Source organism: Dactylosporangium sucinum (genome assembly GCF_014647515.1).
Lineage (GTDB): Bacteria > Actinomycetota > Actinomycetes > Mycobacteriales > Micromonosporaceae > Dactylosporangium > Dactylosporangium sucinum.
In genome coordinates this window covers 43,951-99,861 of sequence record NZ_BMPI01000021.1, presented here as the reverse complement: position 1 = coordinate 99,861, position 55,911 = coordinate 43,951, and the positions used below count along the sequence as shown (strand labels likewise).

At 73.3% G+C, this 55,911-nt stretch carries 53 protein-coding genes, 1 pseudogene and 1 riboswitch (1 of these 55 only partly in view); of the genes and pseudogenes, 37 read left to right on the top strand and 17 right to left on the bottom strand.

The window, feature by feature from the left end:
- On the bottom strand, positions 1-451 hold the beginning of the coding sequence (locus IEZ31_RS22330) for an FAD-dependent monooxygenase (RefSeq protein WP_190251870.1). The gene continues 710 nt to the left of window position 1, outside the view; 451 of the gene's 1,161 nt are visible here — the first part of the coding sequence; its start codon is at positions 449-451; its stop codon lies beyond the left edge, outside the window.
- Positions 452-516: 65 nt separating this feature from the next.
- Here IEZ31_RS22330 and IEZ31_RS22325 point away from each other — a divergent pair, with 65 nt between their 5' ends.
- Together IEZ31_RS22325 and IEZ31_RS22320 are read left to right on the top strand one after the other, a co-directional pair.
- Positions 517-1,092 (top strand): TetR/AcrR family transcriptional regulator, encoded by a 576-nt coding sequence (locus IEZ31_RS22325; protein WP_190251869.1) that lies wholly within the window; start codon positions 517-519, stop codon positions 1,090-1,092.
- Positions 1,089-2,231 (top strand): MFS transporter, encoded by a 1,143-nt coding sequence (locus IEZ31_RS22320; protein WP_229835736.1) that lies wholly within the window; start codon positions 1,089-1,091, stop codon positions 2,229-2,231. Before IEZ31_RS22325 ends, IEZ31_RS22320 begins: the two co-directional genes overlap by 4 nt.
- 4 nt (positions 2,232-2,235) lie before the next feature.
- Here IEZ31_RS22320 and IEZ31_RS22315 read toward each other — a convergent pair whose 3' ends face one another.
- Complete coding sequence (locus tag IEZ31_RS22315) at positions 2,236-3,342, bottom strand: aminotransferase-like domain-containing protein (RefSeq protein WP_190251868.1); 1,107 nt, start codon at positions 3,340-3,342, stop codon at positions 2,236-2,238.
- 55 nt (positions 3,343-3,397) lie between these two features.
- Between IEZ31_RS22315 and IEZ31_RS22310 the strand changes: the two genes are divergently transcribed.
- Complete coding sequence (locus IEZ31_RS22310; protein WP_190251867.1) at positions 3,398-3,709, top strand: hypothetical protein; 312 nt, start codon at positions 3,398-3,400, stop codon at positions 3,707-3,709.
- Here the strand turns inward: IEZ31_RS22310 and IEZ31_RS22305 are convergent.
- Positions 3,689-3,949 (bottom strand): hypothetical protein, encoded by a 261-nt coding sequence (locus tag IEZ31_RS22305; protein WP_190251866.1) that lies wholly within the window; start codon positions 3,947-3,949, stop codon positions 3,689-3,691. The genes IEZ31_RS22310 and IEZ31_RS22305 overlap by 21 nt on opposite strands.
- A 35-nt stretch (positions 3,950-3,984) precedes the next feature.
- Between IEZ31_RS22305 and IEZ31_RS22300 the strand changes: the two genes are divergently transcribed.
- The 20 genes from IEZ31_RS22300 (at position 3,985) to dinB (ending at position 26,135) form a co-directional block, all read left to right on the top strand.
- Positions 3,985-4,767, top strand: a complete 783-nt coding sequence (locus IEZ31_RS22300; protein ID WP_190251865.1) for a methyltransferase domain-containing protein — start codon at positions 3,985-3,987, stop codon at positions 4,765-4,767.
- A gap of 46 nt (positions 4,768-4,813) precedes the next feature.
- Positions 4,814-5,803, top strand: coding sequence for a malate dehydrogenase (locus IEZ31_RS22295; protein ID WP_190251864.1), 990 nt, complete (start codon positions 4,814-4,816; stop codon positions 5,801-5,803).
- Positions 5,804-5,882: 79 nt separating this feature from the next.
- Positions 5,883-6,980 carry an epoxide hydrolase family protein gene (locus IEZ31_RS22290; protein WP_190251863.1) on the top strand — a complete coding sequence of 366 codons (1,098 nt, stop codon included), beginning with the start codon at positions 5,883-5,885 and terminating at the stop codon, positions 6,978-6,980.
- 97 nt (positions 6,981-7,077) lie between these two features.
- Positions 7,078-7,932 (top strand): STAS domain-containing protein, encoded by an 855-nt coding sequence (locus IEZ31_RS22285; protein ID WP_190251862.1) that lies wholly within the window; start codon positions 7,078-7,080, stop codon positions 7,930-7,932.
- Complete coding sequence (locus tag IEZ31_RS22280) at positions 7,932-8,333, top strand: STAS domain-containing protein (RefSeq protein WP_190251861.1); 402 nt, start codon at positions 7,932-7,934, stop codon at positions 8,331-8,333. Before IEZ31_RS22285 ends, IEZ31_RS22280 begins: the two co-directional genes overlap by 1 nt.
- A complete protein-coding gene (locus tag IEZ31_RS22275) occupies positions 8,320-8,742 on the top strand; it encodes an anti-sigma regulatory factor (protein ID WP_190251860.1) in 423 nt (140 codons plus the stop codon). Before IEZ31_RS22280 ends, IEZ31_RS22275 begins: the two co-directional genes overlap by 14 nt.
- Positions 8,739-9,761, top strand: a complete 1,023-nt coding sequence (locus tag IEZ31_RS22270) for an ATP-binding protein (protein ID WP_229835735.1) — start codon at positions 8,739-8,741, stop codon at positions 9,759-9,761. The genes IEZ31_RS22275 and IEZ31_RS22270 overlap by 4 nt, the downstream gene beginning before the upstream one ends.
- Positions 9,758-11,449 carry an ATP-binding response regulator gene (locus IEZ31_RS22265; protein ID WP_190251858.1) on the top strand — a complete coding sequence of 564 codons (1,692 nt, stop codon included), beginning with the start codon at positions 9,758-9,760 and terminating at the stop codon, positions 11,447-11,449. The genes IEZ31_RS22270 and IEZ31_RS22265 overlap by 4 nt, the downstream gene beginning before the upstream one ends.
- Positions 11,446-12,999: a fused response regulator/phosphatase gene (locus IEZ31_RS22260; protein WP_190251857.1), complete on the top strand. Its 1,554-nt coding sequence runs from the start codon at positions 11,446-11,448 to the stop codon at positions 12,997-12,999. The genes IEZ31_RS22265 and IEZ31_RS22260 overlap by 4 nt, the downstream gene beginning before the upstream one ends.
- Positions 13,000-13,063: 64 nt before the next feature.
- A complete protein-coding gene (locus IEZ31_RS22255; RefSeq protein ID WP_190251856.1) occupies positions 13,064-13,321 on the top strand; it encodes a metallothionein in 258 nt (85 codons plus the stop codon).
- A gap of 76 nt (positions 13,322-13,397) precedes the next feature.
- On the top strand, positions 13,398-14,159 hold the full coding sequence (ppgK, locus tag IEZ31_RS22250; RefSeq protein WP_190251855.1) for a polyphosphate--glucose phosphotransferase: 762 nt from the start codon (positions 13,398-13,400) through the stop codon (positions 14,157-14,159).
- A 249-nt stretch (positions 14,160-14,408) separates the two neighbouring features.
- A complete protein-coding gene (locus IEZ31_RS22245; protein WP_190251854.1) occupies positions 14,409-16,106 on the top strand; it encodes a serine/threonine-protein kinase in 1,698 nt (565 codons plus the stop codon).
- Positions 16,107-16,400: 294 nt separating this feature from the next.
- Positions 16,401-17,420 (top strand): LacI family DNA-binding transcriptional regulator, encoded by a 1,020-nt coding sequence (locus IEZ31_RS22240; protein ID WP_373294660.1) that lies wholly within the window; start codon positions 16,401-16,403, stop codon positions 17,418-17,420.
- A 120-nt stretch (positions 17,421-17,540) separates the two neighbouring features.
- Positions 17,541-19,214, top strand: coding sequence for an ABC transporter substrate-binding protein (locus tag IEZ31_RS22235; protein WP_190251852.1), 1,674 nt, complete (start codon positions 17,541-17,543; stop codon positions 19,212-19,214).
- A gap of 100 nt (positions 19,215-19,314) precedes the next feature.
- A complete protein-coding gene (locus IEZ31_RS22230) occupies positions 19,315-20,454 on the top strand; it encodes an ABC transporter ATP-binding protein (protein WP_190251851.1) in 1,140 nt (379 codons plus the stop codon).
- Positions 20,451-21,431 carry an ABC transporter permease gene (locus tag IEZ31_RS22225; protein WP_190251850.1) on the top strand — a complete coding sequence of 327 codons (981 nt, stop codon included), beginning with the start codon at positions 20,451-20,453 and terminating at the stop codon, positions 21,429-21,431. Before IEZ31_RS22230 ends, IEZ31_RS22225 begins: the two co-directional genes overlap by 4 nt.
- Positions 21,432-21,433: 2 nt before the next feature.
- A complete protein-coding gene (locus tag IEZ31_RS22220) occupies positions 21,434-22,480 on the top strand; it encodes an ABC transporter permease (protein ID WP_190251849.1) in 1,047 nt (348 codons plus the stop codon).
- Complete coding sequence (locus IEZ31_RS22215; RefSeq protein ID WP_190251848.1) at positions 22,477-23,490, top strand: ABC transporter ATP-binding protein; 1,014 nt, start codon at positions 22,477-22,479, stop codon at positions 23,488-23,490. Before IEZ31_RS22220 ends, IEZ31_RS22215 begins: the two co-directional genes overlap by 4 nt.
- Before the next feature lie 41 nt (positions 23,491-23,531).
- Positions 23,532-24,929 (top strand): GH1 family beta-glucosidase, encoded by a 1,398-nt coding sequence (locus IEZ31_RS22210; RefSeq protein ID WP_190251847.1) that lies wholly within the window; start codon positions 23,532-23,534, stop codon positions 24,927-24,929.
- A gap of 15 nt (positions 24,930-24,944) precedes the next feature.
- Positions 24,945-26,135 (top strand): DNA polymerase IV, encoded by a 1,191-nt coding sequence (gene dinB / locus IEZ31_RS22205; protein WP_190251846.1) that lies wholly within the window; start codon positions 24,945-24,947, stop codon positions 26,133-26,135.
- Here the strand turns inward: dinB and IEZ31_RS22200 are convergent.
- The gene (locus IEZ31_RS22200; protein ID WP_190251845.1) at positions 26,124-26,987 is read right to left on the bottom strand and encodes an alpha/beta fold hydrolase; all 864 of its coding nucleotides are present in this window, start codon (positions 26,985-26,987) and stop codon (positions 26,124-26,126) included. The two genes, dinB and IEZ31_RS22200, sit on opposite strands and share 12 nt — an antisense overlap.
- Positions 26,988-27,046: 59 nt before the next feature.
- Here IEZ31_RS22200 and IEZ31_RS22195 point away from each other — a divergent pair, with 59 nt between their 5' ends.
- Positions 27,047-29,044 carry an AfsR/SARP family transcriptional regulator gene (locus IEZ31_RS22195; protein WP_229835734.1) on the top strand — a complete coding sequence of 666 codons (1,998 nt, stop codon included), beginning with the start codon at positions 27,047-27,049 and terminating at the stop codon, positions 29,042-29,044.
- A 63-nt stretch (positions 29,045-29,107) separates the two neighbouring features.
- On the opposite strand, the gene IEZ31_RS58890 is transcribed toward IEZ31_RS22195, so the two are convergent.
- Together IEZ31_RS58890 and IEZ31_RS22185 are read right to left on the bottom strand one after the other, a co-directional pair.
- Positions 29,108-30,538, bottom strand: a complete 1,431-nt coding sequence (locus IEZ31_RS58890) for an ATP-binding protein (protein WP_190251844.1) — start codon at positions 30,536-30,538, stop codon at positions 29,108-29,110.
- On the bottom strand, positions 30,535-32,196 hold the full coding sequence (locus IEZ31_RS22185; RefSeq protein WP_190251843.1) for an NAD(P)/FAD-dependent oxidoreductase: 1,662 nt from the start codon (positions 32,194-32,196) through the stop codon (positions 30,535-30,537). Before IEZ31_RS22185 ends, IEZ31_RS58890 begins: the two co-directional genes overlap by 4 nt.
- Before the next feature lie 59 nt (positions 32,197-32,255).
- Between IEZ31_RS22185 and IEZ31_RS22180 the strand changes: the two genes are divergently transcribed.
- The gene (locus IEZ31_RS22180) at positions 32,256-32,549 is read left to right on the top strand and encodes a ubiquitin carboxyl-terminal hydrolase 14 (protein ID WP_190251842.1); all 294 of its coding nucleotides are present in this window, start codon (positions 32,256-32,258) and stop codon (positions 32,547-32,549) included.
- A 53-nt stretch (positions 32,550-32,602) separates the two neighbouring features.
- Here IEZ31_RS22180 and IEZ31_RS22175 read toward each other — a convergent pair whose 3' ends face one another.
- Positions 32,603-33,478: an NAD(+)/NADH kinase gene (locus IEZ31_RS22175; RefSeq protein ID WP_190251841.1), complete on the bottom strand. Its 876-nt coding sequence runs from the start codon at positions 33,476-33,478 to the stop codon at positions 32,603-32,605.
- 18 nt (positions 33,479-33,496) lie between these two features.
- Positions 33,497-34,168 carry a YoaK family protein gene (locus IEZ31_RS22170; protein ID WP_190251840.1) on the bottom strand — a complete coding sequence of 224 codons (672 nt, stop codon included), beginning with the start codon at positions 34,166-34,168 and terminating at the stop codon, positions 33,497-33,499.
- A gap of 109 nt (positions 34,169-34,277) precedes the next feature.
- Here IEZ31_RS22170 and IEZ31_RS22165 point away from each other — a divergent pair, with 109 nt between their 5' ends.
- Complete coding sequence (locus tag IEZ31_RS22165; RefSeq protein ID WP_190251839.1) at positions 34,278-34,724, top strand: ATP-binding protein; 447 nt, start codon at positions 34,278-34,280, stop codon at positions 34,722-34,724.
- Between the two features lie 47 nt (positions 34,725-34,771).
- Here IEZ31_RS22165 and ahcY read toward each other — a convergent pair whose 3' ends face one another.
- The 5 genes from ahcY to IEZ31_RS22140 form a co-directional block, all read right to left on the bottom strand.
- Entirely contained in the window at positions 34,772-36,235 is a 1,464-nt protein-coding gene (gene ahcY / locus IEZ31_RS22160) for an adenosylhomocysteinase (protein ID WP_190251838.1), read from the bottom strand.
- 19 nt (positions 36,236-36,254) lie between these two features.
- A riboswitch (S-adenosyl-L-homocysteine riboswitch) is annotated at positions 36,255-36,344 on the bottom strand.
- Between the two features lie 49 nt (positions 36,345-36,393).
- Positions 36,394-37,146, bottom strand: a complete 753-nt coding sequence (locus IEZ31_RS22155; RefSeq protein ID WP_229835733.1) for an SWIM zinc finger family protein — start codon at positions 37,144-37,146, stop codon at positions 36,394-36,396.
- Positions 37,139-40,414, bottom strand: coding sequence for an SNF2-related protein (locus tag IEZ31_RS22150; RefSeq protein WP_229835732.1), 3,276 nt, complete (start codon positions 40,412-40,414; stop codon positions 37,139-37,141). The genes IEZ31_RS22155 and IEZ31_RS22150 overlap by 8 nt, the downstream gene beginning before the upstream one ends.
- A gap of 887 nt (positions 40,415-41,301) precedes the next feature.
- A complete protein-coding gene (locus IEZ31_RS22145) occupies positions 41,302-42,141 on the bottom strand; it encodes an alpha/beta fold hydrolase (RefSeq protein WP_190251837.1) in 840 nt (279 codons plus the stop codon).
- A 23-nt stretch (positions 42,142-42,164) separates the two neighbouring features.
- Positions 42,165-43,925, bottom strand: a complete 1,761-nt coding sequence (locus tag IEZ31_RS22140; protein ID WP_190251836.1) for a substrate-binding and VWA domain-containing protein — start codon at positions 43,923-43,925, stop codon at positions 42,165-42,167.
- Between the two features lie 112 nt (positions 43,926-44,037).
- Here IEZ31_RS22140 and def point away from each other — a divergent pair, with 112 nt between their 5' ends.
- The gene (gene def / locus IEZ31_RS22135) at positions 44,038-44,538 is read left to right on the top strand and encodes a peptide deformylase (RefSeq protein WP_190251835.1); all 501 of its coding nucleotides are present in this window, start codon (positions 44,038-44,040) and stop codon (positions 44,536-44,538) included.
- Here def and IEZ31_RS22130 read toward each other — a convergent pair.
- On the bottom strand, positions 44,519-45,631 hold the full coding sequence (locus tag IEZ31_RS22130) for a type III PLP-dependent enzyme domain-containing protein (RefSeq protein WP_229835731.1): 1,113 nt from the start codon (positions 45,629-45,631) through the stop codon (positions 44,519-44,521). The two genes, def and IEZ31_RS22130, sit on opposite strands and share 20 nt — an antisense overlap.
- On the opposite strand from IEZ31_RS22130, the gene IEZ31_RS22125 reads away from it, so the two are divergent.
- Positions 45,624-46,949, top strand: coding sequence for a ferric iron reductase (locus IEZ31_RS22125; RefSeq protein WP_190251834.1), 1,326 nt, complete (start codon positions 45,624-45,626; stop codon positions 46,947-46,949). The genes IEZ31_RS22130 and IEZ31_RS22125 overlap by 8 nt on opposite strands.
- A gap of 1 nt (position 46,950) precedes the next feature.
- Here the strand turns inward: IEZ31_RS22125 and IEZ31_RS22120 are convergent, their stop codons facing one another.
- A complete protein-coding gene (locus IEZ31_RS22120; protein WP_190251833.1) occupies positions 46,951-48,399 on the bottom strand; it encodes an IucA/IucC family protein in 1,449 nt (482 codons plus the stop codon).
- A 214-nt stretch (positions 48,400-48,613) separates the two neighbouring features.
- Here IEZ31_RS22120 and IEZ31_RS22115 point away from each other — a divergent pair, with 214 nt between their 5' ends.
- Complete coding sequence (locus IEZ31_RS22115; protein WP_190251832.1) at positions 48,614-48,955, top strand: hypothetical protein; 342 nt, start codon at positions 48,614-48,616, stop codon at positions 48,953-48,955.
- A gap of 317 nt (positions 48,956-49,272) precedes the next feature.
- A complete protein-coding gene (locus tag IEZ31_RS22110) occupies positions 49,273-49,662 on the top strand; it encodes a nuclear transport factor 2 family protein (protein ID WP_190251831.1) in 390 nt (129 codons plus the stop codon).
- Here IEZ31_RS22110 and IEZ31_RS22105 read toward each other — a convergent pair.
- Complete coding sequence (locus IEZ31_RS22105; protein ID WP_190251830.1) at positions 49,644-50,159, bottom strand: GbsR/MarR family transcriptional regulator; 516 nt, start codon at positions 50,157-50,159, stop codon at positions 49,644-49,646. The genes IEZ31_RS22110 and IEZ31_RS22105 overlap by 19 nt on opposite strands.
- Before the next feature lie 61 nt (positions 50,160-50,220).
- Between IEZ31_RS22105 and IEZ31_RS22100 the strand changes: the two genes are divergently transcribed.
- Both IEZ31_RS22100 and IEZ31_RS22095 read left to right on the top strand, forming a co-directional pair.
- A complete protein-coding gene (locus IEZ31_RS22100) occupies positions 50,221-51,132 on the top strand; it encodes an ABC transporter ATP-binding protein (RefSeq protein ID WP_190251829.1) in 912 nt (303 codons plus the stop codon).
- A complete protein-coding gene (locus tag IEZ31_RS22095) occupies positions 51,132-52,697 on the top strand; it encodes an ABC transporter permease (protein ID WP_190251828.1) in 1,566 nt (521 codons plus the stop codon). The genes IEZ31_RS22100 and IEZ31_RS22095 overlap by 1 nt, the downstream gene beginning before the upstream one ends.
- Positions 52,698-52,723: 26 nt before the next feature.
- Here IEZ31_RS22095 and IEZ31_RS22090 read toward each other — a convergent pair whose 3' ends face one another.
- Positions 52,724-53,611: an ADP-ribosylglycohydrolase family protein gene (locus IEZ31_RS22090; protein WP_190251827.1), complete on the bottom strand. Its 888-nt coding sequence runs from the start codon at positions 53,609-53,611 to the stop codon at positions 52,724-52,726.
- Positions 53,612-53,710: 99 nt separating this feature from the next.
- On the opposite strand from IEZ31_RS22090, the gene IEZ31_RS22085 reads away from it, so the two are divergent.
- From IEZ31_RS22085 to IEZ31_RS56710, 5 genes and pseudogenes are all read left to right on the top strand, one after another.
- A complete protein-coding gene (locus IEZ31_RS22085) occupies positions 53,711-54,166 on the top strand; it encodes an SRPBCC family protein (RefSeq protein ID WP_190251826.1) in 456 nt (151 codons plus the stop codon).
- Positions 54,163-54,504 (top strand): ArsR/SmtB family transcription factor, encoded by a 342-nt coding sequence (locus IEZ31_RS22080; protein ID WP_190251825.1) that lies wholly within the window; start codon positions 54,163-54,165, stop codon positions 54,502-54,504. The genes IEZ31_RS22085 and IEZ31_RS22080 overlap by 4 nt, the downstream gene beginning before the upstream one ends.
- A gap of 126 nt (positions 54,505-54,630) precedes the next feature.
- Positions 54,631-54,918 carry a ribbon-helix-helix domain-containing protein gene (locus IEZ31_RS22075; protein WP_229835730.1) on the top strand — a complete coding sequence of 96 codons (288 nt, stop codon included), beginning with the start codon at positions 54,631-54,633 and terminating at the stop codon, positions 54,916-54,918.
- Positions 54,915-55,316 carry a hypothetical protein gene (locus IEZ31_RS22070; protein WP_190251824.1) on the top strand — a complete coding sequence of 134 codons (402 nt, stop codon included), beginning with the start codon at positions 54,915-54,917 and terminating at the stop codon, positions 55,314-55,316. The genes IEZ31_RS22075 and IEZ31_RS22070 overlap by 4 nt, the downstream gene beginning before the upstream one ends.
- 238 nt (positions 55,317-55,554) lie before the next feature.
- Positions 55,555-55,911, top strand: a pseudogene (locus IEZ31_RS56710) (hypothetical protein); the annotation flags it as partial.

Sequence of the window (55,911 nt, the reverse complement as noted above, 5' to 3'; positions counted from 1 at the left end):
CGTCGGCGCCGACGACGAGGTCGAACCGCCCGCCCGACCCGTCGTCGAAGGTGACGTCGACCCCGTCCGGGTCCTGCTCGATCGAGCTGATCCGGCGGCCGAAGGCGTACCGCGTGTGCTCGCGCGTCGCGGCGACGAGCACCCGGCTGAGGTCGCCGCGCAGCACCTCCAGGTCGCCGGAGAAGGCGGCGGCCGGCATGGTCGCCACCCGGCGCCCGGCACCGTCGACGACCGCCAGGTCGCCGGTGCGGGTGGCGTGCGGGCGCACCAGCGGCAGCAGCCCGGTGCGCTCCAGGACGCCGAGGTGGACCCGGCCGCGGAAGTCGACCGCCCAGCCGCCGGGCCGCGGCGCCGGCGCCCGCTCGACGACGGTGACCCGGTGGCCGTGCGCGTGCAGGCAGTGCGCGAGGGCGGGCCCGGCGATGCCGGCGCCCGAGACGAGGATGTCCATGCCCGGCGACTATACGCGTGTCTTATACGCTTGTATAGAACGTGCGTATACTATGATCACCGCCCATGGGACACCGCGAAGACCTCCTCGACGGCGCGGTCCGCTGCCTCTACGAGAAGGGCTACGCGCGCACCACCGCCCGCGACATCGTCGCCGCCTCCGGCACCAACCTCGGCTCGATCGGCTACCACTACGGCTCGACGGAGGCGCTGCTCAACGCCGCCCTCATGCGGGCCATCGAGACCTGGGGCCACGAGCTGGCCGCCGTGCTGCTCGGCCCGGGCGGGGAGGAGCTCACCGGCCTGGCCCGCTTCGAGGCGTACTGGACGCGCGTGCTCGACACCATGGCCGCCCACCGCCCGATGCTCGTCGCGACGTTCGACGCCGTCCTGCAGATGGACCACGCGCCCGAGCTGCGCAGCCTCCTCGCCGACGGCATGCAGGGCGCCCGGGCGCTGTGGGCGCACGTGTTCCACCAGATCGACGCCGCCGTCGAGCGGGAGAAGGCGCAGCAGGTCGGCTCGTTCTACCAGGCGCTGCTGACCGGGCTGATCGCCCAGTGGCTCATCGACCCGGCCAACGCGCCGTCGGGCCGCGACCTCACCGAGGCGCTGCGCGCGATCGCGGCGGAGCTGGCGTGAGACGGCTGCTGCTCGGCGTGCTGCTCATCGGCGCGGTCGGCCGGGCCCCGCTCACCTCCGTCGGCCCGCTCGTCAGCGACATCCGCGCCGACCTCGGCCTGTCCTCGGCCGCGGCCGGGCTGCTCACCACCCTGCCGCTGCTCGCGTTCGCGGTGTTCTCGCTCGTCGCGCCGCTCGTCGCCGGCCGGGCCGGGCTGGAGCGCAGCCTGGGGATCGCGCTGCTGCTGCTCGCGGGCGGCATCGCGGTGCGGTCGCTGCCCGCGCAGCTGTGGATCGGCACGGTCGCCGTCGGCGCCGCCATCGCCTGCTTCAACGTCCTGCTGCCCAGCGTCGTCAAGCGCGACTTCCCGGACCGGGTCGCCCCGGTCACCGGCGGCTACTCGGCGACGCAGAGCGTGGTCGCGGCGGTCGCCTCCGGCACGGCCGTCCCGCTCGCCGCGGCGCTGGCCGGCTGGCGCTGGGCCCTGGCGTCGTGGGCGCTGCTGGTCGTCGTGGCGCTGGTGGTGTGGGCGCCGTCGGTGCGGTCGGCCGAGCCGGGCGCCAGCGGCGCGGCCCGCGCGCCGCTGCCCTGGCGCAGCGTCCTGGCCTGGCAGGTGACCCTGTTCATGGGCACGCAGTCGCTCGCCTTCTACGTCCTCATCACCTGGCTGCCGACGATCGAGCGCGACCACGGCATCGCCCCGGCGGTGGCGGGGTGGCACCTGTTCGGGTACCTCGCCGCGGCCGTCGCCGCCAACCTGATCGTCCCGCTGTTCATGCGCGCCCGCTCCGACCAGCGGCTGGTCGGCCTCGGCTGCGCGGCCTGCATCGGCGCCGGCCTGGCCGGCCTGCAGTGGCTGCCGTGGAACCCGTGGTGGGCGCTCGCCGCGGTGCTCGTGGCGGGCTTCGGCGCCGGCATGGCGATCGTGGTGTGCCTGTCGCTGTTCAGCCTCCGCACGACGGACGCCCGCCAGGCCGCGGCCCTGTCGGCGATGGCCCAGTCGACGGGCTACCTCCTGGCGGCCGGCGGCCCGGTCCTCGTCGGCGCCCTGCGCGACGCGGCGGGCTCGTGGACGGTCCCGGTCGTCGTCCTGTGCGGCCTGACCGCCGCGATGGCGCTCTTCGCGTGGCTGTCGGGCCGCGCGCGGACGGTCGCCTGAGCCGTCATGACGGCGTGAGCAGCGGGGCCAGCCGGCGGGCGGCCTCGGCCAGCTCCGCCGGGCCCAGCATCGAGAACGACAGCCGCACGTGGTCGTCGGGGCCGCCGCTCGCGAAGAACCGGCGGCCGGGCACGAACGACACGCCGGCCGCCTCCGCCGCCGGGAGCAGCGCCGACGAGCCGGGGAGCCAGACGAACCAGCCGCCGGCCGGCACCGGGCACGCCACCCCCGCGGCGTGCAGCGCGGTCACCAGCGCGTCCCGCTGGGCCCGGTAGCGCGCCACCGCCGACGCCACGTGCCGCGCGAACGCGCCCGAACGGCCGAACGCGGCCATCGTCAGCGCCACCGTGTGGTTGACGCCCCCGCCGCTGTCGACGTACCCGCGGTCGACCAGGGCCGCGACCAGGTCCGGCGGGCCGGTCAGCCAGCCCAGCCGCAGGCCCGGCGCGACCGACTTGGCGAACGAGCCGATCCGCACCACCCGCGCCCCCTCGCACGACGCCCACAGCGACGGGGGCGCGGGATCGTCGTAGGCCAGCTCGCGGTACGTGTCGTCCTCGACCACCGGCACCCCGAGCCGGTCGGCGACGGCCGGCAGCGCCCGGCGCGCCGCGGCCGGCAGGGACGCGCCGGTGGGGTTGCCGAACGTCGGCACGAGATAGTAGAAGGACACCCTCCGACCGGCCCGGCGCAGCCGCGTCACGGTCTCCTCGAAAGCGTCGGGATCCGGCGGTACCTCGACGAGGGAGGCCCGCCGGTCGGCCAGGACCCGCAGGGCCAGGTGGTAGGTCGGCGCGTCGACGAGCACGACGTCGCCGGGCGCGACGAGCTGGGTCGACACCAGCTCCAGGGCGTGCGAGGCGCCGGCCGTCACGAACACCTCGCCCGGCGCCGGGGCGCGCCCGTCGGTCACGGCGAGCCGCTCCCGCAGCCACTGCGCCAGCTCGACCGGGCCGGCCTCGTAGCCGTATGCGAGGGCCCGCCAGCCGAACTCCCGCAGGGCGGCCTCCGTCGCCGCGGCCCAGTCACCGACGGGCAGCGCATCCGGGTGCGGATGGCCCCACGAAAGGTCGAGGACCCCGGGCCGGCCGGTGTACTGGATGGTAGGCATACCAGCGAACGGTACGGTACTTGCGCAGCTCGCCGGCCGGGTCCACGATCGATGGATGCCGACGCCGCACCTGCAGCGCGTCGCGTGGGACGGGGCCCGGGTGATCGTCCACGCGTCAGCCGACAACGACTGGGCCGTGTGGTTCGCCAACTGGCTCAACCAGCAGGCCGGCCCGCCGTGGGGGCAGCTCGTCATGGACTCCCGCGCCCGGATGGTGCGCGGCTACGGCTACGAGTCCGCCGCGCTCGAGTCGGGCCTGTGGCGGGTCCGCCTCGGCGACCTCATGGAGGAGCGCCCCGACCTGGTCCGGCCGCTCGCCGAGATCTTCCGGGAGACGACCGACCAGCTACGGGCGGCCGCTGCCTGACGCCGCCGGCCTCGTCTCCCGCGCCGCCGACTCGACCGCCTCCCCGCGCGTCTCACCCAGCCACACGACCGGGTGCACCGGCGTGCCCACCCGGTGCAGCCGGCCGGTCTCGTCGGTCCACGCGACGAGCGGCAGCGGCTGTACGTGCCCGGTCTGCCAGCCGATGACCCGGCCGGCCACGATCTCGTCGTCCGCGCTGGTGGCCAGCCACAGCGGGGCGGTCTGCGGAATGATCGTCATATCCGGGTGATGCCCCGGCGACGGAAGGTGCAATCGTGCGAACGCTGGAATCGCTGCTCGACGAGGGTGCGAGCGTGCCGGTCGAGGGCTGGGACTTCTCCTGGTTCGCAGGCCCGCCGACCCGGGCGACCGAGGAGCGTCCGCCCTGGGGGTACGCCCGGCGGCTCGCGGGACGGTACGCGGCGGCGCGCGCCGCGCTGGACGTGCAGACCGGGGGCGGCGAGGTGGTGCGCGCGGCGCTGACCGGCGCGGCGGAGGTTCCGGCGGTACTGGCGGTGACCGAGTCCTGGCCGCCGAACGCCGCCCTGGCCCGCGCCGCCCTGGCGCCGTGGCGGGCCGAGGTGGCCGAGGTCCCCGACGACGCGCCGCTGCCGTTCCCCGACGGCCGGTTCGACCTGGTCTCCAGCCGGCACCCCGTGTCGGTGAACTGGCCCGAGCTGGCCCGCGTCCTGGCCCCCGGCGGCACCTACTTCGCCCAGCACGTCGGCGTCGGCACCGCCGCCGACCTCACCGACTTCATGATGGGGCCGCAGCCGGTCGGCGACGGGCGCAGCCCGGCGCGGGCGGTCGCCGACGCCGAGCGGGTGGGCCTGCGGGTGGTCGACCTGCGCGAGGCGACGCTGCGGATGGAGTTCTTCGACGTCGCGGCGGTCGCGGTGTACCTGCGGAAGGTGATCTGGATCGTGCCGGGGTTCACCGTCGAGGGGTACCGCGACAAGCTGGCCGAGCTGCACGAGCGGATCCGGGACCACGGGCCGTTCGTGGCACACACCACGCGGTACCTCATCGAATGCTCCCGCCCGGACGTGCCGCTGTAGGTTGATGCCGAAGAGCCCTACCCGCCACTGCTGCTGGAGAAGTCTCATGAGCGACACGCCCGTCAACGTCACCGTGACCGGCGCGGCCGGCCAGATCGGTTACGCCCTGCTGTTCCGCATCGCGTCCGGGCAGCTGCTCGGCGCGAGCACGAAGGTCAAGCTGCGGCTGCTGGAGATCCCGCAGGCCGTGCGGGCCGCCGAGGGCACGGCGCTGGAGCTGCAGGACGGCGCGTTCCCGCTGCTGGCCGGGGTGGACGTGTTCGACGACCCGAAGGGCGCCTTCTCCGGTGCCAACGTCGCCCTGCTCGTCGGCGCCCGCCCGCGCACGAAGGGCATGGAGCGCGGCGACCTGCTCGAGGCCAACGGCGGCATCTTCAAGCCGCAGGGCGAGGCGATCAACGCCGGCGCCGCCGACGACATCAGGGTGCTCGTGGTGGGCAACCCGGCCAACACCAACGCCCTCATCGCCCAGCGCAACGCCCCGGACGTGCCGGCCGAGCGGTTCACCGCGATGACCCGCCTCGACCACAACCGGGCCGTCGCCCAGCTCTCCGCGAAGCTCGGCGTGACCGCCGGCGACATCCGCAACGTCACGATCTGGGGCAACCACTCCGCGACGCAGTATCCGGACATCGTCCACGCCACCGTCGCCGGCCGCAACGCCGCCGAGGCCGTCGGCGACCAGCAGTGGCTGGAGAACGAGTTCATCCCGCGCGTCGCCAAGCGCGGCGCCGAGATCATCGAGGTCCGCGGCGCCTCCTCGGCCGCGTCGGCCGCCTCCGCCGCCATCGACCACGTCTACGACTGGGTCAACGGCACCCGCGAGGGCGACTGGACCTCGGCCGCCATCGTCTCCGACGGCTCCTACGGCGTGCCGGCCGGCCTCATCTCCTCCTTCCCGGTCACCTCGTCGGGCGGCCGCTGGGAGATCGTGCAGGGCCTCGACATCGACGCGTTCTCCCGCGCCCGCATCGACGCGTCGGTGGCGGAGCTGGAGGAGGAGCGCTCCGCCGTCGAGCGCCTCGGCCTCATCTGACCCCACCGCACGACCGCGGTCAGGTCCCGTTCCACGATCAGGACAGGACCTGACCGCGATCCTCCGTAGCGTCGTGGGCATGACGATCCGTTCGTTCCAATTCGCCGTCCCGCAGGCCGACCTCGACGACCTCCGCAACCGCATCCGGGCCACCCGCTGGGCCGCCCAGCTGCCCGGCGGGGAGGAGCGGGGCCTGCCCGTGGACGTCCTGCGCGAGCTCGCCGAGTACTGGGCCGAGGGCTACGACTGGCGCAAGCAGGAGGCGCTGCTCAACGAGCACCCGCAGTACACCGTGGAGATCCAGGGCCAGCCGGTCCACTTCCTGCACGTCCGCTCGCCCCACCCGCACGCCCTGCCGCTGGTCCTGCTGCACGGCTGGCCGGGCTCCTTCGCCGACTTCCTCGACGTCATCGGGCCGCTGACGACCGACGAGCGCGACCCCTTCCACGTCATGGTCCCGTCGCTGCCCGGGTTCGGGCCGTCGACCCCGCTGGCGGGGGAGGGCTGGGGGGCGCGGCGGGTCGCCGGGGCGCTCGCCGAGCTGATGGCCCTGCTCGGCTACGACCGCTACGGCGTGCAGGGCGGCGACATCGGCGCGATCGTCGGGCCCGACCTCGGCCGCGTGGCCACCGGGCACGTGGCCGGGGTGCACGTCAACGCGGCGACGGTCGGGTTCATCCCGTTCGGGCCGGTCGACGAGGACGGGCTCACCGACGCCGAGCGGGAGCGGGTGGCCGGCATCCAGCGGTTCCAGACCGACGGCAACGGCTACTTCCAGCTGCAGGCGACCCGGCCGCAGACGCTCGCCCACGCCCTCACCGACTCGCCGGTCGGGCAGCTCGCCTGGATCCTGGAGAAGGTCCGCGCCTGGAGCAACGAGCCGATCGACCGCGACCGCATCCTCACCGGCGTCATGCTCTACTGGCTCTTCGGCGCCGCCGGCAGCGCGGCCAACATCTACTACGAGCTCATGCACTCCGGCGACTGGCCCACCCCGTCGGGCGTCCCGACCGGCGTGGCCGTGTTCCCCGGCGACCTGGCGATCCGCCGGTACGCCGAGCAGGCCAACACGGTCACCCACTGGAGCGAGCCGGCGCGCGGCGGCCACTTCGCCGCCCTGGAGGCCGCCGATCTGCTGGTGGACGACGTCCGCGGCTTCTTCCGGGACCTCCGATGATGACATTTGCACTACAGCAAAGGGTCCGCGTTCGCCGCTGACCGGCGGGGGCGGTACCGTCTGGTCCGACGCACCGAGGCGGACGGGAGAGACACTGGTGAAGGTGAACGCCGAGGCGAAGCAGCGGCTCAGCGCGCTCCTGCGCTCGCAGGAGGAGGAGATCGTCAAGCGGTGGGCCGAGCTCGCGGCGCGCACGCTGCGCGGCCGGCTCACCGAGGCCGAGCTCAACCGGCAGGTCGGGGACGTCTACGCGGCGCTGCTCGGCATGCTGGAGGGCGACGGCGACGGCGAGCTCACCGGCATGGGCGCCGGCGAGTCGCGGGCGGCCCTCGCCGAGCTGTCGCAGGAGTGGGCGCGCCAGGGCTTCACCCCCACCGAGACCGCCAACCTGGTCTTCACCGTCAAGGAGGTCGTCCTCGGGCTGGCCGGGTCCGGGGACACCGACGGGGTGTCGGCCGACTTCCTCGTCCTGTCGCTGCTCGTCGACGAGATGGGCCTGTTCACGTTCGAGACCTACGCCAAGGCCCGGGAGGCGATCATCGCCGACCAGACCGAGCAGCTGCTGGAGCTGTCGACGCCGGTCGTGAAGCTCTGGGACGGCGTCGTCGCCGTGCCGCTCGTCGGCACGCTCGACTCGGCCCGCGCCCAGGTCGTCATGGAGAAGCTGCTGCAGACGCTGGTCGACACCGGCTCGGGCTTCGCGATCGTCGACATCACCGGCGTGTCGGCCGTCGACACCCAGGTCGCCCAGCACATCCTGAAGACCGTCGTCGCGGCCCGGCTCATGGGCGCCGAGTGCATCATCTCCGGCATCCGCCCGCAGATCGCGCAGACCGTCGTCGCGCTCGGCATCGAGTTCGGCGACATCGTCACCAAGTCGAGCCTCGCCGACGCGCTGCAGCACGCTCTCCGCGCGAGCGGTGTCGACCTGGTCAAGCGCAAGGCGGTCTGATGGACCGGGTGCCCGTCCTGAAGATCGGCGACATCCTGCTCGTGTCGATCCAGATCGACCTCGACGACCAGACCGCGATGCAGCTGCAGGAGGACCTGTCGGACCGGATCGTCGAGACCGGCGCGCACGGCGTCGTCATCGACATCTCCGCGCTGGAGATCGTCGACTCGTTCATCGGCCGGATGCTGTCCACGATCGCGGCCGTGTCGCGCGTCCTCGACGCCGAGACGGTCGTCGTGGGCATGCGGCCGGCGGTCGCGATCACGCTCGTCGAGCTGGGACTGTCGCTGAACGGGGTGCGGACCGCCCTCAACGTCGACAAGGCCCTGGAGATCCTGGCCGAGGTGCGCCGGATCCACGGCGTCGGCGTGCTGTCGATTGCCGACGATGACGGCGCCTGAGTCCCGCACGGGCGAGCTGACCCGGCTCGACATCGGCGACGACAAGGACGTGGTGCGGGTGCGCCAGGCGGTGCGCCTGGCGGCCGTGGCGGCCAAGCTGCCGCTGGTCGACCAGACGAAGCTGGTCACCGCGGCGAGTGAGCTGGCCCGCAACACCCTCATCCACGGCGGTGGCGGATACGCGCTCGTCGGCGGCGTGCACAACGGCCGCCGGGCCGGGGTGCGGGCCGAGTTCGTCGACAGCGGGCCGGGCATCGCCGACCTCGACCTCGCCTTCACCGACGGCTACACCACGGGGTCCGGCCTCGGCCTGGGCCTCAGCGGCTCCCGGCGGCTCGTCGACGAGTTCGACATCGAGACGGCGCCCGGCACCGGCACGCGCATCGCGGTGACCAAGTGGGCCCGGTGAGCGCCCCCGGCGCACCACCGACGGTCGAGGAGCTCGGCTGGGTCACCGTCGGCGACGCCGGCGCGGCCGGGATCGCCCGCCGGCTCGCCGTCGACGCCGCCCGCCGGCTCGGCTTCACCGAGCAGCGGGCCGGCGAGGTGGCGATCGTCGCCGCCGAGCTGGCCAGCAACCTGCACCGGCACGCCGACGCCGGCACGCTGTCGGTGCGCATCCTGCGCCACGGCGCCATCGGCGGCGTCGAACTGGTCGCCGTCGACCGCGGGCCCGGCATGGCCGACCTGCCGTTCGCCAGCGCCGACGGGCACTCGACCGCCGGGACGCTCGGCATCGGCCTCGGCGCCGTCGAGCGGCTCTCCGACACCGCCACCGGCTTCTCCGTGCCCGGCCGGGGCACCGTCTACGCCGTGCGGCTGTGGCCGGAGCCGGCCGGCGACGCCACCGGTCCGCCGGTCGCCGGCCTGTCCCGGCCGATGACCGGCGAGCAGGTCTGCGGCGACCGGTATGCGGCCCGCGTGCACGACGGCGCGCTGCTCCTGCTGGTCGCCGACGGCCTCGGCCACGGCGCGCTCGCCGCCGCCGCCGCGGCCGCCTGCGCCGACGGCTTCCTGCGCACCGACCTCGACGCGCCCGCGGCGATCCTCGACCACCTGCACCGCACCGTCTCGCACACCCGCGGCGCGGCCGTGTCGGTGGCCCGGATCGAGGGCCGCGACGTCCGGTTCGCCGGCCTCGGCAACGTGGCCGGGGCGATCGCGTTCCCCGACGGCGAGCGGCGCGGCCTGGTCACCATGCCGGGCATCGTCGGGCACCAGTCCCGCGGCGTTCGCGAGTTCGCCTACGAGCTGCCGGCGGGCGCGGTGCTCGTGCTGCACACCGACGGCGTGTCCGACCGGTGGTCGCTGCGCGACTACCCGGGCCTGTCCCGGCACGACCCGCTGCTCGTCGCCGCCACCGTGCTGCGCGACGCCGGGGTGCGCCGCGACGACGCCTGCGTGGCCGTCGCCGGGACCCGGCCGTGAGCGCCGCCGCGCCGCTGCTGCGCCTGGTCCTGCACGACGACCACGCCGTGTTCGTGCTGCGCCAGCGCGGCCGGGAGGTGGCCGCGGCGCTCGGCATGGAGCACCAGGACCAGGTCCGGGTCGCGACCGCGCTGAGCGAGATCGGCCGGCAGCTGCCGGGCGCGACGGTGACCTTCACCACCGAGGAGGCGCCTCGACCGCGGCTGGTGATTGTGGTCTCCGGGGCCGCAATGGGTACTGATGTCAGTGAGGGCGTGGCGTCCGCCGCGCGGCTGATGGACGAGGTGCGGGTGGAGGACGAGCGGATCGTGCTGGCGCGGCGCCTGCCCGGGCGGCCGGACCCGCAGCGGCTCGACGCCGCGCGGGAGGTCCTGGCCGCCAGCGCGCCGACGACGGCCCTCGACGAGCTCAGCGTGCAGAACCGGCAGCTGGTCGCCGCCCTGGAGCAGGTCCAGGCGCACCGCGACGAGCTGCTGCAGCTCAACGCCGAGCTGGAGGAGACCAACCGGGGCGTCATGGCGCTCTACACGCAGCTGTCGGAGGAGCTGGAGCAGACCAACCAGGGCGTCGTCGCGCTCTACGCCGAGCTGGACGAGCGCTCCGCCCAGCTGCGCGACGCGAACGAGGCGAAGAGCCGCTTCCTGGCCAACGTCTCCCACGAGCTGCGCGCGCCGGTCACCGCGATCATCGGACTCGCCCGGCTGCTGCTCGACCCGCGCTCCGAGCCGCTCACCGCCGAGCAGACCCACCAGCTGCAGCTCGTCCAGGGCTCGGCCGGCGACCTGCTCGACCGGGTCAACGACCTGCTCGACCTGGCCAAGGCCGAGTCGGGCCGGATCGAGCCGAACCTCGCCCCGGTCGACCTCGCCGCCGTCTTCGGCCAGCTGCGCGGCACCCTGCGACCCCTCGCCAAGCCCGGCGTGGAGCTGGAGGTCGACGAGCCGCCGGCCGCCGAGCTCGTCTCCGACGACGTGCTGCTCACCCAGATCCTGCGCAACCTGCTCACCAACGCGCTGAAGTTCACCGAGCGGGGCAGCGTCGGCATGGCCGGCCGGGTCGAGGGCGACCAGCTGCTGCTCGTCGTCGCCGACACCGGCATCGGCATCCCGTTCGCCGAGCAGCGGCGCGTCTTCGAGGAGTTCCACCAGGTCCGCGGCGCCCACCAGGCCGGCGGCACCGGCCTCGGCCTGCCCTACGCCCGCCGCCTGGCCGGGCTGCTCGGCGGCGGCCTCATGATGGTCAGCGAGCCGGGGGAGGGCAGCACGTTCACCGTGTCGCTGCCGCTGCGCCCGGCGCCGGCCGAGGCCGCGCCCGGGCCCTCCTCGGTCGCGCGGGCGCTCCTCGTCGACGACGACCCGGCCGCCCGGCACCTGCTGCGGCAGGCGCTGGGCGGGATCGCCGCCGAGGTCACCGAGGCCGCCGACGCCCGCTCCGGCCTCGCCATCGCCGTGCGCGAGCGCCCCGACGTCATCTTCCTCGACCTGCGCATGCCCGGCGGCGACGGCACCGAGCTGCTCGCTGGGCTCGGCGAGCACCCCGACCTCGCGCACGTGGTGGTCGTCGTGGTGACGGCCGCCGACCCGGCCGAGTTGCCGGCCGGCGCCCTCGACCGGGCCGCCGCGGTGCTCCCCAAGTCCGAGGTGTCCCGGGCGGCGGTCGCCGAGGTGGTCGGGCGGCTGCTGCGGTGACCGAGCCGGCCGACATCCTCGTCGTGGACGACACGCCGTCCAAGCGGTACGTCATCACCAGCTGGCTGCGCCGCGCCGGGCACCGGGTCAGCGAGGCGGCGACCGGCGCCGAGGCCCTCGACCTGCTCGCCCGGCAGGACGTCGAGCTGGTCGTGCTCGACGTGCGGCTGCCCGACATCGACGGGTTCGAGGTGGCCGAGCGGATCAAGGCCGACCCGCGCACCTCGGCCGTCCCGGTCATCCACGTCTCGGCCACCGCCGTCCACGTGGTCGACCGCACGCAGGGGCTCAGCCGCGGCGCCGACGCCTACCTGGCCGAGCCGATCGACCCCGACGAGCTGCTCGCCACGGTGCAGGCCATGCTGCGGTACTACCGGGCCCGCCGCCGGGCGGAACGGCTCGCCGGCCGGCTCACCCGGCTGGTCGAGACCACGGCCGCGGTGAACGCCGCCACCACGCTGCCCGAGCTGCTGCGCCGCGCCGCCGCCGGGGCCGCCCGGGTGTTCGACGGCCCGGCCGCGATCGCCGCGGCGTCGGCGACGACCGGGGCGATCGCCGTGCAGGTCGACGTGCCGGGCGGTGCGCCGCACGCCCGGCCGGCCTGGCCGGACCGCTTCGCCGAGGACCCGCTCGGCGGCGAGATCGGCACCGACCTGTTCCGGCAGGAGTCGGGGCCGTGGTGGGACGGGCCGGTGTGGCGGGTGGTGGCAAGGGCCAAGACCGGCCGCGAGCCGCTGCACCTCGCGGTGCCCGCCGCCGGCTTCGGCGACGACGACGCCGACGTGCTGCGCCAGCTGGGCCAGGCGATGGCCCTCGCGGTCGAGGCGCTGCGCAGCTACGACGAGGAGCGGCGCATCGCGCTCACCCTGCAGCGCAGCATGCTGCCGGCCAGCCTGCCGGTGTTCCCCGGCTACGAGATCGCCGTGCGCTACCAGCCGGCCAGCGAGCGCGCGTCGGTCGGCGGCGACTTCTACGAGGTGGTCGCGGTCGAGGGGCACCTGGTGGCGGCGATCGGCGACGTCGCCGGGCACTCGCTGCGGGCCGCGACGATCATGGCCGAGGTGCGGCACGCGCTGCGGGCGTACCTCGCCGAGGGGCACGCGCCCGGCACCACGATGGACCGGCTCAACCGCATGATGCTGCGGTTCCTGCCGGAGGAGATCGCCACCATGTGCCTGCTGCGCATCGACCTGGCCACCGGCGAGGCGCACCTGGCCAACGCCGGGCACCCGCCGCCGCTGCGGGTCCTCGGCGGCCGGGTCCGCCTCGTCGAGGGGCGGGTCGCGCTGCTCGGGGTGGCCGTGCCGCACGACGCCGAGGTCGCGTTCACGCTCGCCCCCGGGGAGGCCCTGGTCATGGTCACCGACGGGCTCATCGAGGACCGCGGGCACACCTTCAACGAGGGCCTGGACCAGCTGTGCGCCGCGGTCACCGGCGTCGGCGAGGGCGACCTCGAGGCGTTCTGCGACGAGCTGCTCGCCACGCTGAGCGCCGGCTCGCGCGACGACGACGTGGCCCTGCTGGTGATCCGCCGGGTGACTTCCGGCTGAACCGGTCGCGGACCGTGGCACCGGCCGTCACGCTGCGGTAAACCGACAGCACGGGGGAACTGACATGGCGGTCTGCGAGACCTGTGGCAATGACTACTACCTGGCCTTCGAGGTGCACACCGTCGGCGGTGTGCACGTCTTCGACTCGTTCGAGTGCGCGATCAACATGCTCGCGCCGGTCTGCGAGCACTGCGGCACGAAGATCATCGGGCACGGCGCGGAGATCTCCGGCCGGTTCTACTGCAGCGCGCACTGCGCCCGCACCGCCGACGCGGCGGCCGGCTACGAGCTCCGCGACGCGGTCGGCGCCTACCCCGGGTGATCATCGCGCCGCTGCGCCATGATTGGGTTACCACTACCGGTGACACACACCGGAAACACGGCGCGGAGGAGCAGCGGTGGTCGTCCTGGGCATCGACATCGGCGGATCGGGCATCAAGGGGGCGCCGGTCGACCTGTCGACCGGCGTGTTCAGCAGTGACCGGGTGAGGATCGAGACGCCGCAGCCGGCCGACGTGCCGAGCGTGGTGAAGACCGTCGCGGCGGTCGCCGGGCACTTCCCGCCCGCGTCCAGCGTGGGCATCACCTTCCCCGCCGTCGTGCAGCACGGCGTCACCAAGACCGCCGCCAACGTCGACGCGTCCTGGGTCGACGCGCCGGCCGAGCACCTGTTCACCGAGGCGCTGGGCCGGCCCGTCACCGTGCTCAACGACGCCGACGCGGCCGGCGTGGCCGAGATGGAGTACGGCGCCGGCAAGGGCGTGGCCGGGCTGGTCGTCATGGTCACGTTCGGCACCGGCATCGGCAGCGCCCTGTTCATCGACGGCACCCTGGTGCCGAACACGGAGCTCGGCCACGTGCACATGAGCGGCCTGCACCTGCACGGCGGCGACGCGGAGGACTACGCCTCCGACCGGATCCGCGAGCAGCAGGAGCTCGACTGGGAGCAGTGGGGATTGCGCGTGCAGACGTACCTGCGCCACCTGCACGGCCTGCTGTGGCCCGACCTGATCATCATCGGCGGCGGCGTGAGCAAGAAGGCCGACCGCTTCCTGCACTACGTCGACGTGCCGACCAGGGTCGTGCCGGCGGCGCTGCAGAACAACGCCGGCATCGTGGGCGCGGCGCTGCTCGCCGAGCGCCGGGCCACGTCAGCTTGAGCGTCAGGGGCCCGTCCGGGCGGCCGCCGCACGTGCGCGTCGCCCGGTCGACCCCGTCGTCGTGCAACGGCCGGTCGGGGCGACCCTCAACGTGGCCGGCACCTCGAACACGGCCCGCACGGCGTCCTGGTAGAGCGGCGGCGGGGAGTCCGACGGGCGCCGGCCGAAGCGCGCGCACGGGTATCGATTGAACCAATTCGTGGCGCTCCGGTGGGTCCCGGGATGCGCCCGTGGTGCACCATGGCTGACATGGGGGATTCGCCCGCACCGCTGCGCGCCGAGGACCCACCGGCCGTCGGGGCGTACCGGCTGCGTGGCGTGCTCGGCATCGGCGGCATGGGCACCGTGTACCTCGCCGCGAGCCCCGCCGGGCGGGACGTGGCGCTCAAGGTCATCAATCCGGCGCTGCACGGCGACCCGGCGTTCCGGCACCGCTTCGCCGCCGAGGCGGCCGCCGCCGCGCGGGTCGCCGGGTTCTGCACGGCCCGGGTGCTCGACGTCGACCTCGACGGGCCGGTGCCGCACCTCGTCACCGAGTATGTGCCCGGCCCCTCCCTGCACGACTACGCCACCGCCCACGGCCCGCTCGCCGGGCAGGTGCCGGCGGTCGCGGTCGGCGTCGCCGCGGCGCTCACCGCGATCCACGCCGTCGGGCTCGTGCACGCCGACCTGAGTCCCCGCAACGTGCTGCTGTCGCCGTTCGGGCCGAAGGTCATCGACTTCGGGGTGGCCCGCCTGCACGGGCACACCGCGCCCGACCAGCACCGGTTCGGCACGCCCGGGTGGCTGGCCCCGGAGCAGCTGCACGGGGCGGCGCCGTCGCAGGCCAGCGACGTGTATGCCTGGGGGCTGCTGGTCGCCTGGGCCGGCACGGGACGCATGCCCGTGGATCCGTCGGTACCGGGGGCGGCCGCCGATCTCGCCGGCCTGGACGAGGACCTGGCGGCGGTCGTGGCCAAGGCGCTGCGGGCCGACCCGGCGGCGCGGCCGAGCGCGGAGCGGGTGCTGCTGGCGCTCGTCGGGCAGCGGGACCCGGCCGCGGTCCGGGTCCCGTCGCCGGACCTGCCGGCGGGCTTGTCGCCGGACGAGGCGACGAGCCGGCTCTCCGGCGTCGCGGGCAACGCGCCGACGGCCCGGCACGGGGCGGCGGGCCCGGCCGCGCACGGGGCCGCGGGCACGGTGCCGGCCGGGCGGGGCGGCGGGAACCGTGCCGGGCGTGGTGGGCCCGGTGGCGGGCCCGTCTTCGTGCCCGGGGCCGCTCCGGTGAGCCCGCGGCCGGTCAGCCCCACGATGGTGGACCGGACGGGTCAGGCCGGCGCGTCGACCGGTTTCGGGGCGCGCTTCCGGTCGCGGCCGCTGCCGCCCGTCCCGCCGCCGCCCCGCCGGCCGCCGCCGCCGCGGGCCGGGCGGGCCGTGCTGTCCGGGATCGGGCTCGTCGCGCTGCTGGCCTGCGTGCTGGGGGCGCTGAAGCTCACCGGCGACGGCGACGGCGACGGCGACGCCGGCGCGCCGGGCGGGGGCGGCCAGGGGACGTCGGCGGCGGCCAAGCCGTCGCCGAAGCGCAGCCCGGTCGCCGCCGACGGGAAGCTGCGGTTCACGGTGGCCGGGCTGTCCTGCGGTACCACCGAACTGGGACCCTGGCCGGTCACCAAGCAGTCGCAGGGCCAGTTCTGCCTGGTGGAGCTGAAGGTCGAGAACGTCGGCAGCGGCTCGGGGCGGGTCTGGCTCGGCAGCCAGCACCTGCGGGACGTCGACGCCCGGGAGTACTCGCCGGACGAGCTGTCGTGGATCTACTTCGACAAGACGCGGCCGCTGCTGGCGGAGATCAACCCGGGCAACTCGGTCACCGGCACGCTCGTCTACGACGTGCCCAAGGGTGTGCGCCTGGCCGAGCTGCGGGTCAAGGAGCACCCGCTCAGCGGCGGCGAGACGATCAACCTGCGTTGATGGCCGCGCCGCGGCCGGAGCCGTGAGAGCGCGTCCACGAAGGTCCCCGACGCACGCGCGCGCGAAAGCGCGCCATCTACGTGTCGAGCCGTTCGGTGCGGGCCGCAACGCATCGACGGGTGAACCCGAGCAAACACGATTGACTGGGCCATGGCAAGGGTTACCGAGCCATGAACTTTCGTTACATCCGTGTTATTGACTTCGCTGTCCGCGATCCGATTAACTGCGCCGGAACCGGTTGCGGAACCGGTTCCAGAAAACGCTCTCTTGCCAGAAAGCGCTCTCACCGAGAGGATGCCCGACGTGCCGATCACCATCGCCGATGTGGCGACGCGAGCCGGGGTCAGCAAGACCACCGTCTCGCGTGTCCTCAACGGCAAGGGCGAGGTCGACGAGGCGACCGCGGCACGTGTGCGGAGGGTCATCGACGAGTTGGGCTACGTGCCCAGCGCGCGGGCGGTCAACCTCGCCCGCGGGCACACCAGGGTGATCGGGATGTTGGTGCCGTCGCTGATCTGGCCGTGGATGGGCGAGGTCGTTCAGGGGGCGGTGGACGTCGTGGAGACGGAGGGCTACGGATTGCTGCTGTTCACCTGCAACCGCGGCGCCGAGTCGATGCGGCAGTTCTCCGCGCAGGTGTCCGGCAAGGCCTTCGACGGCCTGCTGGCCATCGAGCCCGAGGGGACCCTGGACTACCTCGCCGACCTCTACGCCGGGGGCCTGCCCGTGGTGCTCATCGACGATCGCGGCGACAAGCCGCTGATGCCGTCGGTGGCCACCACCAACCGGGCCGGTGGGGCGCTCGCCGCCCGTCACCTGATGGAGATCGGCCGGCGCCGCCCGCTGGTGATCACCGGCAAGGAGAAGTTCGGCTGCACGCAGGACCGGCTCGGCGGCTTCGCGGACGTGTACGCCGCCGCCGGCCACCCCGTCGACCCCCGCCTGGTGGTGGAGGGCGACTTCACGTACGACTGCGGCGTCCGGGCCGTCCAGGGCGCGCTGGACGGCGGGCTGGATTTCGACGCCGTGTTCGCGCACAACGATCTCTCCGCCGCCGGCGCCCTCCAGGCGCTGCGCGCGGCGGGCCGCTCGGTGCCCGGCGATGTCGCCCTGGTGGGTTTCGACGACATCTCCTACGCCGCGCACACCGAGCCGCCGCTGACCACCGTCCGCCAGCCCATGCGCCAGATGGGCGAGATGGCGGCCCGGCGGCTCATCGCGCACTTCGACGGCACCCCGTTGACGTGCGAGCCCAACATCCTGTCCACCACGCTCGTCGTGCGCGGCTCCACCGTGCCCGCCGCCACGACGTAGCCCGACCCGCTCCACCCTTCTCGCCGCACAACGGGCGGGACCGGCCGCAAGGGTCCCGTCGCGATACCGGAATGCACTGCCGCCCCACCTGTCGATCCAGGTACGTAAGGAGACACCCCCGTGTTGACCAGACGCTCCGTAGTGCTCGGCCTCGCCGGGTTGCTCGCCACCGGCGGTCTCGCCGCGTGCGGCGACTCGCCGAACGCCGGCAACGACGGCAAGACCGTGACGGCGCTGAACGTGGGCATGCCGAACGGTCCGCAGACCGAGAACCACAACCCGTTCCTCACCACCTCGTCCGCGGCCTCGCTCGGCTACCGCTGGGTGCTCTACGAGCCGCTGATGATGTGGAACCCGGTCAAGCCCGCGGACCAGATGAAGCCGTGGCTGGCCACGAAGGCGGAGTGGAGCAAGGACTACACCTCGGTCAAGGTCACCGTCCGCGACAACGCCACCTGGTCCGACGACCAGAAGGTCACCGCCGAGGACGTCGCGTTCACCTACAAGCTGGTGCGGGACAACGAGGCCCTCAACTCCGGCGGCGTGAAGATCGCCGACGCGACGGTCAGCGGCTCGGACGTCACCATCACGTTCAAGAGCCCGCAGTTCGTCAGCCAGCAGAAGGCGATCGCCCAGATCCCGATCGTGCCCAAGCACATCTGGGAGAAGGTCAGCGACCCGAAGACCGAGAAGAACCTCAAGCCGGTCGGCTCCGGACCGTACACGCTGAAGTCCTTCACCCCGCAGACCACCACGCTGACGGCCCGCGACAAGGGCTACTGGCAGGCGCTGCCGCAGGTCAAGGAGCTGCGGTACACCTCCTACACCGACAACAACGCGCAGACCACGGCCCTGGCCAACGGTGAGTCGGAGTGGAGCTTCGTCTTCATCCCGAACTACAAGACGGTCTTCGTCGCCAAGGACTCCGCGAACCACAAGGTGTGGGCGCCGCCGGTGCTGGGCATCCACGGCCTCTACATCAACACCACGAAGGCGCCGTTCGACGACCCGAACCTGCGCAAGGCCATGAACATGGTCATCGACCGCGAGGACATCTTCAAGACCGCCGAGGCGGAGTACTTCCACCCGCTGGTCAAGAGCGTCAACGGTCTGCCCTCGCCGGCCGGCGACGCGTTCACCGCGCCGGAGTACAAGGGCAAGGAGCACAAGGTCGACATCGACGGCGCGAAGCAGCTGCTGCAGCAGTCGGGCTACACGCTGCAGGGTGACGTGCTCAAGGACAAGACCGGCAAGCCGGTCGCGCTGACCCTCACCGACCCGGCCGGTTGGTCGGACTACCAGACCAGCCTCGAGATCGTGAAGGGCAACCTCGCCAAGATCGGTATCGCGGCCACGGTCGACAAGGCCAACCAGGACGCCTGGTTCAAGAACGTCGAGGAGGGCAACTTCGACGCGGCCTTCCGCTGGACCGAGGGCGGCTCCACGCCGTACGACATCTACAAGACCATCATGGACGGCGCGGTACTCAAGCCGATCGGCACCGCCTCCCCGGCCGGCAACTTCGGCCGCTTCAAGAGCGACGAGGCGACCGCCGCCCTGCAGGCCTACGCCAACGCGACCGACGAGGCCGCCCGCACCACGGCGATGAACACCCTGCAGAAGATCTTCGTCGAGCAGATGCCGATGATCCCGGTCGGCGCCGACAATATCGGTGGGGCGTACTCCACCAAGAACTGGACCGGGTGGCCGGACGACGCCAACCCCTACGGTGCCGGTCAGCCGACCCAGCCCAACTCGCTGGACGTGGTCCTGCACCTGAAGCCGGCCAAGTAAGTACCGACCGGCACTGACTCCGCTCCCCGGGTGGCCGACCAGCGCGGCCGCCCGGGGAGCGGCACCACCCGGTACGACACCCCGAGACAGGAAACCGGCAATGACGACGTTGAGCGAGAGCACGGCGGCGCCGGTCGGCGAGGTGGTGCTGGAGGCCGTCGGGCTGACCAAGCATTTCCCCGTCCGCCGCAAGTTGCGTGACCTCTTCTCCCGCACTCCAGCCGCCGTCCACGCGGTCGACGACGTGTCCTTCACGCTCCGGCGGGGCAAGGTGACCGCCCTGGTCGGCGAGTCCGGCTCCGGCAAGTCCACCGTCGCGCGGCTGCTCGCGCAGCTCTACCCCCGCACCGCCGGCGACATCCTGCTGCACGGCAAGTCCACGCGCGTGCGCGGCGGCCGCCGGTTCCGCGCCTACGTGCGCCGGGTGCAGCTGATCTTCCAGGACCCGTTCGCCTCGCTGAACCCGATCCACACCGTGCGGTACCACCTGACCCGCGCCCTGAAGATCCACGGCAACGCGGGCAAGACCTCCGCCGACCTGGAGCAGGCGCTCGCCGAGCTGCTGGCGCGGGTCAGCCTCACGCCGCCGGAGCGGTACATCGACAAGTTCCCGCACGAGCTGTCGGGCGGCCAGCGCCAGCGCGTGGCCATCGCCCGCGCCCTGGGCGCCGACCCCGAGGCCCTGCTCGCCGACGAGCCGGTCTCCATGCTCGACGTGTCGATCCGGCTGGGCATCCTGAACCTGCTGCGCGACCTCAAGGAGCGGCTCAACCTCGCCATCCTGTACATCACGCACGACATCGCCTCGGCGCGGTACTTCGCCGACGAGACGATGGTGATGTACGCCGGGCGCATGGTCGAGGGCGGCGACAGCGAGACGGTCACGCAGAACCCCGCGCACCCCTACACGCGGCTGCTCATCGACTCCGCGCCGGACCCCGACCGCATCGCGGGCGTCACCGACGGCGCCACGGACCGCGGCAACGGCGAGCCGCCGAGCCTGATCCGCCCGCCGTCGGGCTGCCGGTTCAACCCCCGCTGCCCGCACGCGATGCCGCGCTGCACCGTCGACCTGCCGCCCCGGCTGGAGATCGCCGACCGGCCCGGGCACTGGGCCGCCTGCTGGCTCTACGACCCGCAGACCGTGGCCAAGGAAGGCCCCGGCTCGCTCGCCGGCGCCGACCCGGCCGCGCCGATCCCGCCGGCAGCCGCCCTGCACCTGGCGGAGGAGACCCGATGAAGTTCCTGCTCCAGCGCCTCGCCTTCTACCTGTTCACGGCGTGGGCCGCGATCACGCTGAACTTCTTCATCCCGCGGATGATCCCCGGCGACCCGGTCAAGTCGCTCATCTCCAAGAACCAGGGCCGCCTGTCGGCCGACGCGATCCAGTCGCTCTACGTGCTGTTCGGGCTCGACAAGGACATGAGCCTGTGGGACCAGTACGTGCGGTACTGGAAGCAGCTCTTCCACGGCGACCTGGGCCTGTCCTTCACGTTCTTCCCGTCCCCGGTCTCCGAGGTGCTCAGCTCCAGCCTCCCGTGGACGCTCGGCCTGGTCGGCATCACCACGATCATCAGCTTCCTCATCGGCACGGCCCTGGGCATCGGTGCCGGCTGGCGGCGCGGCACGTGGATCGACGGCATCCTGCCCGTCACGACGCTGCTGTCGTCCATCCCGTACTTCTGGCTCGGCCTCGTCGCGATCGCCCTGTTCACCGGCCCCGACAGCTTCTTCCCGTCGTCCGGCGGCTTCACCCCGGGCCTGGTGCCGGCCTGGGACCGCTACTTCATCGGCAGCGCGATCAACCACAGCGTGCTGCCGGCCGGAACCATCCTGCTCTCCTCGATGGCCGGCTGGATCCTCGGCATGCGCAACATGATGGTGACGGTGTCCGCCGAGGACTACATCACCGTCGCGCACGCCAAGGGCCTGTCCGAGCGGCGGGTCATGCTCAGCTACGCCGCCCGCAACGCCCTGCTGCCCAACGTCTCCGGCTTCGCCCTGGCGCTCGGCTTCATCGTCGGCGGCACCCTGCTGGTGGAGATCGTGTTCTCCTACCCGGGCCTCGGCTACCAGCTCTTCCAGGCGGTCGGGTCCAAGGACTACCCGCTCATGCAGGGCATCTTCCTCATCATCACGATCTCCGTGCTGGTGGCGAACCTGCTCGCCGACGTCGCCTACCTCCTGCTCGACCCCCGCACCCGGAAGAGTGGCTGACGATGACCGTTACCCCGTCCAGCATCGAGCAGGTGATCCCGGGCCAGGGCGCCATGGCCCAGCCGTCGGCCAAGCCGACGAAGGCCAAGCGCAAGCGGTTCCGGTTCATCGCCAACGGCAAGGCCGCCACCGGTCTCGTCATGCTCGCGATCTACGTGCTGTTCGCGATCATCGGTCCGTGGGTCGCGCCGTTCGATCCCGACGAGCGCACCCCCGAGGTCCTGTCGCCCCCGTCGGCCCAGCACTGGTTCGGCACCTCGCACCTCGGCCAGGACATCTTCAGCCAGATCCTGGCCGGCACCCGCGGCGTCATGGTCGTCGGCCTCGTCGCCGGGGTCATCGCGACGGTCCTCTCGGTGCTCATCGGCGTCACCGCCGGCTACCTCGGCGGCGCCGCCGACGAGGGCCTGTCGGCGCTGTCGAACGTCTTCCTGGTCATCCCGGCGCTGCCGCTCATCATCATCGTCACGGCGGCGGTCACCAACGCCGGCGACCTGATCGTGGCGCTCGTCATCGGCCTGACCTCATGGGCCTGGGGCGCCCGCGTCCTGAGAGCCCAGACGCTGTCGCTGCGCCGCCGCGACTACGTCGAGGCGGCCCGGGCCAGCGGCGAGAAGACCTGGCGGATCATCCTGTTCGAGATCCTGCCGAACCTGACCGCGATCATCGCCTCCGGCTTCGTCGGCACCGTCATCTTCGCCGTCATGTCGGAGATCACACTCGCGTTCATCGGTATCTCCTCGGTGTCGTCGTGGAACTGGGGGACGATCCTGTTCTGGGCGCAGAGCCAGCAGGCCCTCGCCCAGGGCGCCTGGTGGTGGTTCGTGCCGGCCGGTCTCGCGATCGCCCTGCTCGGCACCTCCCTGAGCCTGATCAACTTCGGCATCGACGAGTTCGTCAGCCCGCGGCTGCGCAGCAGCGGCACCGGGAGGTTCCGCACCGCGACCGGCGAGCGCGTCAAGATGAAGGTCGGCTTCACCCCGGTCGTCCGGGACCGCGAGTCCGCCCCCGAGATCGAGATCAAGGACGCCGAGGGAGTCGCGCGATGACCCAGGTACTGACCCGGCCCCTGCTGGAGATCCGCAACCTCAACGTCGACTACGGCCTGGGCGACGACGCCGTGCACGCCGTGCGCGACGTGAACCTCACCATCCACCGCGGCGAGGTCGTCGGCCTCGCCGGCGAGAGCGGCAGCGGCAAGTCGACCCTGGCGTACGGCGTCACCCGCCTGCTGCCGCCCCCCGGCGTCGTCTCCGGCGGCGCGGTCACCTACCACCCGCCGACCGGCGACCCGTTCGACGTGCTCAACCTGTCGCCGGCCGAGCTGCGCAAGTTCCGCTGGGCCGAGACCTCGATCGTGTTCCAGGGCGCGATGAACTCGCTCAACCCGGTGCACAAGGTCTCCACCCAGCTCATGGACGTCATCAAGGCGCACGAGCCGGGCATGAGCAAGCGGGCCCGCCTCGACCGGGCCAAGGAGCTGCTGAAGCTCGTCGGCATCGCCGAGGACCGGCTCGAGAGCTACCCCCACCAGCTCTCCGGCGGCATGCGCCAGCGCGTCATGATCGGCATGGCGCTGGCCCTGGAGCCGCACCTGGTCATCATGGACGAGCCCACGACCGCCCTCGACGTGGTCATGCAGCGGCAGATCCTGGGCCAGCTCGTCGAGCTGCGCGAGCGGCTGGGCTTCTCGGTCCTGTTCATCACGCACGACCTGTCGCTGCTGGTGGAGTTCTCGGACCGGATCGCCATCATGTACGGCGGGCGCATCGTCGAGGAGGCGCCGTCCGCCGACATCTACCGCGACCCGAAGCACCCCTACAGCGAGGGCCTGCTCCGCTCGTTCCCCGCCCTGCGCGGCGCGCGGCGGGAGCTGACCGGCATCCCCGGATCGCCGCCCGACCTGCGCGGCATGCCGAGCGGCTGCGCGTTCCACCCGCGCTGCCCGAAGCGGTTCGAGCCGTGCGACACCCGCATCCCGATCCTCGGCAAGCCCGACGACCACGTCGGACCGCCCCGGTCCGTCGCCTGCTGGCTGCATCCGGTCACCGCCGGCTAGCCCCCGCACGCACTCCACGTCCCAGCTGAACCAGGAGAACCATGGACACCACCGCGACGCCCCTCGATCGGCAGAATCCGATCGCCACGCTGCCGCCCTCGTTTCGTTGGGGTGTGGCGACCTCGGCGTACCAGATCGAGGGCGCGATCGACGAGGACGGGCGCACCCGGTCCATCTGGGACACCTTCTGCGAGGTGCCGGACGCGATCGCCAAGGGTGACACCGGCGAGGTCGCCTGCGACCACTACCACCGCATGCCCCAGGACGTCGCGCTGATCCGCGAGCTGGGCGTCGACCTCTACCGCTTCTCGGTGGCCTGGCCGCGCGTGCAGCCGCACGGCCGCGGCCCGGTCAACCCGGCCGGCCTCGCCTTCTACGACCGGCTCACCGACGAGCTGCTGGCCAACGGGATCGAGCCGTGGGTCACGCTGTACCACTGGGACCTGCCGCAGGAGCTCGAGGACGCCGGCGGCTGGCCGAACCGCGACACCGCCTACCGCTTCGCCGACTACAGCATGTTCGTCTTCGACGCGCTGCAGGACCGGGTCAAGACCTGGACCACGCTCAACGAGCCGTGGTGCTCGGCGATGCTCGGCTACGCCTACGGCGCCCACGCCCCGGGCCGGCGCGACTTCGCCGCCAGCATGCGGGCCGTGCACCACCTGCTGCTCGGCCACGGCCTGGCGACCCAGCGGATGCGGGCGGCCAGCGACGGCCGGCACGAGTTCGGCATCACGCTGAACATGGGCGTGGCCACCCCGGAGACCGACAGCGCCGCCGACCGCGACGCGGCCCGCCGCTCCGACGCCCTGGGCACCCGCATCTACCTCGACCCGCTCGTCCACGGCCGCTACCCGGCCGACCTCGTCGAGGACCTGGCCGCCCAGCACATCACGCTGCCCGTCGAGGACGGCGACCTCGAGGTCATCTCCACCCCGATCGACGTGCTCGGCGTCAACTACTACTTCAGCGAGACCGTCTCCGGCGTCGACGAGGACGGCAACGCCACCGACGCGACCGGCCTGCCGGTCAGCCGGCCGATCCCGACCGGCCGCCCGATCACGGCGATGGGCTGGGAGATCGTCCCCGAGGGCTTCACCCAGCTGCTGACCCGGCTGCACAACGACTACGGCCTGCCGATGGTCGTCACCGAGAACGGCTCCGCGTTCGACGACGAGCCCGACGAGACCGGGTTCGTCGACGACCAGGACCGCATCGCGTACTTCGACTCGCACATCGGCGCCGTCGCGCTCGCCCGGCAGCAGGGCGCCGACATCCGGGGCTACTTCGCCTGGTCGCTCATGGACAACTTCGAGTGGGCGTACGGCTACGACAAGCGCTTCGGCATCGTCCGGGTCGACTACGACACGCAGGAGCGCACGCCGAAGGCCTCCGCGCACTGGTACCGCGACACCATCAAGGCCCTTCGCGCATCGTAGGTTCCATGCGAACATATGTTCGTGCCGGCGTCGATCCTGCACGCGGACCTCGACGCGTTCTACGCCTCCGTCGAGCAGCGTGACGACCCCCGCCTGCGTGGCCGCCCGGTCATCGTGGGCGGGGGCGTCGTGCTCGCGTGCAGCTACGAGGCGAAGCGGCGCGGGGTGCGCACCGCGATGGGCGGCCGGCAGGCCCGCGCCCTGTGCCCGGAGGCGGTGGTCGTCCCGCCCCGCATGCGCGCCTACTCGGAGGCCTCCAAGGCCGTCTTCGCCGTCTTCCGCGACACCACCCCGGTCGTCGAGGGCATCTCCATCGACGAGGCGTTCCTCGACGTCGGCGGCCTGCGCCGGCTCGCCGGCACCCCGCTGGAGATCGCCACCCGGCTGCGGGCCCGCGTCCTGGCCGAGGTGGGCCTGCCGATCACGGTCGGCGTCGCCCGCACCAAGTTCCTGGCCAAGGTCGCCAGCGGGGTGGCCAAGCCGGACGGCCTGCTCCTGGTGGAGCCGGCCGGCGAGCTCGACTTCCTGCACGCCCTGCCCGTCGGGCGGCTGTGGGGCGTCGGCACCGTCACCGCCGCGAAACTGCACGCCCACCGCATCACGACGGTCGGGCAGGTCGCCCGGCTCGGCGAGGCCACGCTCGTCTCGCTGCTGGGGGAGTGGGCCGGGCGCCACCTGCACGCCCTGGCCCACAACCGCGACCCCCGCCCCGTCGTCACCGGCCGGCGCCGCCGCTCGGTCGGCGCCCAGCGGGCCCTGGGCCGCGGCCCGCACCCGCCGGCGTTCGTCGAGGCGGTCCTGGGCGAGCTCGTCGACCGGGTGACCCGCCGCCTGCGGGCCGGCGGCCGCCCGGGCCGCACGGTGACCCTGCGGCTGCGCTTCGCCGACTTCACCCGGGTCACCCGCTCGCAGACGCTGCCGCGGGCGACCTGGCAGACCCAGACGATCCTCGACGCCGCCCGCCGCCTGCACGCCGAGGCGGCGTCGACGATCGCCCAGCGGGGGCTGACCCTCGTCGGGATCGCCGTCGCCAACCTCGACGACGGCGGCGCGGTGCAGCTGGAGCTGCCGTTCGAGGTGGCGGACCAGGCCGGTCTCGACGGCGCCATGGACGCGGTCCGCGAGCGGTTCGGCTCCGCCGCGCTGACCCGCGCGTCGCTGCTCGGCCGCGGGCAGGGCCCGACGGTCCCGCTGCTACCGGAGTAGCAGGCTGCGCAGCTCGGCCACGACCAGGTCCGGTGCCTCCTCGGCCATGAAGTGGCCGCAGCGGACCGGCACGTGCCGCAGGTCGGGCGCCCAGGCCCGCCAGAGCGCGGCCGCGTCGAAGCCGAGCATCGCGCCCCAGTCCTGCTGCAGGACGGTGACCGGCATGGCGAGGGTGCGCCCCGCTGCGCGGTCCGCCCGGTCGTGCTCGACGTCGATGCCGGCCGACGCCCGGTAGTCGGCGACGATCGACGGGACCGCGTCCCTGCAGGCCCGGAGGTACTCGGCGCGCACGCCGGGCGGGATCGCCCCGGGGTCGTTCGCCCACAGGTCGAGGAAGTGGCCGAAGAACTCGTCGGCGGACGCGGCGATCATGCGCTCCGGCAGGCCCGGCGGCTGGGCCATGAGGTACAGGTGGAATCCCACGGCCGCGGTGGTGCCGTGCATGACGTCCCACATGTCGAGGGTCGGCAGCACGTCGAGCGACGCGAGGTGGGTGACCTTCCCGGGATGGTCGAGGCCGGCCCGGATCGCCACCAGGGCGCCGCGGTCGTGGCCCGCGAGCGCGAACCGGTCGTGGCCCAGGTGCCGCGCCAGCGCCACCACGTCGGCGGCCATGGTCCGCTTGCTGTAGGTGCCGGGGCCGTCCTCGGCCGGCTTGTCGCTGGCCCCGTATCCGCGCAGGTCGGGGCAGATCACGGTGTGGTCCGCGGCGAGGCCGGCGGCGACGTGCCGCCACATCAGGTGGGTCTGCGGGAACCCGTGCAGCAGCACGATCGGGCTGCCCTGTCCGGCCACGGCGGTATGCAGCTCGACCCCGTCGGCGACGGGGACGCGCAGGTACTCGAACGTCATGCCGACCACCCTGCGCGGACCGGATGAGCGGCGGATGAGCGCCGCGGTAGCGTGGGCCGGTGGCGTCCTCCGGTGGGCGGGTCCGGTTCGCGGTGCTCGGGCCGGTGCGGGCCGAGGACGCGGCCGGCCGGGCCGTCGCGTTGAAGGGGCCGATGCACCGGGCCGTCCTCGCGCGGCTGCTGGTGGCGCGCGGCCGGGTGGTCCCCGTCACCGACCTGGTCGACGACCTGTGGGTGGCCCCGCCGGCCGGCGCGGTCGCCGCCGTGCGGACGTTCGTCGCCGCGCTGCGCCGCGCCCTGGAGCCGGACCGCCCGCCGCGTGCCCCGGCGGCGCTGCTGGTCACGCGCGGGGCCGGGTACGCGCTGCAGCCCGCCGCTCATGACGTGGACGCCTGGCGGTTCGAGGAGGCGGTCGCCGCGGCGGGCGCGCAGGAGCCGGCGGCGGCGCTGCGCACGCTCGGCGAGGCGCTCGGCTGGTGGCACGGGCCGGCGTACGCCGACTTCCCCGACGCCGCCTGGCCCCGCGCCGACCGGGCCCGCCTGACGGAGCTGCGCCTGCAGGCCGTCGAGCAGCTGGCCGCCGCCCGCCTGGCCCTGGGCCGCCCGGCCGAGGCGGTGCCCGACCTCGACGCCCATGTGACCGCCCACCCGTGGCGCGAGGAGGGCTGGCGGCTGTTCGCCCTGGCCCTGTACCGCTCCGGCCGGCAGGCGGACGCCCTGGCCGTGCTGCGCCGGGCCCGCGAGCTGCTCGCGGGGCAGCTCGGCCTGGATCCCGGGCCGGCGCTGCGGGCGCTGGAGGCCGACGTGCTGCGCCAGGCGCCGCACCTCGACCGGCCCCCGGGCGCCGATGACGTTGCCGGGGCCGTCTGGGCGCGGGCGGCCGCCGCCTTCGAGCGGGTCGGCGCCGGCGCGCGGCTGGAGTCCGCGGTCGGCCTGCTGCGCGGCCTCGCGGTCACCGGCCCCGGCGGCCTCGAGGCGGCGCGCGAGCAGCGGGCCGCCGCCGTCGCCGCGGCCGAGCAGCTCGGCGACCCGGAGCTGACCGCGCGGGTGATCGGCGCGTACGACGTCCCGGCCGTCTGGACCCGCGCCGACGACCCGGCGGAGGCGGCCGCGGTCGTCGCCGCCGCCGGGCGCACCCTCGCCGCGCTGCCCGCCACCGCGGCCCCGGCGGTGCGGGCCCGGCTCTTTGCGACCGTCGCCGTCGAGTCCCGCGGCACCGCCGACCCGTGGCCGCTGCGCTGCGCCGAGCGGGCCGAGGCGATCGCCCGGGAGCTCGACGACCCGGGCCTGCTGGCGTTCGCGCTCAACGGGGCGTTCATGCAGAGCTGCCACCGCACCGGGCAGTCCGCCCGCCGCGACGCGATCGGCGCCGAGCTCGTCGCCCTGGCCCGCCGCCACGCGCTGGTCACCGCCGAGGTCCTCGGGCACCTCGTCCGGATGCAGGCCGCCGCGGCGGTCGCCGGGTTCGCCGCCGCCGACGGGCATGCCGCGGCCGCCGACGCCTTGGCCGCCCGGCACGAGCTCCCGCTCGTCGGGGTGCTCACCGGCTGGTACCGCGCGCTGCGGGCCGACGTCGCCGACGAGGTCCCCGCCACGGTGGCCGAGCACCGCTACCGCGCCGCCGCCGTGCGTCTCGACACCGCCGGCATGCCCGGCCTGCGCGACGGCCTGCTGCCGCTGGCACTGCTCGGCCTGCGGCTGCGGCGGGGGCTGCCGCTGGTGGACGAGGGCGGCTGGGGCCAGTACGAGCCGTGGGTCCGCCCCCTGTTCGACCCGGGCACGGTGCTTGCGGAGGTGCCGGACCCGCCGCCCGGCCTGCTGCGGGAGGCGCTGTGGTCGCTGCTGGGCCGGGCCGCCGTGGCCGCGGGGGACGGCGGTGCCATGCGCCGGGTGCGGGAGGCTCTGGTACCGGCGGCGGGCGAGTGGGCGGGCGCGGCGGGCGGCCTGCTCACGACGGGCCCGGTCGCGGCCGACGTGCGGGCGCTCGATCGGGCCCTGGCCGCGCGCGACGTTCCGCCCTCCGCCCTCCGCCGGAACGGTAGGTTCCTAGCTTCCTAGGACGCGGTACACGACGCGCGCCGTGACACACGTGCCGACAGGCGGCGAACGGCGGGTCGGGGGTCAGGCCGTCGGGGCCGGTTCCTCCAGCGGGAGCAGCACCGTGAACCGGGTGTCGCCCGGCTCGGAGGTGACCCGGATGTCGCCGTGGTGCTTCTTGACGACGATCCGGTATGAGATGTCGAGGCCCAGGCCGGTGCCCTCACCGACCGGCTTGGTGGTGAAGAACGGCTCGAAGATGCGGGGACGCACCTCCGGCGGGATGCCGCCGCCCGTGTCGGCGATCTCGACGGTCAGGCACTCCGCCTCGCGGCCCGTCGTGATGGTCAGCGTGCCGGTGCCGTGCATGGCGGAGACGGCGTTGTCGATGAGGTTGGTCCAGACCTGGTTGAGCTCGGCCCCGTACGCCGGGATGGGCGGCAGGCTGCGGTCGTAGTTCGTGACCACGCGGATGCCCTGGGGGACCTTCGCGTTGAGCATGATGAGGGTCGCGTCGAGCAGCTCGTGGACGTCGACGACCTGGAACGGGCCGCGGTCGAGCTGGGAATACTGCTTGGCCGCGCCCACGAGGCCGGAGATGCGGGCGACCGCGTCCTCGATCTCGCCCATGAGCAGCTCGGTCTCGATGGTGTACGACAGCCAGCGCACGGCCGGCTCGAGGTCCGTGCCGGGCACGCAGGCGGCGACGTCCTGCAGCCACGGCACGTCGACGCCGCCGGCCACGAGGGTCGGTGCGAGGTCCCAGGCGCCGGTGACGTCGTGCTCGTCGAGCCAGTCGCCGACCTGGTCCTCGGCGTCGCTGGCGTCGAGGGCGGAGCGCTTCGGGGCGTTGGCGGCCTTCTTGACCGCGGTCTCCTGCAGCTCGACGAGGCCGTGGAGGCGCTCGCCGTCGAGCCGGCCGTCGGCGATCATGGCGAGCTTGTGCCGCATGCCGGCGACCTTGTCGCGCAGCACGGCCGTGGCCCGCACCGCGGCGGCGGCCGGGTTGTTCAGCTCGTGGGTCAGGCCGGCGGACAGGGCGCCGAGGGCGAGGAGGCGCTCGCGCTCGGCGACGGCGTTCTGGTTGTTGCGCATGCCGATGAAGAGGCCCTCGAGCAGGTGCATGGCCATCGGGAACCACTGGCGCATGGCGCCGCCGAACTCGGTGGCCGGCAGCTCGTAGACCTCGACGTCGGTGATGGCGTGCATGGTGTTGTTGTAGAGCTGCGGGACCCGGTCGCCGAGGTACGCCTGGGTGGCGCCGCCGTAGACGCCGACCTGCTCGGTGCGGCTGATCTCGACGTCGTCGCCGCGGACGTTGCGGCTCAGGCTGACGGTGCCGCTGAGCACGACGACGAAGCAGGTGGCGGGGTGGCCCTCGGTGTAGACGGGGGAGCCGGCGGCGTAGGGCACCGCCCAGCCGCGCTCGGTGAGCCAGGCGAGCTGGTCGTCGTCGAGCGCCTCGAACAGGAACAGCTTGCGGAGGTCTTCTGGGGTGAGTCGGCGGCCTGTCATTGCCCCTCCACGAGGTACCGGTGAACGAGCGAGACCGCCATCGCGCCCTCGCCGACGGCTGAGGCGACCCGCTTCACCGAGTCTGCGCGCACGTCACCCGCGGCGAACACCCCGGGGACGCTGGACTCGAGGTGGTACGGGTCACGGCCGAGCAGCCAGCCAGCCGGCCGCTCGTCGCCGGTGAGCAGGTCGGGGCCGGTGAGGACGAAGCCGCGGGCGTCGCGCTGGACCACGCCGTCGAGCCAGTCGGTGCGCGGCTCGGCGCCGATGAAGATGAACAGCCAGGTGGCGTCGACGGTGCGGGCCGGGCCGCCGTCGACGTGGCGCAGCTCGAGGCGTTCGAGGTGCTCGTCGCCGTGGGCGGCGACGACCTCGGTGCACGGGTGGACCTCGATGTTCTCGACGCCGGCGATCTGCTCGATGAGGTACCGCGACATGGACGCGTCGAGGCTGCGGCCGCGGATGACGAGGTGGACCCGGCGGGCGTAGCGGGAGAAGAACATCGCGGCCTGGCCGGCCGAGTTGGCCCCGCCGACGATGTAGACGTCCTGGTCGCGGCAGCTGGGGGCCTCGGTCGCGGCGGAGCCGTAGTAGACGCCGCGGCCGTGCAGCTCGGCCAGGCCGGGCGCGCCGAGGCGCCGGTAGGACACGCCGGTGGCGAGGATGACGCTGTGCGCGGCGATCGTGGTGCCGTCCTCGAAGTGCAGGACGCGGGCCGAGCCCTGCACGGCGAGCTGGGTGACCCGGCAGGCGGTGAGCAGCTCGGCGCCGAACTTGATCGCCTGGCGGCGGGCCCGGTCGGTGAGCTGGGCGCCGGAGACGCCGTCGGGGAAGCCGAGGTAGTTCTCGATGCGGGAGGACTGCCCGGCCTGGCCGCCGGTGGCGCGCTCCTCCAGCAGCACGGTGCGCAGGCCCTCGGACGCGCCGTAGACGGCCGCGCCGAGGCCGGCGGGGCCGCCGCCGACCACGACGAGGTCGTAGAAGTCGGACGCCGGGGTGGTGGTCAGGCCGACCTGGACCGCCAGCTCCGCCTCGCTCGGCGCGACGAGGGTCTTGCCCTCGGCGGTGACGACGAGCGGGACGTCGGCGCCGGTGAGCCCGGCCGCGGTGAGCAGCCGCTGGCCCTCGGCGTCGTCGGTGGTGAACCAGCGGTACGACACCATGTTGCGGGCGAGGAAGTCCCGGACCCGGAAGGAGGGGGCGGACCAGCGGTGGCCGACGATCTTGACGTCGGTGACCGGCCGGTCGGGCGCCGCCTTCCACGCCTCGATCATGGCGTCCATGACCGGGTAGAGCTTCTCCTCCGGCGGGTGCCACGGCTTGAGCAGGTAGTGGTCGAGGTCGACGATGTTGATCGCCTGGATCGCGGCGTCGGTGTCGGCGTACGCGGTGAGCAGGACCCGCCGGGCGCGGGGGAAGAGGTCCATCGCCTGTTCGAGGAACTGCAGGCCGTTCATGCCCGGCATGCGGTAGTCGGCGAGGAGCACGGCGACCTGCTCGCCGCGCAGCTTGAGCTCCTTGAGACTGTCGAGGGCCTCGGCGCCGGAGTCCGCGCGGATGATGCGGTGCTCCTCGCCGTACTGTCGCCGGAGGTCGCGGGCGACCGCCCGGGACACGGCCGGGTCGTCGTCCACGGTCAAGATCGCGGGCTTGGCCATGCGACCAATCCAACCACGCGGAGGGCGCTTCGCCGAACGGCGGGCGATACGGTGAGATCGTGACCGACGCCTCTTGTGAGCACCTGGGCCTGATCCAGGACGTCCAGCCCAGCGCCGACGGCTGCGAGGACTGCCTCGCCGCCGGGGGCCGCTGGGTCCACCTGCGGCTGTGCCTGACCTGTGGGCACGTCGGCTGCTGCGACTCGTCGCCGGCCAAGCACGCCACCGCGCACTTCAACTCGGCGGGCCACCCGCTGGTCCAGTCCTTCGAGCCGGGTGAGGACTGGGTGTGGTGCTACGCCGACGAGGCGCTGCTGCGCGTCTCGGGGCTGCCGGAGCGCGCCCACCCCTGACCGGCCCGGTGCGGTGGCCGGTCGGGTGCCACCTGGCCGGCCGCCCGGGATCCTCACACGAAGGGGATCTCGACCTCGAGGCTGCCGTTGACCTGCAGCTTGCGCCGGGCCCGCTCGTAGAACGTGGTGTAGCCGAGCCGCACGACCTTGGCCGCGGCCGGCGCGGCGGACACGGTGAGCGTGTCGCCGGGGTTGAGCTCGCCGAGGACCTCGCCGTCGACCTCGGCGACGAGCCGGCCGCTGGACGGCAGCAGCTGCAGGTCGAGATCCTCGTTCGGGGACAGCACGAGCGGCCGGTTGAACGCGGAGTGGGCGGCGGCAGGCACGACGATGATGCCCTCCACCGTCGGGGAGACGATCGGGCCGCCGGCGGAGAAGCTGTAGGCGGTCGACCCGGTCGACGTGGCGACGATGAGGGCGTCGGCGGAGTACCGCACGAACGGATACCCCTGCATCGAGATCTCGATCGCGGCCAGGCCGTGGCCGGGCGTGCGGACCAGGGCGATGTCGTTGAACGCGGTCACCGTGTTGCCGTCGGGCAGGGTGGTGCGCACCGCCATGCGCGGCTCGACGGTGAACCGGTGCGCGTCGATCGCGGACAGCGCATCGGGCAGCTCCTCGACGCCGATCTCGGCGAGGAACCCGAGCCGGCCCAGGTTGACGCCGAGCACCGGGGTCGGCTTGCCGGACAGCAGCCGCATGCTGCGCAGCATCGTGCCGTCGCCGCCGAGGCTCACCACAAGCGAGGCCCGGCCGACGAGCTCGTCGGCGTTGACGGCGACGGCGCTGCAGTCGATGCGGTCGACCTCGTCGGGCAGGCCGAGGACGGTGGCCTCGCGTGCCTTGGCCCAGTCGATGATGGCGTCGATCGCCGGCTTCGAGTCGCGGCGTGGATGCAGGACCAGCCCGACCGTGTGCACCATCCCCATTGGAGCAACTCTACGGCGCTACTGGCGGGCGGTGGAGTGGGTCGCCGCCCGGTGCGCCGGCGTGTGCTCGCGGGCCGGGGCGGTGCCGGCGGACGGCGGGGTGGGGGAGCGGGGCGGGCGGGGCGGCACGGTGTGGGCGACGAGGGCGGCGGCGACCAGCCCGACGGCGGGGAGCGGCCCGAGCCAGGGGACCCGGTCCAGCAGCAGCGCGGCCCCGACCGCGCCGACCGGCACGCACGCGAACGGCACGAGCAGCAGCGGGTCGAACCGGCCGGTCGCCAGCCGGGTCACGGCGCCGGTGAGGTACGTCGTCTGCACGTCCGCGTCGCGGGTGGCCGCGCTCTGCAGGCCCATCGCGATCGTGGCCAGGGCCAGCAGCGGCAGCTGGGTGACGCCGCGCGGGTCGTGGTGGGCGGCGATCCACCCGCCGCACAGCGTGCACAGCGCCAGCAGCTCGGCGACGAGGCACCGGCTCGGCGCGACCCGCCGGGCCAGCACGACCGTCGCCGCGTACACGACGCAGGCCAGGCCGGCGCGCAGCGCGGTGTCGGTGATCTCCTGCGCGGCCGAGACGCCGAGCACGACGAGGTTGCCGGTGACGACGCTGGCGAAGACCCCGCCGAGGTACAGCAGGCCGATCGCGTCGACGTACCCGGCGGCGAGGGCGAGCATCCACACTGTCCGGCGCATCCCCGCCCGCTTCCCCGTCGCGGGCGGCCCACCCTCACCCGCCCCGGATGACCGCGTTGGTTGCCGCCCGGCAAACATCGTTCGTGCGGGTGGCGGGTAACGTCCCTCTGTGTCGATCGCTCTGCGGCTCGCCCTCAACCTCCCGCGGGACGCGGCGACGGTGCCGATGGCCCGCCGCATGCTCGACCAGGCCCTGCACACGCTCGGGGTGGACGCGGACTGCCGGGACGACGTCGGGCTGATCCTCACCGAGGCGTGCGCCAACGTGATCGAGCACGCGCTGGAGACCGACGACTACGAGATCACGATCGACGTGTCCGACGTGCGGTGCGTGATCCACGTCGTCAACGCGGGCGCGACGGTCGACCCGTCCCGCCTCGTCCTGGCGACCGGCCTGCCGGACGGGCAGCTCGACGAGCACGGCCGGGGCCTGCACATCATCCGCGCGCTGGCGGACGAGCTGTACCTCACCCCGGCCCTCGGCGGCGGCCTGGTCCTGCAGGCGGTCACGACCCTGCGCTGGACCCGGGACGCTGAGGTGTGGCAGCGGCACTGAGCGCCGCCGGGCGGGAGGTGTATCCCTCCCGCCCGGCACGCGGAGGGTCAGTAGCGGTAGTGCTCGGGCTTGTACGGGCCGGCGACGTCGACGCCGATGTACTCGGCCTGCTCCTTCGTCAGCTCGGTGAGGTCGACGCCGAGCGCGTCGAGGTGCAGCGCGGCGACCTTCTCGTCGAGGTGCTTCGGGAGGCGGTAGACCTGCCGGTCGTACGCGTCGGGCTTCGTGAACAGCTCGATCTGCGCGATCGTCTGGTTGGTGAAGGAGTTCGACATCACGAAGCTCGGGTGGCCGGTCGCGTTGCCGAGGTTGAGCAGGCGGCCCTCGGACAGCACGATGATCGAGTGACCGTCGGGGAAGGTCCACTCGTGGACCTGCGGCTTGATCTCGGCCTTCACCACGCCGGGCAGCTGCGCCAGGCCGGCCATGTCGATCTCGTTGTCGAAGTGCCCGACGTTGCCGACGATCGCCTGGTGCTTGAGCCGGGCCAGCTGGGCGGCGCTGACGATGCCCATGTTGCCGGTGGCGGTGATGACCAGGTCGGCCTGCTCGACGACGTCGTCGAGGCGCACGACCGGCAGGCCGTGCATCGCCGCCTGCAGCGCGCAGATCGGGTCGATCTCGGTGACCACGACCCGGGCACCCATGCCGCGCAGCGCCTCGGCGGCGCCCTTGCCGACGTCGCCGTAGCCGCAGACGACGGCGAGCTTCCCGGCGAGCATCACGTCGGTGGCCCGGTTGATGCCGTCGAGCAGCGAGTGGCGGATGCCGTAGGTGTTGTCGAACTTCGACTTGGTCACCGAGTCGTTGACGTTGATCGCGGGGAACAGCAGCTCACCGGTCTCGGCCAGCTTGTACAGCCGCTTGACGCCGTTGGTGGTCTCCTCGGTGACGCCCCGGATCCCGGCGGCGACGCGGGTGAACCGCTGCGGGTCGCGGGCGAGGCTGGCCCGGAGGGTGTCGAGGATGATGCCGTACTCGTGGGCGTCGCCCTCCTGCGCGGGCGGGACCTGCCCGGCGGCCTCGAACTCGACGCCCTTGTGCACGAGCAGCGTCGCGTCACCGCCGTCGTCGACGATCATGTTCGGGCCGCGCCCTCCGGCGAACTGGAACAGCTGGTCGGTGCACCACCAGTACTCCTCCAGGGTCTCGCCCTTCCACGCGAACACCGGCGTGCCCGCCGGCGCGTCGACGGTGCCGCCGGGGCCGACGACGACCGCGGCGGCCGCCTCGTCCTGGGTGGAGAAGATGTTGCAGGACACCCACCGGACCTCGGCGCCGAGCGCGACGAGGGTCTCGATGAGGACCGCGGTCTGCACGGTCATGTGCAGCGAGCCGGCGATGCGCGCGCCGCGCAGCGGCTGGGCCGCGGCGAACTCGCGGCGGGTCGCCATGAGGCCGGGCATCTCGTGCTCGGCGAGGCGGATCTGGGTGCGGCCGGCGGCCGCGAGGAACAGATCGGCGACGGCGAAGTCGATGCCGTTGCGGGTCTGCAGGCGTTCTTCGGACATGCCTGAGGTCACCTCCCGGTGACAGGAGGCGCCCTTGAGGTCAAGGTAGGTCGCCTGGCCGAGCGTGGCGGCCCTCTTGGCTGGGGCCGTCGCAGCGCCTCTCGACCACGACCGTGGCGGTGTTCATGCCGCCACGGGATCCGACGGTACCGAACGGGTCAGCGCTCGGGCAACCCGTCCGGGAGTGTCCGGTATGCGGCGCGTAGCACATCGGTGACGTCGAACCGGCCGACGGTGAGCGGGAGCGGGTCGAGCCGGTCGAGCAGCGCGTCCGGCCGCTGGACGGCGCCGGCGACGGGCGGCTCGGGAGCGGGCATCCTAGGGCCGGCGGTCCAGAAGCCGCCCGTCGGCGGCGCGTCGGCGGTGCCGTGGTTGTCGTCGGCCGGGGTCGTCCGGTGCTCGCGGAGGCGGTCGAGGAGCTCCTCGCGGCCGCGGCCGCGCCAGGCGAGCAGCCCGAACGGGTCGGCGTCGAACGACTCGGCGAGCACGTAGCAGGCGGCGGCGAGGTGCCGGCACGGCTTCTGCCAGCCGGGGCAGGAGCAGTCCAGGACGATGTCGGCGAGGCTCTGCGGGAACAGCGACAGCCCGAACCCGCCGAGGATCTCGTCGAGGTCGTCGGGCAGCTGACCGGCGAGCAGCTTCGCGACGTGGAACGCCTCGCGGGCCAGGGCCCGTTCGATCCTGGACCAGTCGGCCTCGGAGAACGCGCGGACCCCGACGCGGGCCCGGTAGGTCTCGCCGTCCTCGTCGACGACCAGGGCCGTGACGATGCTCGTCGAGATGGTGACGGAGCGTACGTGACCCGCCCGGGCGTACCGGCGGCCCTGCTGAAATGTCGTACCCATCCGCAACGATTCGAGCATGGTCAGGAACTGGTGGGACCAGCTCGTCGCATGGATCGACTCAGTCATCGACGGCCTCCGGCGCGAGCGTGACGAGGTCCCGCAGGTCGTCGGTGGACAGGCCGGTGAGCCAGCCCTCGCCGGCGCCGACGGCGACCCCGGCGAGGGTGCGCTTGCGGGCCATGATGTGCTCGACGCGCTCCTCGACGGTGCCGATGCAGACGAAGGTGTGCACCTGCACGTCGCGGCGCTGGCCGATGCGGAAGGCCCGGTCGGTGGCCTGCTGCTCGGCGGCCGGGTTCCACCACCGGTCGACGTGCACGACGTGGTTCGCGGCGGTCAGGTTGAGGCCGGTGCCGCCGGCCTTCAGCGACAGCAGCAGCACGCCGGGGCCGTCGCCGTGCTGGAAGCGGTCGACCATCGCGTCGCGGGCGCCTTTCGGGGTCCCGCCGTGCAGGAAGGCGACCTCGGTGCCGAGGCGCTCGGTGAGGTAGGGCGTGAGCAGGTGCCCGAAGCGGGCGAACTGGGTGAAGACCAGCGCGCGGTCGCCGGCGTCGCGGGCCGCGGTGAGGATCTCCTCCAGCCGGGCCAGCTTCCCCGACCGCCCGGCGAGCGGCGTGCCGTCGCCCATGAGGTGCGCGGGGTGGTTGCACACCTGCTTGAGCTTGGTCATCGCGGCGAGGACGAGGCCCTTGCGGCGCGGCCCGGCGCGGCCCTCGCGCAGCCGCACGAAGAGCTCGTCGACGACGGCGCGGTAGAGGCTGGCCTGCTCCGGGGTGAGCGTGCACCACTGCTTGCGGTCGAAGCGCTCCGGCAGGTCGGCGATGACGGCCCGGTCGGTCTTGACCCGGCGCAGCAGGAACGGGCGGGTGGCGCGGCGCAGCCGGGCGGCGGCACCGGCGTCGCTCCACCGCTCGACGGGCACCGAGTAGCGGGCGCGGAAGGTGCCGGCGGGGCCGAGGATGCCCGGGTTGAGGAAGTCGGCGATCGACCACAGCTCGGTGAGCCGGTTCTCGACCGGCGTGCCGGTGAGGGCGACGCGGTGCCGGGCCGGGATGCGGCGCACGGCGCGGGCGGTGACGCCGGTGGCGTTCTTGACGTGCTGGGCCTCGTCGAGCACCACCCGGTCCCAGTCGGTGGCGGCGAGCAGGTCGGCGTCGCGGGTCGCCACCTGGTAGGTGGTGAGGACCAGGTCCGCGCCGGCGCCCTCGCCCCGGCCGAGGCTGCGCTCGCTGCCGTGGTGGACCGCGACCCGCAGGCCGGGCGTGAACCGTTCGATCTCGCGGCGCCAGTTGCCGAGCACCGACAGCGGGCAGACGATCAGCGTCGGCGGGCGCGGCCCCTGCGCGCGGGTGTGCGCCTCGAGGGCGAGCACCTGCACGGTCTTGCCCAGGCCCATGTCGTCGGCGAGCAGCGCGCCGACCCCGACCCGGTCGAGGAAGGCGAGCCAGGAGAAGCCGCGCCGCTGGTAGGGGCGCAGCTGCCCGGCCAGCCCGGCCGGCGGGTCGAGCAGCTCGAGCCGGTCGGGGACGCGGCCGGTGAGCAGGTCGGCGAGCCAGCCGGTGCCGTCGACGCCCGCCACCGGCAGCGGCAGGTCGCCGTCGGGGATGAGCCGGGTGAGCCGCATGGCCTCGCCGGCCGTCATCTCGCCCTCGCCGCCGCGCTCGAGGAACGCCAGCCCGGCCCGCAACCGGTCGGGGTCGAGCTGGACCCAGCGGCCGCGCAGCCGCACCAGCGGCACCTTGGCGCTGGCGAGGGCCTTCAGGTCGGCCTCGCTGAGGAAGCGGTCGCCGAGGGCGAGCCCCCACCGGAAGCGCACGACGGCGGCCCGGTCGGCGGTCACGTCCTTGAGCACCGGCGCGGCCGGCTGCCCGGTGTGGACGGTGAGGGTGAGCCCGAGGTCCTGCCGGCGCTGCCAGCGGGCCGGCAGCAGCACCCCGAAGCCGGCCTCCTCCAGCAGCGTCGCGTGGGCGAGGAACCGGTAGGCGCCGGCGACGTCGAGCGAGAGCCCGGCCGGCCGGTCGGTCCGCAGCGCGTCGTCGAGGTCCGCCCACAGCCGGCTGGCCCGCCCGAGCCCGGCGAGCAGCACGTCCTGCGGGTAGTCGACCCACTTGAACAGCGGCGAGGCCCTGTCCGTCCAGACCCGCTCGGCGGGCACGACCAGGCTGGGCTCCTCGGCCGGCTGCAGCACGAACTCGACGTACCACGGCAACACCCCACCGCCGCCGTCCCCGTTGTCCCCGCCTTCGTCGACGGTCACGTCGCCGGTCTCGTCGTCGAGCTCGGGCAGGTCGATCTCCTCGCCGAGGTGCGACAGCCGGAAGCACACCCGCACGGCCGCGGGCCGCCCACTGTCAACCCACCCGCCGACGACCTCCCGCACCCGCGCAACGTCCGCGGTCTCGCCGAGCACTCGTCCACCGCCGGTCGGGGCGTCACCGGTCGGGGCATCGCCCGCGTCGGGGATTCGCGCCGGGTCGGGGGTCGCTTCCAGCACCGTCGAACTGCCGGTCGGGGCGTCGACTGTGCCGGGGGTTCGCACCGCGCCGGCGGGCTCGTCCGGCACCGTCATGCTGCCGGTCGGGGCGTCGACCGCCTCGCTTGCCCGCGCGACGTCGGGCGGGTTTGCCGGCACCCATCCACGGCCGGGCTCGGCCCCAGCGCTCAGCGCTGGGCTGCCCGCCGGCTGCGCGGCCGGGGTGGCGTCGTCCCGGGGGCCGGGTGGTGCGAGTCGGGTGTCGCTGGCGGGCGCAGTGCGGAGCCGGGCGTCGGGAGCGGTGAGGGCGGCGAGCCATGAGCGGACGACGCTGTCGGTGCGGACCGCTCCGGGAGCGAGCAGCGGCCGCCCGCCGAGCCGGCGCCGGACCCGGGCGTCGACCTCGGCCTCGATCGCCGCCCGCGTGGCCGCCACGGCCTGGACGCCGCCATGGCCGGCACCGCCGCCGCTGCCGCCACCCCTGCCGCCACCCCTGCTGCCGTGGCTCGCGATGCCGTGGCCGCCGGTGCTGCGGTCCGGATGCTCCGTGCTGCCGGCGGCTTGTTCGGCGGCGCAGGCGACGCCGGGCATGGCGCGCCACAGGGACTCGAACCGGGCGGCGTCGGCGTCCCACAGCACCGGTCGCCAGGCGGCGACCGGGCCGGGAAGGAGGACGGGGACGACGCGGCCACGGCGGACAAGGTCGGCGGCGTACCGGACGAGATCCGCCGCCCACCCCACCGACCCGCCCAGGCGGACGGTCGTGGCCGGGTCCCGCTCGGCGAGCGTCTCGAGCAGCGCCTCCAGGTCGGTGCCCGGAGCCAGCGTGACGATGGGGACGGTCCAGGGCAGGACCCGCACCGGCCCGCTGGCCTCCTGTTGACTGACCGCCTGCCCGCTGGCTGCCGCACGCCCGCTCCGTCCGGCCTGGCCGGCCTGGCCGGGGTGGCCGCTGGCAGCTGCCCGTCCGTTCGCTTCCCCGTGGCGGCTGGCTACTGCGTGCCCGACGGCGCTTGTGCGCTCGTCCGTTCCTACCTCTCGGTTGGCTGCTGCCCGACCGCTGGCTTCTGCCTGTGCGCCGGGTCCCGTCCGGCCGGTCGGTGTCGCCGGGCTGGTGGTTGCCGTCCGGCGCACGGCTCGGCTGAGGGCGGGGTGGGCGGCGGCGAGTTCGGGGGAGGGTAGGGGCCGGGAGCCGGCCGTCGGCAGGTACAGGTCGGTGGTGCCGACCTCGCCGGGCACGGGCGGAACGACCGCGTACGGATGCGGCGTCGCCCGCCGGCCCCGCCGTCCCGTGCCGCCGGGGGGCGGGGTGGTCTCCGCCCAGCAGGCGAGCCTTCCGTCGCGGCTGACCAGCCCGTGGACGACGATCACCGGAACGACCCTACCCGCATCCTCATCCCCGGCCGGGCAACCGCACGCCGCCGGCTCGCCCGGGTTGGCGGCGTCGGCGAGTACGCCTCGGAGCGGCAAGGCCCCGTGCGTCAGACGTCCGCCCTCCAGCAGGCGCGTTCATGATCGCGGACGTTCTTGTATCGCCGGTGACACAACAACGTCCGCGATCATGAACCGCGCGGCCGAGGAGCGCGGCGTCGAGCCTTCGGCGCTCCGAACCGTCGGCTGAAGGGCCACTGCCGGGCGGCTGAAGGACCCGCTTGAGGTTCATTCCTAGCTTCCTAGGATGCCTTACGGGACGTGGCTGGCGCCACGCCTGCAAAAGGCCCTGTCTGCGACAGGGCGGGGCCGGGCGGCTAGGACGAGATGGCCACGAGTTCGTCGATGGTCGTGTCCCACAGTGGCCTCGGCGGGAACTGGTGGCCCATGCCCGGCAGCGGTACCAGGCGGGCGCCGGGGATGGCGGCGGCCAGCGCCTCGCCGTGCGGGTACGGGAACAGCGGGTCGGCGGTGCCGTGCAGGACCAGCGTCGGGGCCTTGATGTCCGACATCGTGCCCGTGAACGGGGTGTCGTCGTCGAGCAGCCAGTGGTTGGTGTTGCTGGCGGCCAGGTCGCGGGTGCGGTCGTAGACGAGGGTGGCCACCGCGCGGATCGACGCCTCGTCCTGGGGGAGGTCGCCGCCGAACAGTGCGTCGTCGGCCACCAGGCGGGCGATGGCCTCGTCGCGGTTGGTCCAGTCCGGGGGCGGTGGGGGGTCCGAGAACAGCGCCGCGATGCGCGGCGCCGGGGGTGGTAGCGGGCCGGCCGGGGCGATGGGGCTGGTGGCGATCAGGGTCAGGGACGCCACCAGCGTGGGGTGTTCGGCGGCGATGCGCTGGGCGATGCCGCCGCCCATCGAGACGCCGGCCAGGTGTACCGGGGAGGCGGCGCAGGCGGCGGCGACGGCCAGGGCGTCGGTGCACAGGTCGTGGCCCTGGTAGGCGGGGGCGCCGGCGGGATAGGAGGTGGACTCGCCGGTGTCGCGGTGGTCGTAGCGGATGACCAGGCGGCCGCGGGACGCCAGCCGGTCGCAGAAGGCCGGTTCCCACCAGTCCATGGAGGCGGCGGCGCCGCTGATGAGCAGGATCGGCGGGTCGGTCGGGGTGCCGTGGGTCTCGACGCGCAGGGATACGCCGGTGGTGGGCGAGACGAGCATGCCCACCACCGTACGGGTGTGCGTCAGACCTTGCCGAAGATGGCGGTCATGAGGACCTCGTTGATGTCGAACGCGGTCTTGGAGGTGTACAGGGTGCCGCCGCTGACGCGGGAGATCTCCTGGAGGGCGGCGAAGTCGGCGTCGTTGCCGTAGCCGACGGTGACGACGGGGACCTTCTTGTCGCTGGCGGCGTTGGCCTGCAGCTTGGTGCGCAGGGCGTCGAGGGTGAGGCCGCCGGTGCTGTCGTCGTTCTTGCCGTCGGTCATGAGGACGACGATGTTGGTGGCGCCGGGCTTGTAGGCCTCGACGACGGCCTGCTGGGCGGCGGCGGCGGTGTCGTAGAGGCCGGTGTCGCCGACGGGGGTGAGCTTGTCGATGGCGGCGATCATCTGGTCGCGGCGGGGTTTGCCGGCGACCTGGTCGGCGATGCGGCCGATGGGGATGAGCGGCTTGTAGTCCTGGACGCCGTTCTGTTTGGTGGAGAAGACCCACAGGCCGGCGGCGACCTCGCCGTCGAAGAGCTGGACGGCGCTGCGGGCGGCTTCTTTGGCCAGTTGCATGCGGGTCTTGCCGGTGCCGGGGACCTGTTCGCCCATGGAGCCGGAGACGTCGAGGACGAGCAGGAGGTTGGTGGGGCGGGTGAGGGCGGTCCAGGAGTCCATGGACTGTTTGACGGACTCGGGGAGCAGGACGGCGCGCGGTACGGTCTTGATTTTTGCGCTGAAGGCGGCGTTGCCGGTGAGGGGGGTGCCGGCGGCGCGGTTGGGGTCGCGGAAGCCGGCGTCGAGGAAGACCTGGCGGCCGTCGGGGCCGCGCAGGTAGGTGAGGAAGGCCTTGGCGACGTCCTGCTTGTCCTTCTGGGCCCAGGGGGCTTCGAGGACGAGGTAGGGGTTGTCGGCGTCGGCGCTGCCGTTGGAGGGGTAGACGGCGACGAGGGGGACCTTGGGGTTGGCCTTGTTGTAGGTGAGGACGTCCTGTTCGAGGGCGGGGAACGCGGAGACGTACTGCAGTGCGCTGTCCTGCTTGTCGGCCTGGCTGAGGCCGTCGAGGAGTTGGGCGGTGGTGTTGGTGTAGACGGCGCGTTGCTGCTTGAGCTTGGCGAGGGTGGCCTGTTCGTCGGGGGTGACTTCGCCGTCGTCGTTGCCGTCGAGGATGGCCATGAGGGCGAGCAGGCCGCTGGTGGACTGCAGCGGGTCGGTCATGCCGAACTTGAAGGCGCCCCAGTCGGGTTTGTTGTATTTGGACCAGCCGGCGGGGTCGGCGGCGACGGTGTTGATGAGGTCCTGCCAGGACAGTTCGTCGGCGGGCCAGCCGAGGGCCTCGGCCATGGGTTTGGGCATGGCGAGGACGGAGGGGGTGCGGGCGAGGCTGGGCTGCAGGTCGGGCATCATGCGCTCGGCGATGGCGGCGGTGGAGGCGCGGCGGACCCAGGCGGTGGAGTCGGGGACCCAGACGTCGGGTGGGGTTCCGGTCTTGTTGTCCCATTCGGTGCCGAGGGCCTGGGCCATGACGGCGGTCTCGCGGCCGGTGATGCTGACGTGGGCGCATTGCCCGGCGACGGCCGGGTCGGTGGCTTCCCATTTGGTGGCGAGGCCCTCGAGGAGGGTGGCGGTGCTCGGGGACGCGACGATGGTGGCGGTGACGTTGCCGGAGCAGGCGTTGGCGACGAGCTTGTTCCAGGCGACGAAGGCGCCGGCGCCGACGAGCACGACGACGAGTCCGCCGATGATCCACGGGGTGAGCGTGAATCGGCGCTGAGCTGGGCCGCGGCGGTGTGACCGCACGTCTGCCCTCTCGGCCGTGTAGGCCATGGGTGTGCCTCCGGGGGTGGGAAGTCGGCCCAGTGTAGGCCCTCGTCAAGCCGGGTTTGTTTCGCCCCGAAGTACCCTGTGACGTGTGACGATCCGTTCGATCCGCCGGCTGGGCGATCCGGTGTTGCGCACGCCGGCCGAGACTGTGACTTCGTTCGATGCCGAGCTGTCGGGGCTGGTGGAGGACCTGCTCGACACGTTGACGGGTGAGCCTGGGCGGGCGGGGGTGGCGGCGCCGCAGATCGGGGTGTCGGCGCGGGTGTTCGCGTATGGGGCGAACCGGGTGGTGGGTTATGTGGTGAATCCGCGGATCGTGCATCTGGCGGGGGAGCAGGACGGTGAGGAGGGTTGTCTGTCGATTCCGGGGTTGGCGTTCCCGACGCCGCGGGCGATGGAGGCGACGGTGGAGGGTGTCAACGAGCGGGGTGAGCCGATCCGGGTGACGGGGACGGGGTTGTTGGCGCGGGCGTTCCAGCACGAGGTCGACCATCTGGACGGGCGGCTGTATATCGACACGTTGCGGGGTGACGCGCGGCGGCAGGCGTTGCGGGCGGTGCGGGCGGCGTTCAGCAGTCCAGCACGGTGAAGGTGGGGTGGGCGAGGCGCAGGAAGTCGTGGTGGGCGACTTCCCATCCGTAGGCGCCGGTGTTGGGGAAGACGAGGATGTCGCCGGCGCGGACGGTGGTGGGCTGTGCGTCGCGGGCGAGGATGTCGCGGGGGTTGCATTGTTCGCCGGCGACGTCGACGGGTGCGCCGGTGACGGTGGGCCGGTCGAATGGGTACGGCCAGTGGTCGACGGGCAGGACGGTGAAGGGGTGGCTGTAGTTCCAGGAGGCGGGTAGCCGGAAGTGGTGGGTGCCGCCGCGGATGACGGCGAACCAGCGGCCGTGGCTGTGTTTGACGTCGGTGACGTCGGCGGCGTACCAGCCGGCTGTGGCGGCGACGTACCGTCCGGGTTCGACGACGAGGCGTGACCCGGCGGGCAGGTGGAGGCCGTGGAGCCCGGCGGCGAGGGTGTCGAGGTCGAACGTGGTGGCGCCGGTGACGTCGACGCCGAAGCCTCCTCCGACGTTGATGAGTTGCAGTGGTATCCCGTGTGTGTCGGCGGTGTGCTGGGCCCATTCGACGGCGTCGGTGATGAACGCGGCGTGCGCGGCGGCGTCGAGGTTGTTCGACACGGCGTGCAGGTGGAACCCGGCGACGTCGAGGCGGGCGGCGAGCGCGACGGCGGCGGCGAGCTGCGGTTCGGCGATGCCGAACTGGGTCGGTGCGCCGCTCATGCGGTGGGTGCCGGGCAGGGCGGGGTGGGTGCGGTTGACGCGGAGGCAGATGCGGGCGCCGGGCGCGACGTGGGCGATGCGGCGCAGTTCGTGGAGGCTTTCGGCGTTGATGACGGCGCCGGCTGCGGCGGCGGCCCGCAGGTCGTCGTCGGTTTTCGCCGGTCCGCTGAGCAGCGTGAACGGTGACCCGGCGGTGACGGCGGCGGTGAGTTCGGCGCCGGAGGCGGCCTCGAGCCCGTCGGTCCAGCGCAGCACGCCGCGCAGGAGGGTGTCGTTGCCGTTGGCTTTCAGCGCGTAGGCGATGAGCGTCCCGGCGGGCAGGGCGGCGCGCAGCGCGGTGATGTTGTCGCGGACGGTGGCGAGGTCGTAGACGTAGGCGGGGCGGGGGCCGGTGCGCACGGCGTGGGCCACACGTGGGGGAAGTCGCACCACGGCGGTGTGGGGCTCCGTTCTGTTTGCCGGGTTTCGGGCAGTAGGCTCTTGCGCGATGCGTCTGCAGGCCGACCTTGATGACCGGGTTGTCGACCGCGATCCGATCGCGTTGTGGCAGTACGCGGAACGGTATCTCGGTGTCGGCACCCGCACGTACAGTCCCTATGCCGCTGATCTCGACATTGCCGAGGAGTTCCATCCGCAGCGGGGGCTGGCGTCGTTCCGGCTGCCGACGTTCCGGGTGCCGGCGTCGTTGGGTGGCTATCTGCGCTCGGGGGTGGCGTCGGAGCTGCACGGGCTGTATTCGGGGCCGGACGGGGTGCTCGTGCCGGTACATCCGAATGCGCTGGATCATCCGGGGCTGGTGGGGCGGGCGGAGCTGCTCGGGTGTGAGCGGGGTCCGGAGCTGACGGTGGTGCCGTCGGCGAACGCCCGGACGGTGTTCGTGGTGGAGTGCGACGGTGTGGCGGTCGCGCCGCATTTCGTGAAGCTGCATTATCCGCGGCGGTTGTCGCGGTTCACGCGCCGGTTGCGGCGGCCGGTGATCGAGTTGCAGCTGTGGGTGTCGGACGAGCTGGTGCGGGTCGGTGCGCCGGTGTTGCCGGAGGTGGGTGGGGGCTGGTTCGGGCCGGCGGAGTCGCCGGAGGCGTGGGGGTTTCTGGTGCGGGCGGCGCGGCCGTTGGCGGCGGCGCCGGCGTTCACGGTGCCGTTGTTCGCGCTGTATGGCGGGGATCTGCGGGCGCCGGGCGACCCGACGTTGCTGGAGCAGCTGGTGGCGGCGTGGCCGGACGATCCGGCGGTGTTCGTGGCGGAGCGGATCGTGGTGCCGATGGTGCGGTTGTGGGCGTCGGTGGCCTGGCGGACGGGTTGCCCGCTGGAGACGCACGGGCAGAACACGCTGTTCGCGTTCGACCCGGTTTCGAAGGAGACCAGGGTGTTGTACCGCGACTGCGCGATCTACGTGGACAGTGCGCTGCGGGCGCGGGCGGGGTTGGCGGGGCCGTTGCCGCCGGCGAACGTGATCCCGCGGGATGTGGCGTTCTCGGCGGACGAGGTGTTCAGCCTGACGTACGACAGTTTCATGGGCCATCACGCCTTGTCGTATGTGGCGGCGGCGGCTCGTGACCGGCTGGGTGTGGACGAGGGGGTGCTGCACGCGGCGGCGCGGGCGGCGTTCACGGCGGGTGAGTTGTTGCCGCCGACGGTGTTCTACTACGACAACACGCTGTACGACAACGGCGACTGGAAGTTGGTCGACACGGGCCGCGCCCCGGTGTGGCGGTAGGTCAGGTCAGCGGGTTGGGGATCGTGCACCAGCGGTCCTCGAGCGGGTCGTCGGCGAGGCGCATGGCGGTGGTGGCTTTGAGTGGCCAGTCCCGGGTGAGGATGGCGGTGGCGTCGTGCCGGCCGGCGTGGCTGCGGACGGTGGCGGCGACGTGGTCCCAGAGCCGGTTGTCGCCGAGGGCGGCGACGAGGCCGGCGAGGACGGTGCTGAACGCGGCGGCGAGGAGTTTGGTGCGCAGGGCGTCGTCGTCGCCGGTGGGTAGGGCGCCGATGAGGGGTGGCATGTCGATGCCGGCGGTGGCGAGCCGTGCGGGGTGGACGTGGAGGCCGCCGAGGTCGCGGTAGTAGATCCGGGCGGGGCGGCCGCCGGTGATGTGGACGAGGGTGTTCTGGCCGTGGGCCTCGAGGGCGACGCCGGCGTGCAGGAGGGTGAGCAGCGGCGGGAGCAGCAGGTCGGTGAGCTGGGTGAAGAACGCCGGGGTGAGCAGGTCGGGCCGGCCGGGCAGGGCGGCGAGCGGCAGGACGGTGGCGTGCGGGGGTGGGGCTTCGCGCCAGACGGCGCCGAGGGTGCGTTGCGGGTGGCCGTGGTCGTCGAGGACGGTGGCGGCGGTCGTCTCGCGCAGGACGGTGAGTCCGTCGGTGCGGGCCGCGAGCTGGGTGACGAGGGTGGACGCGAGGGGCCCGTTGTGGATGGCGGCCGGCGACAGGGTGCGCACGGCGCTGGTCATCTGCACCTCGACCGCGGTTTTCAGGTGTACTGCGGGATCGTCGGCGAACGCGAGGGTCCGCAGCGACATGAGGGGGTGGGCGGCGACCCGCCGGCCGGTGTCGGTGACGAGGCCGGTGGCGAGGGCGCGGGGCAGCTGCCAGGGGTGGACGGGCAGGCGTGGTGGGCGGGGTGTGCCGCCGGTGTGCCAGCGGGCGGGGTCGACGGCGACGACGGCGAGCTGGACGGTGGGCCGGTGTTCGGGTGCGTATCGCAGGACGTCGAGGGTGTCCATGCCGATGCGGGTGCGGCAGCAGGGGTGCAGGGGGTGGCCGTCGAGGATGCTCTGTTCGGCGTCGACGAGTGTGGTGGCGGTGTTGGCGGCCGGTGGGCCGGCTGGTGGGTTGGCGTAGGCCAGGGCGAGGTTGGCGACGCTGTTGTCGAGCTCCCGCACGAGCCGTGCGGTGTGCGGTCCGAGGCCGGCGGCTTCGGCGAGTCGCGCCGGGTGGTGGTGGGTGTTGCCGTCGAGCACGGCGGTGGTGGCGGTGTCGTGGTGGAACGGGGCGGGTTCGCGGCCGCCGAGGCGGCGGCGGTCGACGAGGTTTTCGCGCCAGAGTGCGCCCCAGAGCCGGTGCAGGACGGCGGCGCGGGCGGCGGGTAGCGCGGCGGTGTAGGCGTCGGCGAGCTCGGGCCGGTGTTGTTGCAGGGCTCGTAGGGTTTCGGCCTCGTCCGGCGCTGGGTTCACCCTGCCCACGATAGCTTCCTAGGATGCCTTAGGCGACGTGGCTGACGCCACGCCTGAAGATTCCCTGTCTACGACAGGGGAGGGGCTGGTGTGACCGGCGTCCTCCGTTTGGCCGGAGTTGTCGCCGCTGACCGCCTGGCTGCAGGTTCACCTGCGGAGATGCTGTCATGTACGCGAGGATCAGCTTGGAGCACGGACGCTTCGGGAGGTCGAGATGGAGATTCGACAGGTCTCGGGCGGTGGGGGCTACGTGCCGGTCGCCGTTGCGGCGCAGCAGCGCCAGGCGAGCCTGGTGGAGCCGGTGGAGCCGCCGCCGAAGGGGGGTCTGCCGGCGTCGCAGCAGGTGCTGAGCAAGCTGACGCCGGGGGACCGGGCGGCGATCGCGGGTGCGACGGGGTATCGCCTGTCGCCGACGGGTGCGGTGACGAACGTGGGCGGGGTGCCGCCGTGGTCGTTCATCATGGCGTTCGCGGCGTCGCGGACGGCGGTCGCGCCGGTCGAGGAGACGGCGAGGGTGTCGTCGGGCGACGGGATGCACGTGGATGTGACCGTCTGACCGTCCCGTCCCGTCCCGTTCCGAACGGACGGTGGAGCGTCGGCTCCCGGTTCGTGCCGGCGTCCCCCATGTTGTCGGCGGCGCGTTTGCCGGGTTCGAGTGCCGGCGGGTTTCGGGGTGGGTGCGCCGGCACGCCGACCACCAGCGCACCCACGTGTTCCAGTCTGCCCCGGCGGTGGGGTTTTCGGTGAGCGCCGTGGGTGTGGGTCATGGTCGACGTTCGGTTGGGTGGGGCGAACGGTTACGGTCCGGTTTCCGGCTGTAAGAAGCGTGTTGGGGGCGTTGACCGGGGGTGGTGGGCGGATTTCGATGGGTGTATGGGTGAGGACTCGCTGGTGGTGGTGCCCGCGGTGGGCGGGGCCGAGGAGCGGCTGATGGTGGAGCTGCTGGCGGTTGTGGATGCGCGGGAGTGGGCGCGGTTGGGTGGTCTGGTGGCGCCGGATGTGGTGTATTACCGGCCGGGGTGTGCGCCGATTGAGGGTGTTGAGGCGTTTGTCGGGTTTTATCGGCGGCGGTGGATCGTGTCGGCGGGGCGGCATGATGTGGACCGGTGTGTGGCGGTGGGTGGGCAGGGGTTCTGTTGGGGTCGGTTCGGTGGGGTGTCGCATGCGGGTGTGCCGTTGCGGGAGATTTTCGCGGACTGGTTCGAGTTCCGGGATGGTCTGGTGGTGCGGCGGCGGACGTTCTTCTACCGGCCGGCGGTCTGAGCGGTCTGTGCGGTGAGGGTTTCGCGTTCCTGCATGGTGGCGCGGTGTTGCTTCCAGCGGTCGAGCATGGCGGGCATCTCGTCGATGAGGAATTCGAAGAACTGGGCGGTGGTGTTGGCGCGGCGGCCGGCGGGGGTGGTGGGGTCGAAGGCGTTGGCGGCGTCGCGGAAGGTGGCGGCCCACCGGTCGAGGAGCATCTCGCGGTGGAAGATGGCTTCGTACCAGACGTCGTTGTGGACGTGGAAGACGTCGCGGCGGGTGCCTGGTTCGCGTTCGCGGACGACCATGTGGACCTGGATGAGGTAGCGGACGGCGCCGGAGATGGCGGCGGGGCTGGCTTTGAGCATGGTGGCGAGTTCGGCGGCGGTGCGGCGGCCGCTGTCGGTGGCGAGGAGCGCGGAGAGGACGCGGGAGGGCATGCGGGGCATGCCGGCGTCGGTGAAGGCCACGGCGAAGCGTTCGATGTAGGGGCTGACGGTGGCCGGGTCGCGTTCCATACAAAAACTTTACCAGCTTCTGAACTTTCACAAGTTTGTGAATCGAGCGTATGTTGGGGGCATGACTTCCGCTATTGAGGTGTCCGGCCTGATCAAGCGGTTCGGCCGGACGACCGCCCTCGACGGGCTCGACCTCAGCGTCGCCGAGGGAGAGGTCCACGGCTTCCTCGGCCCGAACGGGGCCGGCAAGTCCACCACGATCCGCGTGCTGCTCGGCCTGCTGCGCCCCGACGGGGGCACGGCGCGGCTGCTCGGCGGCGACCCCTGGCGGGACGTGGCCACCCTGCACCGCCGCCTGGCCTACGTGCCGGGTGACGTCACCCTCTGGCCGTCGCTGAGCGGGGGAGAGGTGATCGACCTCCTCGCCCGCCTGCGGGGCGGCGTCGACCCGAAGCGCCGCGCGACGCTGCTGGAGCGTTTCGACCTGGACCCGCGCAAGAAGGCCCGCACCTACTCGAAGGGCAACCGGCAGAAGGTCGCGCTCGTCGCGGCGCTCGCGTCGGACGTGGAGCTGCTGATCCTGGACGAGCCGACGTCGGGCCTGGACCCGCTCATGGAGGAGGTGTTCCGCGACTGTATCGCGGAGGAGCGCCGCAACGGCCGCACCGTGCTGCTGTCGAGCCACATCCTGTCGGAGGTCGAGGCGCTGTGCGACCGGGTGTCGATCATCCGGAACGGACGGACGGTGGAGACGGGCACCCTCGACTCGCTGCGGCACCTGACCCGCACCGCGATCTCGGCGGTGGTCGCGTCGCCGGCGGCCCTCGACGGGCTGGCGGGGCTGCACGACCTGGTCGTCGACGGTGACCGGGTCACGGCGCAGGTCGACACGGCCGCGCTCGGCCCGGTCATGGAGGCGCTCAGCGCGGCCGGGATCCGGTCGCTGACGTCGCAGCCGCCGACGCTGGAGGAGCTGTTCCTGCGCCACTACGCGACGGAGCCGGCGACGGAGCCCACGGAAGCGGTCGCGTGATGAGCGGTGTGCTGCCGTTGCTGCGGCTGTCGCTGCGGCTGGACCGGGTGCGGCTGTCGGTGTGGATCGTGGTGCTGGTCGCGTCGGTCGCCGGTTCGGCGTCGTCGTTCGCCGGGGTGTATCCGGAGCAGGCCGACCGGGACGCGCTGCTCGTGGCCGCGAACGGCAATCCGACGTTCGCGGCGATCTACGGTGACGCGTTCGGCAGTTCCGTCGGGGCGTTGACGGCGTGGCGGCTGATGACGTTCTACGGGGTCCTGGCGGGGCTCATGACGATCTTCCTGGTGATCCGGCACACCCGCACCGACGAGGAGACCGGCCGGCTCGAGCTGCTGCGGGCGACCGTGGTCGGGCGGTCGGCGCGGCTGGGGTCGGCGCTGCTGCTCGCGGTACTGGCGAATCTCGTGCTGGCCGGGCTCGTGGCGGTGTCGATGCCCGACCCGGGCCCGTCGTCGCTGGCGTTGGGGTTGGCGTTCGCGGGGGCCGGGCTGACGTTCGGTGCGATCGCGGCCGTCGCGGCGCAGCTGACGGAGTCGTCGCGGTCGGCGACCGGGATCGCCGCGGGTGCGCTCGGGGCGGCGTTTCTGGTGCGGGCGATCGCGGACTCGTCCGGCATCGGCTGGCTGCGGTGGCTGTCGCCGATCGCGTGGGGGCAGCTGGTGCGCCCGTACGCGGGGGACCGGTGGTGGGTTCTCGCCGTGCCCCTCGTGGTGACGGTGCTGCTGGCGGTGGTGGCGTGGCGGCTCAACGGGCGTCGTGACGTGGGTGCGGGGCTGCTGGCGGCGCGGCTCGGGCCGGCCCGGGCCGCCCCTGCCCTGCGCGGCCCGGTGGCCCTGGCGTGGCGGTTGCAGCGGGGCACGTTCCTGTCCTGGGCCGCCGGGTTCCTGGTCGGTGGGCTGGCGGTCGGGTCGGCCGCGTCCGGGGTCGGGGATTTCGTCGAGGGCGGCGCCGCGGACCTGCTGCGCAAGTTCGGCGGGGAGAAAGGGATCGTCGATGCGTACCTGGCGACGAGTCTCGGCCTGGTCGCGATGCTCGCCGGCCTCTACACCGTGTCGGCGGTGCTGCGGCTGCGCTCGGAGGAGACGGACTTGCGGGCCGAGCCGGTCCTGGCCACGCCGGTGCGCAGGTTGCCGTGGATGGGGTCGCACCTGCTGTTCGCGTTCGCCGGGACGGCGGCGCTGCTGCTGATCCTCGGTGCGGCCGCCGGCCTGGTCCACGGGCTGGCGACGCACGACCTGGCGGGGCAGTTCCCGCGGGTGCTGGGCGCGGCGCTGGTGATGGTGCCGGCGGCGTGGGTCGTCGGCGGGCTCGCGGTGGCGTTGTTCGGGTTGTTGCCGCGGGCGGCGGCGGTCGCGTGGGCGTGTGTCGGCGGGTTCCTGCTGGTCACGTTCCTCGGGCCGGTGCTGCAGGCCCCGGCGTGGGCGATGGACGTGTCGCCGTACTCGCACGTGCCGCGGCTGCCGGGGGCGGCGATGACGTGGGCGCCGGTGTGGTGGCTGCTGCTGGTCGCGGTGGCGCTGACGGTGGCGGGTGCGGCCGGGTTCCGCCGCCGCGACGTCGGCTGACGTCCGCGCTGGCGTCGGTGCTGGGGTCAGCGGTGGGGGAGGGGCTCGCGGTTCGTGATCCACTCGGTGGGTACGCCGCGGGCCCCCGGCCGGTCGCCGACGCCGGTGTAGGCGGCGACGATGCCGCCGGTGATCGCGGCGGTGGTGTCGACGTCGCCGCCGGCGTCGAGGCAGGCCTGCAGCGCGGCGGGGTAGTCGGTGAGGTGTCGCGCGGCGGCCCAGATGGCGAACGGGACGGTGTCGGCGGCGGTGACGCGGCTGCCGTTGCCGAGGATCTGCGCGGCCCGGGTGGTGGGGACGCGTTTCGCGCGGGCCAGCATCCGCGTTGTGCCGGATTTTTCCGGCATGTACGGCAGGATCCGGGTGATCAGGTCGCCGGGTGGGTGGCCGTCGAGGCGGGCCTTGGCGGTGAGGGACGCGGCGACCGCGACGGCAACGGCACCGGCGACGGCGTCGGGGTGGGCGTGGGTGAGCTCGGCCTGCCTGCCGGCTTCGCGGGCGGCGGTGGCCGGGTTCCCGGCGTGGTAGGCGCCGAGTGGTGCGACCCGCATGGCGGCGCCGTTGCCGAGGGAGCCCTGCCCGCCGAACGCGGCTGTCGCGGCGTCGCGCCAGTGGGTGCCGGCGGCGACGGCCTGCAGGACGAGGTATGCGCCGACGCCGTAGCCGCGTGTCGGGTCGCAGGCGGCGGCGAACGCTTCGGCGAGCCGGTCCTGGTCGACGGTGCCGTCGGTGCTGTCGTGTTCGAGGTGGTCGGTGAGGACGGCGGCCAGCTGGGTGTCGTCGGTCCACGGCCAGGGGGTGCCGCGGGCGTCGGGGGCGGTCATCTGCTGGGCGCCGAGGGCGTCGCCGACGGAGAGGCCGTCGAGGCAACTGCGGGCGAGGTCGAGCCGGGCCGCCGGGTACAGCACCACCATGGCCGGATCCTAACGCTCTTTTGGTTGACATAATGTGCATTATCGAACATCCGTGGGTGGGTGGTTGCAACGGATGGTTGCGTGTCGGAAGGTGGTGGGATGGACGAGTTCGGCACGCTGGAGCGGCGCATCCACATCGACGCCGCGCCGGAGGTGGTGTTCGGTGTGGTGAGCAGCCCGGAGCATCTGCGTGAGTGGTGGCCGGACGAGGCCGACTATCCGGTGGTGCCCGGCGGGGCGGGCCGGATCCGGTTCGGTGACTCGTGGGTGCAGTTCACGGTCGTCGACGCGGTCCCGCCGCGGCGGTTCGCGTTCCGGTGGACGCATCCGGAGGGTGAGCCGGCCGGGCCCGGCAACTCGTACCTGGTGGTGTTCGACCTCGAGCCGGCCGGGTCGCCGGTCGGGTCGGCGACGCTGCTGCGGATGACGGAGTCCGGGTTCCGGGAGCGTGGCTGGGACGAGGCGAAGGTCGCCGCCGAGTATGCGGAGCACACGACGGGCTGGGACCTGTTCCTGCCGCGGCTGCCCGGGGTTGTCGCGCGGGTGTCGTCGTGAGTGCCGTGGTGGACGACGAGCTGTGGTCGGCGGTGGGTGACCCGACCCGGCGGCGGATGCTGGACCTGCTGCTGGCCGAGGGTTCGGGTACGGCGACGAGCCTGGCGGAGCGGTTGCCGGTGACGCGGCAGGCGGTGGCGAAGCATCTGGCGGTGCTGGACCGGGTGGGGCTGGTGCATGCGACGGCGGCGGGGCGGGAGCGGCAGTTCCGGGTCGACCAGGCGCGGCTGGCGCGGGCGGTGGCGCAGCTGGCGGAGGTGGGTGCGGCGTGGGACGCGCGGCTGCAGCGGATCAGACGGATCGCGGAGACGATCGCCCGTGAGTCGCAGTCGCGGTGAGCCGCGGGTCACGGTGTCAGGTTTTTCCGGTCATGGGGTGCGTGTCGGGGCAGGTGGGCAGGAATCTTGACCGTTCGGGTGAGGCGACGCTAGGTGAGCGGCGTATGCGGCCGGTACCCTGTGTGTATGCGTGAGGTGCGCAACGAGGTGCGCGGTGATGTGCGCAAGGAGCGGGTCACCGTGACGATGCCGGCCGATGAGGCGGCGGCGGTGCGGCGGCTGGTGGACGCGGGCCGTGCGGAGTCGGTGTCGGCGTATGTGGCCGAGGCTGTGCGTGGGCGGCTGGCCCGGGACCGGGCGTTGCTGGCGTTGAACGAGCTGTATGCGCAGCGGGGTGTTCGGCTGGATCCGGAGCACCACGCGTGGGCGCGTGAGGTGCTGGGGGTGGCGCCGGCCGGCGGTCCGGTGTCGTGACCGCGGTCGGCGGGCGCATCCTGGACAGTTCGGCGATCCTCGGGTTCGTGGCGGGCAAGCCGTATTCGTCGGCGATCGTGTGGCATGCCGTGGACCAGGGTGTCGTCCTGGCGGTGCCGGCGGCGGCCCTGGCGGAGGCGTGGGCGCAGACGTCGCCGAAGGACTATGCGGTGCTGCGGGTGCTGTTGTCGTTGCCGGTGGTGGTCGTGGACGACCTGACGGCGTCGGATGCGGTGGACAGTGGCGCGTTGCTGGGCGGTGAGGGCGGTCCGGCCCTGGTGGCGGCGGCGCATGTGGTGCGGCGAGCGCAGGCGCGGCCCGGGTGGGCGATCGTCACCGACCGGGCGGAGACGCTGCGGTCCCTGGACCCGCAGGCCGAGATCGACGAGCTGCCCTGACTCCCCCGCTTTTTTCCTGAGCGGAATTTGCTGATCAACCCTGGTCTCTGGGCGGCTGGGGGCTGCCGTACGGTGTGTCGCGTTCAGAAAATGTCGGTGGTGGCTGGTATGAACGTTCCGACACATGTTCGATTCTGGGTTGGAGGGTGCGATGGTTGCCGCGCGGACCGCGGCCAAGGGGTTGTCGACGGTGGATCTGGAGCAGATCCGGGACACCCTCGCGGCCGGCCGGAAACCGAAGGTCGTCTTCACCGAGGCTGCCGGGCAGATCGCCGGGCAGCTGGGTCAGATCGTGGCGTTGACCGATCCGGAGCTGTCCGACGAGTTCGTCGTCGTGCGGTTCGGCAAGGACGAGCTGCCCTTCTCCCCCGCCGATCTGGCGATCGCCCCGAAGGCGGCGCCGCAGCGGCGCGCCGCAGTTCCCGCACCTCGTGAGGAGAGCCAAGTGCCAGCCGTGACCACCGCCGACTCCCCCGCCACCGACGCCCCCGCTGCCGAGTCCACCACCGTGAGCGCCGGGAAGGGTGCGGACGTGCCGCCGGGCGCGCCGCTGCTGCCGGAGCCGTCCGCCGACAGCAGGGCCGACGGCAAAGCC

Coding starts and splice junctions, on each gene's coding strand:
- IEZ31_RS22325 (WP_190251869.1), top strand. CDS start 517: ATGGGACACCGCGAAGACCTCCTCGACGGCGCGGTCCGCTGCCTCTAC.
- IEZ31_RS22315 (WP_190251868.1), bottom strand. CDS start 3,342: ATGCCTACCATCCAGTACACCGGCCGGCCCGGGGTCCTCGACCTTTCG.
- IEZ31_RS22310 (WP_190251867.1), top strand. CDS start 3,398: ATGCCGACGCCGCACCTGCAGCGCGTCGCGTGGGACGGGGCCCGGGTG.
- IEZ31_RS22305 (WP_190251866.1), bottom strand. CDS start 3,949: ATGACGATCATTCCGCAGACCGCCCCGCTGTGGCTGGCCACCAGCGCG.
- IEZ31_RS22295 (WP_190251864.1), top strand. CDS start 4,814: ATGAGCGACACGCCCGTCAACGTCACCGTGACCGGCGCGGCCGGCCAG.
- IEZ31_RS22290 (WP_190251863.1), top strand. CDS start 5,883: ATGACGATCCGTTCGTTCCAATTCGCCGTCCCGCAGGCCGACCTCGAC.
- IEZ31_RS22280 (WP_190251861.1), top strand. CDS start 7,932: ATGGACCGGGTGCCCGTCCTGAAGATCGGCGACATCCTGCTCGTGTCG.
- IEZ31_RS22275 (WP_190251860.1), top strand. CDS start 8,320: ATGACGGCGCCTGAGTCCCGCACGGGCGAGCTGACCCGGCTCGACATC.
- IEZ31_RS22255 (WP_190251856.1), top strand. CDS start 13,064: ATGGCGGTCTGCGAGACCTGTGGCAATGACTACTACCTGGCCTTCGAG.
- IEZ31_RS22245 (WP_190251854.1), top strand. CDS start 14,409: ATGGGGGATTCGCCCGCACCGCTGCGCGCCGAGGACCCACCGGCCGTC.
- IEZ31_RS22240 (WP_373294660.1), top strand. CDS start 16,401: ATGCCCGACGTGCCGATCACCATCGCCGATGTGGCGACGCGAGCCGGG.
- IEZ31_RS22230 (WP_190251851.1), top strand. CDS start 19,315: ATGACGACGTTGAGCGAGAGCACGGCGGCGCCGGTCGGCGAGGTGGTG.
- IEZ31_RS22225 (WP_190251850.1), top strand. CDS start 20,451: ATGAAGTTCCTGCTCCAGCGCCTCGCCTTCTACCTGTTCACGGCGTGG.
- IEZ31_RS22220 (WP_190251849.1), top strand. CDS start 21,434: ATGACCGTTACCCCGTCCAGCATCGAGCAGGTGATCCCGGGCCAGGGC.
- IEZ31_RS22215 (WP_190251848.1), top strand. CDS start 22,477: ATGACCCAGGTACTGACCCGGCCCCTGCTGGAGATCCGCAACCTCAAC.
- IEZ31_RS22210 (WP_190251847.1), top strand. CDS start 23,532: ATGGACACCACCGCGACGCCCCTCGATCGGCAGAATCCGATCGCCACG.
- dinB (WP_190251846.1), top strand. CDS start 24,945: ATGTTCGTGCCGGCGTCGATCCTGCACGCGGACCTCGACGCGTTCTAC.
- IEZ31_RS22200 (WP_190251845.1), bottom strand. CDS start 26,987: ATGACGTTCGAGTACCTGCGCGTCCCCGTCGCCGACGGGGTCGAGCTG.
- IEZ31_RS58890 (WP_190251844.1), bottom strand. CDS start 30,538: ATGACAGGCCGCCGACTCACCCCAGAAGACCTCCGCAAGCTGTTCCTG.
- IEZ31_RS22185 (WP_190251843.1), bottom strand. CDS start 32,196: ATGGCCAAGCCCGCGATCTTGACCGTGGACGACGACCCGGCCGTGTCC.
- IEZ31_RS22175 (WP_190251841.1), bottom strand. CDS start 33,478: ATGGGGATGGTGCACACGGTCGGGCTGGTCCTGCATCCACGCCGCGAC.
- IEZ31_RS22170 (WP_190251840.1), bottom strand. CDS start 34,168: ATGCGCCGGACAGTGTGGATGCTCGCCCTCGCCGCCGGGTACGTCGAC.
- ahcY (WP_190251838.1), bottom strand. CDS start 36,235: ATGTCCGAAGAACGCCTGCAGACCCGCAACGGCATCGACTTCGCCGTC.
- IEZ31_RS22155 (WP_229835733.1), bottom strand. CDS start 37,146: ATGACTGAGTCGATCCATGCGACGAGCTGGTCCCACCAGTTCCTGACC.
- IEZ31_RS22145 (WP_190251837.1), bottom strand. CDS start 42,141: ATGCTCGTCTCGCCCACCACCGGCGTATCCCTGCGCGTCGAGACCCAC.
- IEZ31_RS22115 (WP_190251832.1), top strand. CDS start 48,614: ATGGAGATTCGACAGGTCTCGGGCGGTGGGGGCTACGTGCCGGTCGCC.
- IEZ31_RS22110 (WP_190251831.1), top strand. CDS start 49,273: ATGGGTGAGGACTCGCTGGTGGTGGTGCCCGCGGTGGGCGGGGCCGAG.
- IEZ31_RS22105 (WP_190251830.1), bottom strand. CDS start 50,159: ATGGAACGCGACCCGGCCACCGTCAGCCCCTACATCGAACGCTTCGCC.
- IEZ31_RS22100 (WP_190251829.1), top strand. CDS start 50,221: ATGACTTCCGCTATTGAGGTGTCCGGCCTGATCAAGCGGTTCGGCCGG.
- IEZ31_RS22095 (WP_190251828.1), top strand. CDS start 51,132: ATGAGCGGTGTGCTGCCGTTGCTGCGGCTGTCGCTGCGGCTGGACCGG.
- IEZ31_RS22090 (WP_190251827.1), bottom strand. CDS start 53,611: ATGGTGGTGCTGTACCCGGCGGCCCGGCTCGACCTCGCCCGCAGTTGC.
- IEZ31_RS22085 (WP_190251826.1), top strand. CDS start 53,711: ATGGACGAGTTCGGCACGCTGGAGCGGCGCATCCACATCGACGCCGCG.
- IEZ31_RS22075 (WP_229835730.1), top strand. CDS start 54,631: ATGCGTGAGGTGCGCAACGAGGTGCGCGGTGATGTGCGCAAGGAGCGG.